This is a genomic window from Xenorhabdus santafensis, assembly GCF_033949405.1.
Classification (GTDB): Bacteria; Pseudomonadota; Gammaproteobacteria; order Enterobacterales; family Enterobacteriaceae; genus Xenorhabdus; species Xenorhabdus santafensis.
In genome coordinates, this window is the sequence record NZ_VCDN01000057.1 from 1 (window position 1) to 57,671 (window position 57,671).

Below are 57,671 nucleotides of genomic sequence, written 5' to 3' on the forward strand. Positions count from 1 at the left end.
TATCCATTTAACTAAGGGGGCAACAAGAGCTAAGTATACTTGTTTTTTTTGCCTGATATAAGGGAGGTCGAACTGTTTGCCTACATAATCACCACTCTTTTTGATTACCATTCCCGAAAAATTGGCAGTATATTTAACATAGTGGGTATATTAGAGCCGGTAAGCATGAAATCGGTAAGCATGAGCATTAATGTCTAAAAGTGATTATATGGAGAACAATATGAAGTATCGTTTGAGCGGGGTTGCTCTTACAGCAGTCTTACTGGTGGGGTGCGCCAGTCCATCAAATACGATGGATCAAAGGCGGTCAGACCCGTTGGAAGGCTTTAACCGTACAATGTTCAACTTTAACTATGATGTTCTCGATCCTTATGTTCTGCGACCGGTTGCTGTAGCTTGGCGTAATTATTTACCAATGCCGGCAAGAAATGGTATTGGTAATTTTATGAGCAATCTTGAAGAGCCCGCCAGTATGGTTAACAGTTTTTTGCGTGGAGATATTCATGAGGGCGCAAAACATTTTAACCGTTTCTTTTTGAATACCTTGTTGGGTATGGGAGGGCTTATTGATGTAGCATCAATGGCGAATCCTCATCTTGCAAAAGATGATCCGGCGCGTTTTGGTAGTACATTGGGGTATTACGATGTGGGTTATGGCCCGTATGTTGTTCTGCCCGGTTATGGCAGTTTTACGCTGCGCGATGAAGGCGGTAATTTCGCGGATATGACTTATCCCGTTCTGAGTTATCTTACTGGCTGGATGTCGGTGGGCAAATGGATGGTTCAGGGAATTGAAACCCGTGCGCGTTTGCTTGATTCTGACGGCCTGTTGAAGAATTCCTCCGATCCTTATTTAATGATGCGCGATGCCTATTTTCAGCGCCACAATTTTATGGCAAATGGCGGTAAGCTACAGCCAGAAGAAAATCCCAATGCAGCCAGTATTCAGGATGAGTTAGATTCGATTGATTAATCTTGAGTACCGGATAATGAAAAAGGATAGCAGTTGCTATCCTTTTTTATCAAGATAATCGCTTGAAAATTATCTTAGAACGTATAGTTAAAGTTCACACCATACAGCCATGCGGTTCCTTTAGCGTCGAAATCATAGGGAGCATTGTAAGGTGCCTGCATACCTTCATCTTTCAGTTTTTCGCTGACGTGTACTTTCTTACCGTGCATATAGGAAACGCCAACGTCTACAGACGCATCTTTATTGAATGCGTAAGTAGTTCCGATGCTAAACCAGTAACGGTTTTGGTCAGGAATAGAAATAGAGCGGTTTTTAGCCGGCACTGGGCTTTCATCGAATGCGACACCGGTACGGAATGTCCAGTTATCGTCATAGTAGTAAGTGGTACCCAGTGAAATGCGGTACGCATCGCGGAAGCCTTCGTGTTTCTGGAATGCAACTTTACCTGTATCGTATCTGACTGCTTTCAATTCCTTGAATTCGCTCCAGCCTGTATACAGTAAGCTATAGTGAATTGCCCACTGTGGAGCAACGCGGTTATAACCTGAAATTTCCCACATATCAGGCAAATTCAGATCCAGCCTACCCTTAACTGTTTTGCCGTTGGTCCCATTATCAAAGAGCCCTGGTATATATGGCAAATCGCTGCTGTAATCCCCGTCTTTAAACTTAACTTTGACTTTTGAACGGTAAGTCAGGCTATAACGGTTGTTCTCATCATATTGATACAGTAGCCCTGCGTTCCAGCCATAGCCCCAATCTTTTCCTTCCAGTTTAGCTGCTTCGGAAGTTGGTGAAAGATCGTTCGGTACTCCTTTGAAATGCAGTAATTTATTTATCGCTGGGCCTGTTTCACCCATATGGCGGGTGATTTTAGCATCGGCATAAACCGCATTCAGACCTAAGCCAAAGCTGAATTGATCATTAAATTTGTAAGCACCGCTTAAGTTGAAGTTTAAGGACTTCAGATCGGTTTTTCCGCCAATTGGGCCTGCGGTGTAGTTATTGCTGAATTTAGTTGCCAAACCGAAGTTGGCGGTCGCTGATGCACCAACAAACCATTGATCGTTGATTGGAGTAATGAAATGCAGGTTTGGAATCGGCGCATTTGGCGCAATGTTTTTAGCACTGGTACTTTTGCCAGTTACAGGGGAATTACCTGTAATATCAACGCTCGGGTTGACGTAAATGAGACCACCTGAAAACGATGGGCTATTAAATAGGGTCATGGCCGCTGGGTTGCGACTGCCTTCAGAAGCATTGTCTGCAACAACACCAGCCCCAGAAAATGCACGACCTAGTCCTGATGATGAATACTCATTCAATTGAAAACCCGCAGCACTAGCGTTGGATGAAATGATTGCAACCGCCACTGCTAATGCTGAACGTGTAAACAGGTTTTTCTGGTTCATAACCAAAACCTCTTTGTTTAATTATTATTAACATGCTACTCAAGTAGCTGAGAGCGCGGGATTGTAGAGTTGATTTGCCAAAATGACAAATCAGACCAGTGTACGAAGTATAGGCCTGATACAGGATTATGTTGCAAGAATGTTTTTAAAATATAACCAATATGATTGCCAAAATGGGACTTGCTTAACAAAAAATAGACAATTAATGTTAATCATGTGTAAACGAGCAAATTTTTGGCGGGGCGAGATCAACAAATAGTGAGATAAATGCCCTCAGGAAGAGCAAGTACTGGTTATCTACAGCTAGGGCAACGTACAATTATTAGAGAATTTTTATCATTGGAGAAATAAAAAATGCCTGATGCGATTAACCGTTGCAACGCCGAAGAGACTGCTGCCTGCTGTTGCGTTGATGTAGGAACAGTGATTGATAACGAAGATTGTACTGCTTCTTTTCAGTGTGTTTTTTCCAGTAAACAAGAAGCAGAATTAATGCTTAATACATTGATTAAAAAGGCTAAAATGGTGGAATCTGATCCATGTATTATACAGCATGAAATAGCGCCGGTTGATGGTGGAATGCAATTATCTGCCGATTTCATTTTTAGCTGCCAGGCAGAATCTCTGATTTTTCAGTTAGGATTGCGCTAATCTGCTTCGAACAACGGTTTTTCCACAGTTTTGTGATTCCAAACGGAGGTGAAACCGTTGTCAACGATTGTAAATAATACTCTTTTTTTATATTCCCGCACACATTTCCCAGTTAAGTTGTATAAATTATAAGTAGCGTAAAGTTGCGCTTGCTCGCAATTTTTGTCTATTCCTGTTTGCTATTTACCAACATTGCGTTAACAATGCTCCATCAGGTCTGACCTCTTGTGAGGTGAGTAAATATTTTTAATCAATCAATTGATTTAATTAATAATTATTGTCAGGAGTTGCTATGGGTCGTTCTTCAACAAAAGTGACACAGCAAAAAGAACGTGTTGCTATTGTCAGCGGGTTGCGCATTCCTTTTGCGAAACAGGCAACTTTCTACCACGGTATCCCGGCTGTTGATTTAGGAAAAGCGGTCGTCAGTGAGCTGGTTATCAGGAGTGGCTTATCGCCTGAGAATATCGACCAGTTGGTATTTGGGCAAGTTGTTCAAATGCCGGAAGCTCCGAATATTGCGAGGGAAATTGTTTTAGGTGCCGGTTTAAGTGTGAATACTGATGCCTATAGTGTTTCCCGTGCCTGTGCGACGAGTTTTCAGGCGATCGCAAATGTGGCTGAAAGTATTATGGCAGGTACAGTCAATATAGGAATCGCAGGAGGTGCAGACTCTTCATCTGTTTTGCCAATTGGCGTAACCAAAACATTGGCCCGTACGCTAGTCGATATGAATAAAGCCAAAACGTTGTCTCAACGGTTAAAATTAATCAGCCGATTGAAGCTGCGTGATCTGCTGCCGGTTTCTCCTGCTGTTGCTGAATATTCCACCGGCTTGAGAATGGGCGATACTGCAGAGCAGATGGCTAAAACCTATCAAATCAGCCGTGAAGATCAGGATGCGTTGGCGCACCGTTCTCATGTCTTGGCTGCCGCAGCTTGGGAACAAGGTTTTTTAAATGATGAAGTGGTAGTGCCACATTTTCCGCCATATCGGGATGCACCGGCTGAAGATAACAACATTCGCAAAAATTCAGTTTTGTCTTCTTATGCTAAATTGCGTCCGGCTTTTGATCGTAAACATGGCACCGTTACGGCGGCAAACAGTACGCCACTGACTGATGGTGCAGCCGCAGTTATGATGATGCGCGAATCCGTTGCCAAAGAATTGGGAATGATTCCGCTGGGGTATTTACGCAGTTATGCTTTTTCTGCGATTGATGTATGGCAAGACATGTTGTTGGGGCCATCTTATACGACGCCTTTGGCCTTGGAACGGGCTGGAATCACATTAAACGATCTCACACTCATTGATATGCATGAAGCGTTTGCTGCCCAGACATTGACGAATTTGAAAATGTTTGCCAGTGAAAAATTTGCCCGCGAAAAACTGGGGCGAGATCGTGCAATTGGTGAAGTCGATATGGATAAATTCAACGTATTGGGTGGCTCACTTGCCTACGGGCATCCATTTGCTGCCACAGGGGCCAGAATGGTTACTCAAACGTTGAATGAATTGCGTCGCCGTGGCGGCGGGCTTGGGTTAACGACTGCCTGTGCTGCGGGTGGTTTGGGTGCAGCAATGGTATTGGAGGTGGAGTAATGGCTCAGGCTGAGAAAGAAACTATCATGTCAACGACGCAACCCACTCAATCAGTGTTCAGTTTTTCAGTCAGGGACGATAAGGTCGGGATTGTCACTATAGATGTGCCTGATGAGAAAGTTAACACTCTGAAAGCTGAATTTGTTGAACAGTTTTTAGTGATATTTGAGGAAGCAAAACAAGTTTCCGGTTTAAAAGGATTAGTGATTGTGTCTGGTAAGCCAGACACGTTTATTGCTGGCGCAGATATCAGCATGATTGCAAACTGCCAAACTCAGGAAGAGGCGTCAGCATTGGCTGAAAAAGGGCAAAAATTATTTACGCAAATCGCTAATTATCCCTTGCCGATTGTGGCTGCGATCCACGGGGCTTGTTTAGGCGGTGGGCTGGAATTTGCGCTGGCGTGCCATGCGCGTATCTGTTCTTTGGATGAAAAGACGCGTCTTGGTTTACCGGAAGTCCAGCTTGGGCTATTGCCGGGATCTGGCGGAACCCAGCGCTTGCCTCGTCTGATAGGTGTCAGCGCAGCTTTGGATATGATACTGACAGGCCGCCAACTTAAGGCGAAACAGGCACAACGTCTTGGTGTTGTGGATGATGCCGTTCCTTTGGACATCCTGCTGGATGTTGCTGTGAAATATGTTAAGAAAGGGGCTATCAAGCGTAAGCCATTGGCATGGTCACAGCGCATGTTGGCGAGTGCACTGGGCAGGCCATTGTTGTTCCACATGGTGCAGCAAAAAACGCGGGAAAAAACGCATGGGCATTATCCGGCGCCAGAGAAAATCATCAATGTGATCCGGACTGGTTTGGAAAAAGGTTTAGATAAAGGTTTTCAGGCTGAAGCCAGAGCGTTTGGTGAATTAGCCATGACGCAGGAATCAGCCGCGTTGCGGAGCCTGTTCTTTGCTTCAACCGCGCTAAAGAATGAAACTGGCTCATCAGAGAAACCGGCCAAAATCAAACAAGTCGGGATCTTAGGTGGTGGTTTGATGGGCGGGGGAATTGCCAATGTCACGATAACCCGAGGAAACCTTCCTGTCCGCATTAAGGATATCAGTGAAAAGGGCATCAATCAGGCAATAAAGTATACATGGGAACTCCTTTCCAAACGGGTCAAGCAGCGTCGCCTGACACCGCGTGAGCGTTCTCGTCAGATGTCTTTATTATCAGGCTCTACGGATTACAGTGGATTTAAGCAAGCGGATATTGTTGTTGAGGCAGTCTTCGAAGATTTGGTATTAAAGCGCAAAATGGTTACAGAAATTGAAAATAATACCAATCCTGAAACTATTTTTGCTTCCAACACATCTTCATTGCCGATCCATAAGATTGCTGAAATAGCAGCCCGTCCAGGGCAAGTTATCGGTCTGCACTATTTTAGTCCTGTCGATAAAATGCCGTTGGTCGAAGTTATTCCACACGCGGGAACAAGTGAAAAAACAGTTGCAACCGCAGTGGCCCTGGCTAAAAAGCAAGGAAAAACGGCAATTGTAGTTGGTGATAAAGCCGGCTTTTACGTCAACCGAATTTTGGCGCCATACATTAATGAAGCGGGTTACTGTCTGGTGGAAGGCGAGCCGATTGAACATATCGACAAGGCTTTGGTGGATTTCGGTTTTCCTATTGGCCCGATCAATTTGTTGGATGAAGTGGGTATAGATGTAGGGACTAAGATCATTCCGATATTGGTAGAGCAATTGGGGGATAGGTTTGTCGCGCCGGAAATTCTGGATACGATCTTAAAAGATGATCGCAAGGGTAAGAAAAACGGGCGTGGTTTCTACTCTTATGCGGATAAAAAGGGAATGTTCGGGTCATTTGGTAAAAAAACCAAACAGGTGGATGCTTCCATTTATTCCTTATTAAAAATTAAGCCGGCTGTAAAAGTATTGCCGGTTGAAATTGCTCAACGTTGTGTGATGCTCATGCTGAATGAGGCCGTTCGTTGTTTGGATGAAGGGATTGTCAGAAGCCCGCGCGATGGTGATATTGGTGCTGTTTTTGGCATCGGTTTCCCGCCATTCTTGGGGGGGCCATTCCGTTATATGGATCAACTTGGCAGTGATAAAGTCCTAGAAATTTTACGTCGTCTGGAAGCAAAACACGGGGAGAGGTTTGCGCCTTGTGAGTTGTTAGTCCAAATGGCTGAACAGAAAAAGAAATTCTATGACTAACTGCATGCAATTTATGTGCAGTTTATAAATTTTGCGTTGCAGCGTGACGGCAAGGAAACCGCTCCCCGGAAGATTGATCGATTAACAAGTTTTCAGGGGAGTAGGGTAGCCAATAGTAAGTAAAATAAAAATACAGTGCGTATAAAATGACACATGGAAAGAACAAAAGGTATTTTATTAAATAGATATTTAAAATGAATGTTGCCGTTATATTCTGTTGTCAGATTGTAACGGCTTTAATTTTTTATAAGGTTATTGATTTTTTCTTGTGAAGGAAATGCTTATTTTTCATTTAAATCAATTTGTTATTATTTTTCCTTCCTGATTGGCATATTGGAGTTATTGAAATAATTTCATTGTACATTTGTTAATCTATTACTTGGCATGATGATAAAAGTAATCATTTTATTTCTCGTTGTTTTAAAGGAGAATGTCTTGGAAGAAAATGCCAATTAATTCTCACTAATATTTTTTCTATCAAAAAGTGTTACGATCGTAATATTTGTTTTTCATTATAAATGAGTTAAAACAATAGGTTATTTCAATAATATTAGGTTGTGTTTTATTGCCTAAAAGCAAATAGTGTATTGAAATGTTCCCGTCGTCTTTCAAATTGTTGCTTGATTAGTTACGCTCACTTTCCCCAATCTCATAGGCTGCTATGTTTTCGGGGGATTGGTTTTCTTGCTGTTACGCTGCAATTCGAAATCCATTGGGAATTGGTAGTAATAGAGGCAGGTATTGAGACCTGTTTTGACATCAAATAAACGGTGAATTATGTATATTTTTATTATGCGTCATGGTGAAGCTGCTTTAGATTCTCCTAGTGATGCAACACGAGAGCTGACTCCTCGAGGATGCCAAGAATCACAGAAAATGGCTCACTGGCTTTCGCAACAATCGCCTGAAATTGATTGCATTTTAGTCAGTCCTTATACCCGAGCAGAGCAGACTTTAAAGGCTGTTCGTGAAAATTTGACATTACCTGACAGTGAGCAAGTGTTAAATGAGTTAACGCCATCGGGTGATGTTGAATTGGTCGCCAGCTATTTACAAGTTTTGGCGATGCAGGAACATAACTCTGTACTGGTAGTTTCCCACTTACCATTGGTTGGTTATTTGGTTTCTGAACTTGTCCCTGGGCAAGCTCCTCCCATGTTTGCTACATCTAGTATTGCATGTGTGAAGCTGGATCATAAAACAGGGAAAGGCAGTTTGTTATGGCAAACATCTCCGGCACAGTTAACAGCGAATGGCCAGTAGCGAATTTAGAAAATAGCAGGGAAAACCTGCCGTCATACGTTATATAAAAAGTAAGTGAATACTTTCCGCCTTCGGCTTTGGTAAGTGTGAATATATTTACTCGGTAAATGTTGCCTTTTACTGGCGTAATTCGAGTCACTTTTTCATGGTGATTATGGAAATAGGTTAAGAGTGGGTTGTTAATGCAGGCAAAAAAATAGTGGTAGAGAAGATTATCGGGTCTTTACCTGATGCCAACAAGATCCAGTATTTATTATGTATTTCTCGATCTTGTTTAAGGCTCTTGTTGGGCTTGTAGTCAAGGGCAGGATGATTTCACTTTTTACCATCAAATCGTTACGCGAAAACCTAACTGATACCATCCACTTTGGATACACTTGTACTCAGCCCAGCAGTATCGGCAACAAATTCAATTTTGTTGCTTTCTTTCCATGCAAAATTCTGAGTTTTTGTCACTGAATTTGCTTTAGTTCAGTAGCCATAAAATGAATCAACGTCGGGTAAATTCATCCATTTCAACCAAAATAAGCAATGCGGCATTGCCTCCCCATTCCTTAGGTGCCTGATGGAAGGCGATAATATCAGGATGTTGGGCCAGCCATAATGGTGTTTGCTGCTTGAGGATACGTTTACCGTGGCCATGCATAACACAGGCGCAGTAAACGTGTTCACGGCGGCAGGCAGCGATTAAGGCACCAATCTCTTGTTTAGCTTGTTGCTGTGTTAAGCCATGCAAATCCAGGAACAGTTCGGGAGGATAATCTCCGCGCCGCAATTTTTTCAATTCATAATGATCGGCACCTTCTCGGACGTAGCGGGTTGCTCCTTCTGTATCGAGATTAGGCTGGAATTCATCAGAAAAATAGTAACTGGCATCGACCTGTTCTTGCATTAGGCGTTCAGGAGCAGCATGGCTAATTTTTTTTCTTTTCGGAGTATGTAAAACCGTATCGTGTACAATACGGCGGGTTCCTGTAACGGATGTTCTGAATAGACTGATGTCTTCTTTATTTAGTAGATTTTTCTTCTTCATTACTCGGGAATTTACTTACAAATTTTGGTAAGTGTACCTGATTTTTTGTAATTTTTCTTAGTACTACAGCCGTAGATTTCATTGTAGCCTGATAATTCAAGTATTTTGTCTGAAAACACGGTGAGGTGTTCAATGCATTAGCCTGACAATACTTGGGACAGAGAGCTTTTCTTATTACATATTCGTGTGACCCGCAGTTTCACTCTCCGGGACTTATTCAGTCATATTGAACGTAAAAATGGTAGTCAATTGATTAAATATAAAGAATAAAATTACCCTGATGGCATCTGGAATATGTCCGCTGGAAAGTTGAAGTAGCCTGAAATATTCTGCGCGGGTGTAATGCCAATGCAGTTCTTCAGGCTACTTCATTTTTTTATTCGTTTCTTAAGCAGCGCCGGATTTTTATACTATTCATCTGACTTCCTGTCCAGTTTCAGTTAGCCTGCAAACGGTGTTGCGGCTGGCCCCGAGACATTGGTTTGATAAATAAATAGCCCACCGGCTCCGGGAGTATTAGCTGACTGTTCCACGACTTCTTGGGAAAGACCGTACAGATGATGGGTGACATCCGGTAATTTCCTGCCGGCACTGGTGATAAACAGTTTGTCACCGTGAACGCCACCAAATGTGCAGCTTGTGACCGCGGGTGTGGATACCCAGACTTTCTCCAGCAACTCTCCGGCAGGGGAGTAACGGTGTATTGCACTGCTGCCCATTAAAGCAAGCCAAATATCTCCTTTTTGATCAACGGCTAAACCGTTTGGTATCCCTTCACCTTTGGCGAATGCTTTAAAACAGCGACGATTATGGAGTGTTCCCTCTGAGGCATTAAAATCGAAGATATCCACGGCCAGTGTGTGTGAATCAACATAATAGAACGAAGTTCCATCAGGACTCCAGTCCAATCCATTGGAGAGCGTCACCTGATTCAGTATGTTCGTGATTGTTCCATCAGGATCGATGCGATAGAGACTCCCTTGGCCTTCAATAACCTCACCGGAAGTGGTAAGAATATCATTGCCGAGCGTGCCAACCCACAGCCTGCCTTGAGCGTCGCATTTTACATCATTTGCCCGCACCTTTTTTGGGTCTGCATCAAGTTGAGCAAATGGCGTGATGTGACCGTTATTATCCAACGCTAAGATATCAATGCCTGCAACAACAATAATTCCGCCATTTTGGCGGGGAACAGCACCGCCGATATAGCGATTTAATGCCCAGTGCCTGCTGATATGCCAATCTTTATTGTTGGCCGATCGGACTTCCTGCACGATACCATGTGCATTATCACACCAAAGAAGGCGCTCCCCTTCGGCATCCCACAGAGGCCCTTCGCCTATTGTGTTTTTGGCATCAATAGCCAGTGTTGCTTCCATATGAACATTCATTGTGTTTTTCACCCAATAAACAATTGGGTGCCTCTGACGACGTTATTTATCACCTAGCGCACGATCAAGTTCATTACGCAAAATTGCCTGAAATGTTGCCAGATGTCTTGGCCCCATAAGATCGTAATGCCCGCCTGCTACCGGAATATAATTATTTGGCTGGCGGGAAAGGCTATCCCAGCGTTTGAGGTGATCCAGCCACTCTTCTTTTGATCCGCGAGGAGGATCGGCGTAGAAAACACTGATTGATTCAACATTACCCGTCGGCACATATGAACGCCCCACATTCAACAATGATTGGGTTAATGTGGCCCAGGCTTTGAATTTTTCTAAATTTAAATCCAGTTCTTGCAGGCGTTCAGATGACACATCTTTCAGGATATATTCACAAGGATCCTGATTTCCTGCGGCTGCCCGGATTTCGGCTGGCAGTTCGTCTTTTTGCTCTCTGTCAACCAAGGAGAGGAAAAAGGCTAATGTGGCAGCGATATCGGCTTTATCAACTGCGGCCATTTGATGCATCAGCAATGGCGCCATATCAATACTACCAACGAAAGCCACGCGTTCTCCCTGTGCTTCAAGCCGTTTGGCAATTTCGAAAGCCACTGGGCTGCCATAGGAATAACCTGCGATGGCATATGGGCCATGGGGCTGGTGTGAACGGATTCCTTCAAGGTACACAGTGATCAGTTCTTCAAATGACGTAAAGTGCTCTTCACCTTCTTCAAGACCACGGGCACGCAAGGCGTAGAAAGGACGATCGTTGATGAAATATTTTGCAAGATTAACAAATACCAGAATTTCACCAATGCCGGGATGGATGCAGAAAAGTGGTGTTTTATTGCCGGTGGTTTGGAGGGCAACCACAGGGTCATAAGTACCACTGCCGTGAGAGGCTATGCGAGCTGCGAGTGTACGTACCGTCGGGTTTTGGATAAGTGTGACAATAGGAACATCTTTGATGTTGAATTGCTGCTGAATGGCTTGTTTAAGTTTGACGATATCAAGGGAAGTGCCGCCCACATCAAAAAAGTTTTCCGTGGCGCTTATCTGAGTGGTATCGAGGCCAAATAGCTCAGCATAAATATTGGCAATGATTTCTTCTGCTTCCCCTGTGGGTGGAGTATAGCCACCTGTCTGCTTATCGCTCACTTGTTTGATATAGTGCACTTCATCGGCAAACACTCCCGCCTCCAGGCGCTTGCGCATAATTGCACGCTGTATTTTGCCCAGACTGGTTTTCTGGAAAGCGTCTAGTGGTAAAGGCAAAATGAGTGTGGGGCGGAATCCCCAGAGTAGGATAGTGGTATTGCGGATAGCGGTGACCAATTGATACAGCTTGTCTTCGTCGGAATGTGGGAATGAAGCAGAGAATGCTACAACAAGTTGCTCGGTATCACTGCCCGCAGGCCGTGTCGGAAATGCTGCAACAAATGATTTTTCGATGCCCGAAAGCTGCTCAAGTGTTGTTTCAAGCTCATGGCTGAAATAGTTCACGCCACTCACAATAATGCTGTCTTTGTTTCTTCCGACCAGATTCAATCGCCCATTTTCGATCAGGGCGAGATCGCCTGTGCGGAACCAGCCGTCGTCAGTGAATGCTTCTCGGGTCGCTTCTTCATTATTATAGTAACGAGTGAAGATCATCGGGCCGTGCAACTGAAGCTCTCCCACTTCACCGGCTTGTGTCAATGGCGTGTTTTCATTGGCAACCCGCATTTGCAAGCCGAGGATCGGAAAACCGAGCGAACCAAACTCTTTATCTGCATCACTATCAGGGAATTCACATGAATAAATGGAGCCTGCACACGTTTCTGTCATGCCAAATCCAGGCCAGATGACATTGTTTGCCAGCCCGTAAGGGGCAAGGAAGTGATGAAAATTTTTGCCTGTTTCAACAACAGTGGCTTCTCCACCGGAAATGATTTGCCGCAAGCAGGAGAGATCAAATGATTTGTTTTGGAGTTCCAGAGCACTGGTTCGTCCTGATTGCAACGCGGCATTAATTTGACCTAAGAGGAAATTGGGTGTGAAAGTCATCGCGACTCTGTAATCGCTGATAAGGCGCAAAAACAGTAGAGGCTCAGCGAGAATGGTCGCGGGGGGAACATGAAGCTGTGTGGCACCGACAGATAAAGGCAACAGATGGGCTTCTGAAAAAGCCGCGACGTGATCGAAAGAGATCCAGTTTAATGTGGTATCTTCTGCCGTCAGGCGCTGACGATCATTTTTCCCTTCCATCGAAGACAGCAGGTTCCCATGTGTCAGTACGACGACTTTTGAATTGCCGGTTGAGCCGGAAGTCAGCATGAATACAGCAGGATCGTCAAGATGGGCTTGATAAACAGCGTCATCCGGCATTGCCGTGCGCAGTTCATTTATATCAATGGCATCAGCGATCCCCATCAGTTCTCTTTGCAATGCCTTGGTGGATATTATTAATGGATTTCCGAGCAGAGAGCTGACATGGTTAAGGTGTTTTTCCCAGCGTTCCGGATCATTGCGAATTGGAAGCACAGGGCAAGGAACATATCCCCCAAGAATACAAGCCCAGAAAGCGGGAACGAAATCATGAGCATGTTCGAGGATCAGAATGACATGCATATCAGGTTTAGAAGCATGGGCTCGCAACCCTCCCAGTACCCGTTGTGTTTCTTTTAGTAATTCGGGATAGGTAACCCATTTACTCTCGTTGGCTTTATCACCGGAAATAAAACGGAGGCCAGAATGGGGATTTTGCTGTACAGCTCGTAATAAGAGACTACTGATAGAAGTGGCTGTGGGATCAGAATGAACGGTATATTGATTCGGTGTGTTATATGTTGAATTTACAGACATGCTTGATATTCCATTTTTATCAGAAAGTACGAGATAGGCTTTCTGGGTTTATTTCTTTAGTTTTCCAAACTCCAAGTATCAGCTCTAACGTCATGCCCACCTAATCAGTCATAGAGGCCATTATGCACTTGGGATTTGCTTACGTGCGCTGTGTTGTAATTTGAAGTGTATTGGGGGGGTATATACGTACTTTTGTGGTTTTTACCGTACACAGCTTTAATTGATAAAATAAAACTATATTAACCTATTAAGATATAATATTAATTGATATGCCCACTATAATTACCAGAAGGCATTGGCTGGTTTTATCGCAGCCCATATCTGTTTACATGAATTTTTTTTTGATTACTTTGAATATTTTTTATTGGAAATAAACTAATCCCTAATTGGCTAAAAATAATGACTCTCCTATTCTATTTGGATATTTAATCGAGCAAATAAACATTTAAAAATCTAATCATTGTGATTTATGACCATTTTTTATTAAGTTTGTAACAAAAAACAAAATGCGCACTTCGTGAAGTAATTTGTCATTTTTTATTATTATTTCTAGAGGAATAACGAGGCGCTTATTCAGAAATTAAATACTCGCTTTCAAATTTTATAACCTGTATTTTAAAGTTAATTCAATATACTTATTTAATATATAGTCATATTTAGGTGCTCTCTAATTTAAAGTAATGTGTTATTAACATAATCGAGCTTAAACCTGGTTCACTCTCTTTATAATATTTTAATAAGGAAAAATAATGTTAGTGGAAATGACCATGGCATATCGTAAATCTGCTGCACTGTTTGCTTTTGTAGAAAGTAAAGCACCTTTATATTTAAGCACTGAAAACGGAAAAACTGCAGAACAACTTGCCCAATTATGCAAAGTTTCTCAGAAACGGTTTTCTCGGTTATTGGATTATATGCATTCACTTAATGTGTTAACAAAGAAAGAAGATAAATTTTACCTCACTGAACAGTGCTCATCACTTGCTGATCAAAATAGCTTTGAAACATTAAATATAAAATTTGAATTAAACCCAGCTAATTGGGACGCTTGGTCACAATATTACTTATCCTTGAGTGAAATGAACGAAAAATCAGCTTTTGAACTTAGCCACCGTGAACCATTTTTTGATTATGTCAGTCATGAACATAATAAATCGCTGAAAGTTATTTTTGATAATTTGATGTCAAAAAACACTGAAATAATGAGTGAACATATTATTGAAAATATGCCACTGGGGGGAATTCATTCCATTATGGATATCGGTGGAGGTCAGGGAACTTTAGCAAAAGATATAAAAAGGCAATATCCATACATTCAATGTCATGTTATGGATCTGTATGATTTTGATAAGAAAGAATCAGATGGCGTAACCTTTATCAAAGGTGATTTCTTTTCCACTATCCCCGCAGAATATGGTGCTTATTGCATGAAAAATGTTTTGCATAATTGGGCCGATAATAAATCTGTTGAGATTTTGAGTAATATTCGTAAAGCAATGCGAAAAGATTCTGTTTTATATGTCATTGAGATGGTTAAAGAACCCGGTGATGCTGCTTCAGAATCGTTTGATTTATATATGGATATTGCTGTATCAGGAAAATCCCGGAGCCAAGCCGAATTTGAATCAATAGCAGAACAGGCCGGGCTTTCTATCACAAATGCATACAAAATGAAATTTTCTCTGACAGGAAGCAGCCAGTACATTATTGAAATGAAAAAATAAACTAACCTGAGCTTCGTTAAGAAAGGAAAGGAATCAAGCGCCTGAGGCACTATCGACGTTTTTGCCCAGAAAACAAAATAGTGTCTCAGACAATGATAGCCAAACAAGGTTTCTTACTCATTAAAATCTGACGCCAAGAAATGTAACCACATTGCCATTGTGGGAAAATTTTACTAATTGGGGGGAATGACCGGCTTCTTAGAATTTTGTTTTAAGAAACAAGCCATTCACGAAATGATTTGACAATCATGTCTGGTTATAAAATAAATGTATATACAACATGAGGATTCGATATTAATAAGAACAAATAACAGGATGATAATAATGTCGATTGAACTGAAAGAGACTGATGTTATCTGGCGTAATGCCAAACTTGCCACAATGAACCCTGCAATTAAACGCATTGATGGTAAAAATAATTACAGCATGTTAGAGCAACATGATTTAATCATACGGGATGAGAAGATCTTAGCCATTTTGCCGACAGGGAGTGTCCCAACGGGCCAATGTAAGATCATTGATGCAGAAAAACGGCTAATCACTCCTGGCTTAATCGATTGCCATACTCACTTAGTTTTTGGAGGAAATCGGGCTTCTGAATGGGAACAGCGCTTAAACGGTGTTTCCTATGAAGAAATTAGCGCACAGGGAGGAGGCATTAATTTTACTGTCAATGCAACCCGTAATAGTTCAGCCCAACAATTGGAAATTGCTGCGCAAAAACGTCTTAACGCTTTGATAGCTGAAGGTGTGACAACCATTGAAATGAAGTCGGGTTATGGTTTGGATCTGGCAAATGAAGAAAAACAATTGAATGTAGTGCGGGCATTGGCACAGAAAAACCCTATCGAAATCAGCCCGACATTACTTTCTGCCCACGCGACACCGCCTGAATATAAGCATAATCCTGATGCCTATATCGATTTAGTTTGCAACATTATCCTCCCTACACTCTGGCAAAAGCAGTTATTTGAATCTATAGATGTGTTTTGCGAAACCGTCGGTTTTAATCTCAATCAAACCAAACGCTTGTTTGATGCAGCAAAACGCTTGGGGATCCCCGTAAAAGGCCATGTGGAGCAGCTCACTAATTTAGGCGGCAGTGAACTGGTTGCTGAATATCAGGGCTTGTCAGTTGATCATATTGAATATCTGGATGAAAAAGGAATTAAAGCCATCAGCGATAGTGGGACGGTTGCCGTGCTACTGCCGGGTGCATTTTATTTCTTGCGGGAAACTAAACGTCCACCTGTTGAGTTATTGCGTCAATACGGGGTGCCGATGGCCATTTCGACGGATTTTAATCCGGGCACCAGTCCTTTTGCCTCTCTACGCCTGATTATGAACATGGCCTGTGTGCAATTTGGCTTAACGCCAGAAGAAGCGTGGCAGGGGGTAACTATCCATGCTGCGCGAGCATTAGGCCGGGGAGATAGCCACGGCCAATTGGCAGCAGGCTACATGGCTGATTTTGTTGTCTGGGATGCTGAAAACCCGGTTGATATTTTATATGAATTGGGGCACAACCCTCTGGTTCATCGTATCTATCGCGGCGAAATGACGCGATAAAATGATATGTCATGCCCACCTAAATAATATTAATTAAATGGCAAGGAATAGAACATGAATTTATGGCATCCGACATCAGAAAATATCTGGCAAGGGCGCAATGATCTCGCAGAAGCGGACAACGCACTGCGTGTGTTCCAGACAATACAACAACCCGCCCGTTTTTCTCCAGAAGAATACCCTCACCATATCGCTTTGTTGGGGTTTGAATGTGATGAAGGTGTAAAACTTAACCAAGGCCGCCCGGGGGCAAAGTTAGGGCCTGATTATTTGCGTCAGTCTTTGGCTAATTTGGCGAGTTATGATGGCCATGATCGGTTGGTTGATTTGGGTAATATTCGTGCTAATCCGGAAAAATTGAGTGAAGCACAAAGTGCACTCAGTGATGCGGTTTATCAATGCCAGCAGCAAAATATGAAGACACTTATTTTTGGTGGAGGGCATGAAACGGCATTTGCTCATGGTATGGGAATTTACCGCGCATTTCCGACTCAGCGTGTCGGCATTATCAACTTTGATGCCCACTTGGATCTGAGAAATTCGCCGCAGCCCACATCTGGTACGCCATTCCGCCAGCTTGCCCATTATTGCCAGCAGCAACAGCGCTTATTTAATTACACTTGTGTCGGGGCGAGTCTAGCTTCGAATACTCAAGCATTGCTGGATGAGGCCAATCACCTTGATGTCACCATCATCTGGGATACACATTGTGTCGAGTCCATGCTGGACAAAGTTCAGCAGCAATTACAAGATATCATTAATCAAGTTGATATTATTTACATGACTATTGACTTGGATGTGTTGCCAATTTGGCAAATGCCCGCAGTGTCAGCACCTGCGGCACTAGGGGTTCCACTAGACCGGTTATTGCCATTAATTCAGCTTATTTGCCAGAGTAAAAAGTTGCAGGCTGTAGATTTGGTCGAACTTAATCCTTTGTATGATATTCAAGGTATGGGAGGAAAAGCAGCAGCTCGTCTTGCGTGGCAGTTGGTGCACTGGTGGAATGGATAATCTGGTGGGATGAATAGAAAATTGAGGGAAGTAATTGTGACAACCGAGTTACCAGAGACAGTTGCCAAACCGGCACCTTTGTATGCCAAGCTCAAGCAAGCGATTATTGAGAAAATCTATACAGGGGAATGGAAACCACATGATCGGGTTCCTTCGGAAGCGGAACTGGTCAAACAATTTAATTGCAGCCGAATGACGGCCAATAGAGCACTGCGTGAACTTACGGCTGAAGGTTTTTTGTTCCGCCTGCAAGGTGTCGGTTCGTTTGTGTCTGAGCCAAAAGGGCAGTCCGCGTTGTTTGAAATTCACAGTATTGCGGATGAAATTACTTCACGCTCCCATCAGCATAGCTGTAAGGTGCTGAAACTATCTGAAGTGGAAGCCAATATAACGCAGGCAGCGGAATTTGGCATTGCTGTAGGTACACCAATCTATCATTCGATTATTGTTCACTATGAAAATGAAGTCCCTGTGCAAATTGAAGATCGCTATGTCAATGCACAGGCGGCACCGGAATATCTACGGCAAGATTTCAGCCAGCAAACTGCCCATGATTATTTATCGAAAGTCGCGCCTTTGACTGAAGGCGAACATGTTGTTGAAGCTGTTGCAGGTGATACTCGTTCTTGTCGGTTATTGCAAATCGAGGCCAATACGCCTTGTTTATTAATCAGCCGCCGAACTTGGTCGAAAGAATTTATTGTTTCCAGTGCGAAATTATTATTCCCCGGGCATCGCTATAAATTAAAGGGACATTTTAGTTCTTGAACTGCCAGACAGAACAAAAAAACCTCTTTTTATCCTAAAAGAAAAAAGAGGTTTTTTATTAATGGTTGTGAAAATAATGTAAATAAGATGTGATTCGAAACACAAAACCAGTAAAAATATTAGCCCATATCTTGCAGAATAAATCGTTATCATCTTATTGATATTTATAGTGAATGATAACACCTTCCAAATTATCGACTTTATCTGAGTCACATTTTTGCCTATTGAATATACATGTATATACAACTATACAATTAGAAAAATTCATAACAACAAATAGGTAAAACCGTGACGATACAAAATAATAAATTCCGCAACGTAATCATTCGAGCTCCCCGAGGAACACAACTCACAGCAAAAAGCTGGCTGACAGAAGCACCACTCCGTATGCTCATGAATAATCTTGATCCTGATGTTGCCGAGAATCCGAATGAACTGGTTGTTTATGGTGGGATAGGCCGTGCAGCCAGAAACTGGGAATGTTATGAGAAAATCGTTGAGAGTTTAAAAAATCTGGAAAGTAACGAAACGCTGCTGGTGCAATCAGGCAAGCCAGTGGGTGTTTTCAAGACACATGAAAACGCACCGCGTGTTTTAATTGCCAACTCAAATCTAGTTCCTCACTGGGCAACGTGGGAACATTTTAATGAATTGGATGCCAAGGGGCTGGCAATGTATGGCCAGATGACGGCCGGTAGCTGGATCTACATTGGCAGTCAGGGCATTGTACAGGGAACTTACGAAACTTTTGTGGAAGCAGGCCGTCAACACTACAACGGCAACTTGGCAGGTCGCTGGGTTCTGACCGCTGGCTTGGGTGGCATGGGCGGCGCTCAACCATTGGCTGCAACGTTGGCAGGTGTGACCTCATTGACCATTGAATGCCAGCAAAGTCGTATTGATTTCCGCCTGCGTACAAAATACGTGGATGAACAGGCTGCTGACCTTGATGATGCTCTGTCCCGAATTGAGCGCTATACCCGCGAAGGCAAAGCAATATCAATCGCATTGTGCGGTAATGCGGCAGAGATCTTGCCTGAACTGGTTCGCCGTGGTGTCCGTCCTGATATGGTGACAGACCAAACCAGTGCACACGATCCTTTGCATGGTTATTTACCGGCAGGCTGGACATGGGAAGAATATTGTCGCCGTGCCGAAATTGAGCCAGAAGTCGTGATTCAAGCGGCTAAAGCCTCAATGGCTGCGCATGTTGAAGCGATGCTTTTTTTCCAAAAGCAAGGCATACCTACTTTCGATTATGGCAATAACATTCGCCAAATGGCGAAAGAGTCGGGTGTTGAACACGCATTTGATTTCCCCGGTTTCGTTCCTGCTTATATTCGCCCCCTGTTTTGTCGCGGCATCGGGCCATTCCGCTGGGCTGCACTTTCCGGTTCACCGGAAGATATCTACAAAACCGACGCCAAAGTCAAAGAATTGTTACCCGATGACACTCATTTACACCGCTGGCTGGATATGGCGAGAGAACGCATCAGCTTCCAAGGACTGCCTGCGCGTATTTGCTGGGTAGGATTGGGGGATCGCGCGAAGTTGGGATTGGCATTCAACGAAATGGTACGTAGCGGGGAGCTGTCCGCGCCGATCGTGATTGGCCGTGACCATTTGGATTCTGGCTCTGTTGCCAGCCCTAACCGTGAAACGGAATCCATGCAAGATGGTTCCGATGCTGTCTCTGATTGGCCATTGCTCAATGCCTTGCTGAATACTGCCAGTGGCGCAACTTGGGTTTCCCTGCACCACGGTGGTGGCGTTGGTATGGGATTTTCACAGCATTCCGGCATGGTGATTGTTTGTGACGGCACTGATGAAGCTGCGGAAAGGATTGCCCGTGTTTTGCATAACGATCCGGCAACGGGCGTTATGCGCCATGCTGATGCTGGTTATGAGCTGGCTATCCAATGTGCAAAAGAGCAGGGCTTAAACCTGCCAATGGTTAATGAAAAATAAGGAGCGTTATTAATATGAAACATATAACTATTCATCCCGGAAAAATGACGCTTGAAGAATTACGCCATATTTACCAGCATCCTGTTCACATCCATCTGGATGGGCAATGTTTCCCTGCAATTGAAAACAGTGTCGCTTGCGTTAATCGCATCATCAGTGAAAACAGAACCGCTTATGGCATTAATACAGGCTTTGGTTTGTTGGCAAATACCCGCATTGCCGAGCAAGATCTGGAAGAATTGCAGCGCTCTATTGTTATGTCACACGCCGCAGGAGTGGGTGAGCCTTTGGCGGATGAAATTGTCCGATTGATTATGGTATTGAAGATTAACAGCCTAGCCCGGGGTTATTCTGGTATTCGTCTGGACGTTATTCAAGGGTTGATCGCGTTGGTCAATGCCGAAGTTTATCCTTACATTCCAAGTAAAGGTTCGGTTGGTGCTTCCGGGGATTTAGCGCCCTTGGCACACATGAGTCTATTACTGTTAGGCGAAGGGAAAGCACGTTATCGCGGCGAATGGTTGCCGGCAAAAGAAGCGCTGGAGAAAGCGGGGCTCAAGCCTATCACACTTGTTGCAAAAGAAGGCTTGGCATTGCTCAATGGCACACAAACCTCAACTGCTTTTGCATTGAAAGGGCTTTTTGCTGCGGAAGACCTGATGGCATCAGCCATTATTTGTGGTGCGATGTCAGTTGAAGCTGCACTAGGCTCCCGCAAACCATTTGATGCACGTATCCATGAAGCGCGTGGCCAGAAAGGCCAAATCGATGTTGCTACCCTTTATCGTCTGGTATTGGAAGAACAAAGTGGTATCTCTGAATCCCACAAAAACTGTGCAAAAGTTCAAGATCCTTATTCATTGCGTTGCCAGCCACAAGTGATGGGGGCTTGCTTAACCCAAATTCGTCACGCGGCTGATGTGATTATGGTTGAAGCCAATGCGGTTTCTGATAACCCGCTGGTATTCGCGGAAGAAGATGAAGTGATCTCTGGCGGCAATTTCCACGCTGAACCTGTTGCCATGGCATCAGATAATCTGGCTATTGCGCTGGCAGAAATAGGCTCTTTATCAGAGCGCCGCATTGCTTTGCTGATGGACAGCAATATGTCTCAATTGCCGCCATTCTTGGTTGAGAACAGCGGCGTAAATTCCGGCTTTATGATTGCACAGGTGACTGCGGCAGCTCTGGCTAGTGAAAACAAAGCGCTGTCACATCCTTCCAGCGTTGATAGTTTGCCAACTTCTGCTAATCAGGAAGATCATGTTTCCATGGCTCCCGCAGCAGGCCGCCGCTTATGGGAAATGGCCGATAATGTGCGTGGTATCTTGGCAATTGAATGGTTGACGGCTTCCCAGGGCATGGATTTCCGCCATGGTTTGCAAAGTAGCCCGATACTGGAAAAGGCACGCCATATCTTGCGTGAAAAAGTTGCGCATTATGATAAAGACCGCTTTTTTGCCCCGGACATTGATGAAGCCATTCAACTGTTGGCTAAGCAGCAACTTTCTGCATTGCTGCCTGCCGGGAAAATCTTAGCAAACTAAAGTACAATCACGTCGTTTCTGGCCGGGTAAGCCGGCCTTATCGTAGTATTTATCTTTCCAATCTAATAATAAAAGACATAAGGATAAATTATGCAAGACACTTCACAGCTTAAGCGAGGCTTAAGTGTTCGACATATTCGGTTTATGGCACTGGGATCGGCAATTGGCACAGGGCTTTTTTATGGTTCAGCGAGTGCCATACAAGCCGCAGGGCCGGCGGTATTGCTGGCCTATGCGATAGGCGGTGCTGCGGTTTTCATGGTCATGCGCGCCTTGGGGGAAATGGCGGTTCATCGTTCCGCCCCCGGATCTTTCTCCTATTATGCAACCCATTACTTAGGGCCGCTGGCGGGTTTTATGACCGGTTGGACTTACGTTTTTGAAATGCTGGTTGTTTGCCTTGCTGATGTCACCGCTTTCGGCATTTATATGAAACTTTGGTTTCCTCATGTCGAACAATGGATCTGGGTGCTCAGCATCGTGTTCTTTATTGGCGCGATCAATCTCTGTAATGTCAAAGTCTTTGGTGAAATGGAGTTTTGGCTTTCCATCATCAAGGTCGTGGCGATTATTGCCATGATTATCGGTGGTTTTTTCCTTATGATGAAAGGCTTTGGTCAAGAAGCCGAGCATGCTACGGGGCTGTCAAACTTATGGGAACATGGCGGGTTTATGCCGAATGGCATTGCAGGGATAATTGCTTCGTTTACGGTGGTTATGTTTGCATTCGGCGGTATTGAAGTCATTGGCATTACAGCCAGTGAAGCAAAAAACCCGGAAAAATCCATCCCGAAAGCAATTAACGCAGTTCCATTCCGCATTTTGCTATTTTATGTTTTGACGTTATTCGTTTTGATGTGTATCTATCCATGGAATCAAGTTGGTCAAAATGGCAGCCCATTTGTTCAGATATTTTCTAGTTTGGGAATTGATTCAGCGGCGAATATTTTGAATGTTGTGGTAATCACTGCTGCAATATCTGCAATCAATAGTGATATCTTTGGCGCGGGACGAATGATGTATGGTATGGCACATGAAAAACAGGCGCCTGCTGCTTTCTCTCAGCTCACTAAAAATGGTGTACCGTGGGTCACGGTTTTGGTGATGTCAGGGATCTTGTTGCTGGGTGTTGTTTTGAACTATTTATGGCCAGAGCAAATTTTCTTCATCATTGCTTCTGTCGCAACATTTGCAACTGTTTGGGTATGGTTGATGATTCTTCTGGCACAGTACACGATGCGGCGCAAGATGTCGGCAGAAGAAGCCAAAAACCTTAAATTCCCTGTTCCGTTTTGGCCTGTCGCTCCACTTTTGACAATTGCATTTATGGCATTTGTTATTGCTGTCTTGGGATATTTTCCCAAAACCCGGGCTGCATTATATGTAGGGGGAATATGGATAGCATTATTGACCATCAGCTATTATTTATGGGTGAAGAAAACAGTTAATCGCTAGCCATTTCACTGCCACCCTATACATATAGGGTGGCTTTTGCTTTCCTCTCTGTATATTTTATTTTCGGCAGTTTCATTTTTCCCAACGCGACTTCTTTCTTAATTCGGTGTTTTGTTAATAAATTTCGCCCTAAGGCAATTCATCCTAAGACAACTCTTATGCTAAGAAAGCTGATTTGTATTCGGGATCATGGCAAACTAACAAGTTGTTATATCTTTTTTTGTTGTTTGGAGGTGTTTTTTGGATAAGCTCTTAGCAGATGAAGCTGTTGCTGAACTGCATACCATTCTGGATGTGTTGCGTTGGTCAACCAGCCGTTTTAACGAAGCGAATATCTATTGTGGGCATACTACCTGCCACCCGTGGGATGAAGCTTTGCAGTTAGTACTTCCTACATTGCATTTGCCCTTGGATATTCCAGATTCAATGATGGCTTCACGTCTGACATCCACTGAACGTCAGCGCGTCGTAGAACTTGTTTTGCGTCGTGTTAATGACCGTGTTCCTGTTGCTTACCTGATAAATCGTGCTTGGTTCTGCGGCCATGAATTTTATGTCGATGAGCGGGTTTTGATTCCACGCTCACTGGTTAACGATTTGATTGACAAAAAGTTTGAGGGATTAATCTCACATCAGCCATCAGCAATTTTGGATCTTTGTACGGGAAGTGGCTGTATTGCCATTGCCTGCGCTCATGCATTCCCAGAAGCTGAAGTGGATGCTGTTGATATTTCTCCTGATGCTTTGGCTGTTACAGAAATAAATATAGAAAACCATAAAGTTTCCCAGCGCGTAATCCCGATTCTATCCGATCTATTCCGTGATATGCCGCCGGTGAAATACGACATCATTGTGACTAACCCTCCTTATGTTGATGAGGAAGATATCAATGACTTGCCTGATGAATATCATCATGAACCTGAGTTAGCGATGGCAGCAGGTGTTGATGGGTTGGAGCTGGCACGCCGTATTCTTGCAACTGCCCCTGATTTCCTTACGGAAGATGGAATACTGGTGTGTGAAGTCGGTAACAGCATGGTGCACCTGATTGAACAATACCCTGAAGTCCCATTCAAATGGATAGAATTTGATCATAACTTTGGTGATGGTGTTTTTGTATTAACTCGCCAGCAGCTTGTTGAAAATCATAAATATTTCCAGCAATTCAAAGATTAATATTTTTTCATACCACTCAATGGTTAAAGCAGAAATTTTATGACATAAAAGTCAAATAAAATTGTTGAAATAAGATAGGCTTTAATCATTGGGTGAGTTATTGTTATTCGATCTTATTTTTCAATACATAAATAATGATGGCAGGGTAAGAATGGCTGGGAATAGTATTGGGCAGTTTTTTCGTGTCACCACATTTGGTGAATCTCACGGTGTTGCATTGGGATGCATTGTCGATGGTGTTCCGCCGGGCATTGCTATTACAGAAGCTGATTTACAAATCGACTTAGACAGGCGCCGTCCGGGAACTTCCCGCTATACGACACAGCGTCGTGAACCTGATCAGGTTCGTATTCTTTCTGGTGTTTTTGAAGGTATGACAACAGGAACCAGCATTGGCCTGATGATTGAAAATACCGACCAGCGTTCACAAGATTACAGTGCAATCAAAGACGTTTTCCGCCCAGGCCATGCCGATTATACCTATGAACAGAAATATGGACTACGTGATTATCGCGGTGGCGGGCGTTCATCTGCCCGTGAAACAGCCATGCGTGTCGCTGCGGGAGCAATTGCCAAAAAATATTTGTTTGAAAAACATGGCATTCTGATCCGTGCGTGTCTGACCCAGATGGGAAATGTCCATTGCGAGTTGAAAGATTGGGATCTTGTTGAGCAAAACCCATTTTTTTGCCCGGATGCAAGCAAGTTGACCGAACTGGATGAATTGCTGCGCTTACTGAAAAAAGAGGGCGATTCCATTGGCGCAAAAGTGACTGTCGTTGCAGAAAATGTACCGGCAGGATTAGGCGAACCCGTTTTTGACCGCTTGGATGCAGATATTGCCCACGCTTTGATGAGCATAAATGCGGTAAAGGGCGTTGAAATCGGAGAGGGTTTTGGCGTGGTCAATTTACGCGGCAGCGAAAACCGCGATGAAATTACAGCACAAGGGTTCACCAGCAACCATGCTGGAGGCATTTTAGGTGGGATTAGCAGCAGCCAGCCGATTATTGCACATATTGCCTTGAAGCCGACATCCAGCATTATGGTTTCCGGCAAAACTATCAACCGCGAAGGGGAAGAGGTGGATATGGTAACCCGAGGTCGGCATGATCCATGCGTTGGCATTCGTGCTGTACCTATCGCAGAAGCAATGATGGCAATTGTGTTGATGGATCACTTACTTCGCCAACGGGCACAATGCGCTGACGTGACATCACCACTTCCACAATGGTAAACCAGTCTTGGAAGCTTGACCAAATCTCCGCTTAATGCAGAGAGATAACATGTGGTTAAAGGATAACATAGTGCTGAATAAGTCATCTTTCCTATAACAAATCATTGGTGCGGTGAATAATGGAATGGACGTCATTGGGTCTGGAAATTTATGGTCTTCTTTTTTTGGTAGCGGTAATTGCTGGGTTTATTGATTCGATTGCAGGTGGGGGAGGGTTATTGACCATTCCTGCCCTGCTATCGGTTGGTATTGCCCCTGTCCAGACATTGGCGACCAATAAACTGCAATCCGTCGGTAGTTCGCTTTCAGCCAGCCTTTACTTTGTCCGCCGTGGGATCGTGGATTGGCGATCCCAGCGTTTTGCGATTGTGATGACATGGATTGGCGCCATGTTGGGGGCTTTGCTGGTTCAATTTGTATCACCAGATTTTCTGCGTTATTTATTGCCGATATTAGTGATGATCATCGGCCTTTACTTCTTACTAATGCCCGGAATCGGCGTCGAAGATCGGTTACGCCGGATTGGCCCATTTGCATTCGGTTGCTTTGCAGGCTGCGGGATTGGTTTCTACGATGGGGTGTTTGGCCCGGGGGCGGGATCTTTTTTCGCGCTGTCTTACGTCATACTTTGTGGTTACAATTTGGCAAAAGCGACAGCCCATGCCAAGGTACTAAACTTCGCCTCCAATACCGGTGCATTGATGTTTTTTATCCTTAGCGGGCAAGTCTTATGGCTAGTAGGAATTGTGATGCTGATAGGGCAAATGATTGGTGCACGATTTGGGGCCAGTTTGGTGCTGAGTAAAGGGCAAAAAATCATTCGTCCAATGTTGGTAACAATTTCTTTTTTGATGAGCATCAAACTCCTCTATGACCAACACGGAGATACTGTCCATTCTTGGCTGGCATTTTATTTTTAATTTTAGGATCTTGCACTAACACATGATTGCACATCATTATCAACAACTGATTGAAATTTTTGATAATTGCTTTAGCGATGATTGTAATACCCGTTTAATAAAAGGTGATGATGAGCCGATTTATCTGCCGGCAGACAGTGATGTGAGCTACAACAGAATTGTATTTGCTCACGGTTTCTATGCGAGTGGATTACATGAAATTTCGCATTGGTGCATTGCAGGTAAAGAGCGTCGCAAATTGGTTGATTTTGGTTACTGGTACTGTCCTGACGGGCGCGATGCGCAAACACAGGCAGAGTTTGAAAAAGTAGAAATTAAACCACAGTCATTGGAATGGTTGTTTTGTGTCGCGGCAGGTTTTCCGTTCAATGTTAGTTGTGACAATCTGGAAGGAAATTTTGAACCGGATCGCATTGCTTTTCATCGAAAAGTTCATGCACAAATCATGCAATACCTCGAAAATGGAATACCCACACGTGCAGCACGCTTTATTCAAGCTCTGCAATCGTTTTACAATACGCCCCCATTAAAAGCAGAACATTTTCCTTATCCGGAAGATCTGTTCGCTAATTGAAATTGATTTTGAGGAAACACAATGCTCGCAGAGTTTGAAACACGCATTCTGGCACAAATTGATGATATGGTTGAACATGCCAGCGATGATGAATTATTTGCTGGTGGATACCTACGCGGGCATTTGACCCTGGCGGTTGCTGAATTAGAGCAGGAAGGCGCAACGACAGCCCAACAGCTTCATCAGCGTGTAGAAGAAAGTGTTCATAGAGCGATCAAAGCAGGTGAATTAACCCCACCAGACCAAGTTTTGGTTTTGGCAACATGGCAAAAATTGTTGGATAACGCAAGCGCTTGATTGATCACGTTCGATGCAATATTTTTTAGGGCTATTTATATAGCCCTTTATTTTTATTCTACGTAATTGCTTACCCATGATTACAAAAAAATTCGCCGTGGTTCTCAAAAATTAGAATAAATCGCAAGAGTTCAACATTTATTGATCTTTTTATCGTTAAAATGCGGTAAAGTTGCATGGTGATTTAATTGATATAACATGTGATTACGTTTAATAAATCTGATTTAAATCATATGATAAATAATTTGAGTGTTAATTTATTTAATTGTATTAAATTAATATTATTGAATTGAATATTGAAAAATAAATTCTATTTGTTTTGGTTTCTAGAGGAGTTATTTCTATGAAATTAGAATGAAATATCTTAAAAATAAAATTTTCAATTTAAATCTAATGTATTTTTTTCTTTGCAAATATTATTAATGGAACAACTGATGATTTAAACAATCAGTGATGGTAAGTTTAGATAGCTGCATGTTATGCAATTAAAAATTGCATTTACTTGAATAAGTAATAGGGGCACTTGATATTGGAGGTGACTATGCTCAGTGGGTTTTTAAGTTGCATTTCTGTCAAGAAAAATACGACATGAGAGGGTAGATATATACCTAATGGATTTCAAGTTGCTTCGCGGCGGCAGGGGAATTTATCCCCGGGAGCATAGATAGCTATGTGACCGGGGTGAATGAGTGTAGCCAACAAAGAGGTAGCTTGAAAGACGAAGGGTATAGAGTTAATAAAGCCAATGCAAATCGATTAAAGGGAAAAATAATTTCTTCTTAGAGAAGTTAAAATTGGAATGGGATCCTTAAGGAGAAGATACGATGAAGCAGGAAAGCAGTTCTGCCCAAAGTGAATATGGATATTATGCGGTCAGTGAGCAAGTGCTTTTGTTACCTGATAGTACGAATTCCAATTATTTAACAAGCGATGGAAAAAAAGAGATGAATACGACATTGGAAAAAAGAATTGAAAACTTGGAGTCAGATGCCACACAAATAAAAATAGATGTTGCCGTCATAAAATCGAACTATGCAACAAAATCAGATATTGAAACGATTAATACTCAGGTACATAAAGAAATTTCCTCCATTCGTGGAGATATGGCATTAAGAAATGACATAGTATCGATACGTGATGAGATGGCACTGAAGAGTGATACAACATCAATACATAGTGAAATGGTGAGACAACATGAAATGGTAGCTGTACGCCAGGAAATTTCATCCATAAATCAGGAAATCTCATCCATAAATCAGGAAATCTCATCCATACATCAAAGAATATCATCGTTACATGAAAATTTGTCTAATCAAATAACAGCTCAAACTAAGTGGATGGTAACAATGATGTTTGGCTTTGCGGGTGTTATAATTACAGCCATGAAACTCATGATTTGAATACTATGATCTCTATTCACTTAACAAAAAAGTCAGATGTAAGCCAACTATCAGCAATAGAATATTCAGCGGCACAACTGTTTCGTTTGATACCTGAATTATCTTGGATCGCTGATGGGCATGTACAAACTGAACAACAACATCTGGATTATATCTCGCAAAGTAATAGTTGGGTTGCCCTTAGTGAAGGGGGTCACCCTGTTGGTTTTATTTTGGCTTCATCATTGGATGATGGGTTGCACATAATGGAGCTTTCTGTGCATCAACACTGGCAAAAAAAAGGAATTGGTAAGGCATTAATTGAGAAGGTTGTTCAGGTTGCAAAGCAGCGACATCTTGCGGCAGTTACATTGACGACTTTTCGGGATGTTTATTGGAATGCTCCTTATTATCAACGGTTAGGATTTAATATATTAGAACCTCAACAAATTACGGAAGCCTTGCATCAAATATTACAAAATGAAATTGATTACGGTTTTACTCAGGAACAACGTTGTGCAATGAGACTCACGATCAGCGCACATTCCGATCAACGTACGTGAAGGGTAGATTGATTTTTGATAGTAGAAGTATTGGAATATGCATCAGGCATAGTATTTACTAGCGATAGTATTTATTGGGCATAGCTTTACTAGGTATCGTATTTATTGCCTGATGCTTTCCATAAATAACACGTTATTGCTGCCCTCTCCAAAACTCAGAGGCGGTAAACCAATACGCTATGTTAAGGCTTCTCTGTTCTAACCGCTTTACCACGTAAAAGTTTCCTAACCCAGAATCGGTTTGGGTGCAAGGCTGCTAGAGTTTCATCATCAAGCGGCAACGCTTCACCAAAAATCTGGCTGGCTAGCAATTCAGCGCTTAAAGGCGCAGAACATAAACCACGGGAACCTAACGCACCGAGAACGAACAAGTTGGGGTAACAAGGGGATTCTGCAATGGTATTGCCAGTATTTATCTGTTGGGGTAGGTCTGCGTATTTATTCATAATGTCACTGAAAACAGGAACATTGCCAACCATTGGCATGTGATCCCTAATAACGCAACGTATACCTTGGCGGGATTTTTCTTCAGAAATATCCACTTGTTGTACCCAATCAACATCAGGAAAGCATTTTAATAAACGATCTTGGTTTTCTTGCTGTTCGATAGGAGAGTATTGCGTGCTCAGTTGATTGCGTTGGTAGCTGGCTCCAATGCAGTGATATTTATTATGTGGATTAACAGGCGTCATATATCCATCGTAGCACAATACACTTCTCAATTTGCTGAGAGTATCAGTAGTAGGAATATGGCTGACTTGCCCCCGCACAGCAGTAACGGGAAGTTTTTCAGTCTGCTCAAATTGAGTCATGCAATGGCCGTTGGCAACTATAACAACTCTGTGATTTTTGTGGTGCTGTTTTTCTTGATGCTCAATATCTAATTGCCAACCATTTTCATTTTGAGTTAATCGGGTAACTTTGTGGTTGAAATGCACTTGCATTCCTCGTTGTGCTGCAAGTTTAATGACAGCTTGAGTTAATTGTGCGGGATATAACCATCCACCTTGCGGATAGTGTATGCCATGATAATTAACATCCAATCCACTTATATCACTTAATTGTTGGCGCTCCATACCAAATGCAATTTCTTCCGGCCACACAGTTTGCAGCATCTTGGCAATTTTATGTTCACTTTTTTCATCGTAAGCCAATTGACTAACGCCGCACCATTGATGATCAAACAATACATCTTCATTAACTAATTGATCATACTGGCGACGAGCAAAGGTAAATGCGGATGTAAAAAAGCGTTCTAGTGGGTCGTTTCGCCCATTCAGTAAGGGGTAGAGAGCGCCTTGCTGATTACCTGAAGCATTCTGGGCTGGTTGTTCATCTTGGCAATATAATGTGACTTTTGCTCCACGTCGCAATAGAGCGAGTGCGGTTAGCGCGCTGGCAATGCCGCCACCGATAATGGCAATGTCATCGGTGTGAGTGGCCGATTGGCGAGCAAACCAAGGAGAATGAACGAGGTTAGGGGAGCCGGCACATGGTGATAAGACACCCGTCAGCATCTCTCTTTTGCGTCCAAATCCTTTCACCTTTGTGACGGTAAAACCCGCTTCCTGTAATCCTCGTCGAACCATTCCTGCGGATGTAAAAGTTGCAAAAGTGCCTTCTGGGCGGCAAAATTTTGCCATTGCAGCGAACAGTTGTTCGCTCCACATCTGTGGATTTTTTGGCGGTGCGAAACCATCTAAAAACCAGGCGTCAATTTTTCCGGTCAGGTTTGAAGTTATCTCTGGTAATAGATCATTTACATCACCAAACCAAAGATCCAAAGTGACAGCACCATTATCGAGAATTAATCTATGGCAACCCGCAAGCGGTAGAGGCCATTGCTGATATAATTGTTCAGAAAACGATTGAAGTTCCGGCCAGCGTTGATGCGCAATTTTCAAATCGGTTGGTTTTAAAGGATATTTTTCAAAACTGATGTAATGCAGCCGTTTTAAAGGTGCTTCGGGATGTTGTTGCCTGAAGAGGGAAAAAGCTCGCCACAGCGTCAGGAAATTTAACCCGGTGCCAAATCCTGTTTCTGCAACAACGCAGCTTGCCCGGTTATGTGTATTAAAGCGCTGAGGAAAATTATTGCCTTTTAAAAATACATATAGGGTTTCTTCTAAACCATCTTGATTTGAAAAATAAACATCATCAAACTGTGTTGAAATAGGAGTACCTTGTTCATTCCAGCTTAGGGTTGCGCTGTTGATAGCACTGTGTTTCACAATAATGCCTGTGTTGTTAGTGAAGATAATTTAGTGATTTTAACGGTCTTCATTGAGTTGCACCACCCGCAGCAGAAGTTCACAACAGAGTCTAGATCAATTTTTCCGTGAATTTTTAACCTGATCGGACTTGTTCGGCGTACAAGTGTACGCTAAAGTGCGGGAGAAGAAATCCCGCAGGTAAACATATTGATGAGGTAAGTAATGAAACGTGCAGTGATCACTGGTCTGGGTATTGTTTCCAGTATTGGTAATAACCAGAAAGAGGTGCTGGAGTCTCTAAAAGAGGGCCGTTCCGGGATAACTTTCTCAGAAAAATTCAAAGAAATAGGAATGCGCAGCCATGTTTGGGGCAATGTGAAATTGGATACAGCAGGTTTAATCGACCGTAAAATCCAGCGTTTCATGAGTGACGCATCTGTTTATGCTTATCTGGCAATGGACGAAGCTATTAAAGATTCAGGGCTGTCTGAAGACCAAATTTCTAACCTTAGAACTGGGTTGGTTGTCGGCTCAGGTGGTGGTTCACCGTATAACCAAGTGGCAGGCTCTGATGGCATGCGTGCCCGCGGGTTGCGTGGTGTCGGGCCTTACATGGTGACACGCGCAATGGCTTCCGGTGTTTCTGCCTGCTTGGCAACGCCTTTTAAAATCAAGGGTGTTAACTACTCCATAAGCTCGGCTTGTTCAACGTCTGCCCATTGTATTGGTCATGCTGTTGAATTAATCCAGCTTGGTAAGCAAGATGTCATTTTTGCTGGCGGTGGTGAAGAATTAAGTTGGGAAATGGCTTGTGAATTTGATGCAATGGGAGCCCTTTCCACTAAATATAATGAGTCACCAGAGCGTGCATCCCGTACTTATGACCAAAACCGAGATGGCTTCGTCATCGCTGGCGGCGGCGGAATTGTTGTTGTTGAAGAATTAGAACACGCACTGGCTCGCGGCGCACATATTTATGCTGAGATTGTTGGTTACGGGGCAAACTCAGATGGTGCGGATATGGTTGCTCCTTCTGGAGAAGGTGCAGTGCGTTGTATGAAAATGGCACTGGACAGTATTGAAGGCGGCGTAGATTACATCAATACCCATGGTACTTCCACACCGATTGGTGATTTGAAAGAACTTGAAGCCATCAGAGAAGTTTTCGGCGATGATACACCTGCCATTTCGGCCACAAAGGCAATGACAGGGCATTCATTGGGGGCAGCAGGCGCTCATGAAGCCATTTATAGTTTGCTCATGCTGGAACATGGTTTTATTGCACCAAGTATCAATATCAACGACCTGGATGAAAAAGCGTTGGGTATGAATATTGTGACCAAACCTACTGAACAAGAACTAAAAACGGTAATGTCCAATAGCTTTGGGTTTGGTGGTACAAATGCTTCCCTGGTGATGCGCAAGTACTCAAATTGATGCTTTAAATAACGTAAAAATTGTTAAGCAATATAAAAGCCAACCCATTGAATAGATGAGTTGGCTTTTTACTTATGAAATTATGATTTTTGGTGGCGACGTTTATTAATAATGCGAAGAACGGGTGGAATGGTGAGCACCAATATTGCCAGAATCAGTAAAACTTGAGCGATAGTGCTGCTCCACAGAATTTCAAAATTTCCATTACTGATAGATAATGCCCGGCGTAAATTTTGCTCCAGCATTTCACCTAACACGAACCCTAGTATTAATGGGGACATCGGGAAGTTCATTTTTCGCAGAATGTAACCGAAAACGCCCAATCCAACCATCAACATAAGATCGAATGTCGTGCTGTGAACTGCATAGACGCCAACAGCTGAAACAATCGCTATAGATGGCACAAGGAACCATGTTGGAATATTCAGCATGCGGGTAAATACCCCGATCATCGGAATATTCATAATCAGCAACAAAATGTTGGCAATCAACAAAGCAGCGATAAGGCCCCAAACAATATCTGGCTGTTCTGTGAACATAGCCGGGCCTGGAGTGATGTTATAAAGAGTCAGTGCACCTATCATTACCGCTGTTGTACCTGAACCGGGTACACCAAGAGTGAGCATTGGAATGAATGAGCCACATGCCGAAGCATTATTGGCGGCTTCAGGGGCTGCTACACCACGGATATCACCTTTGCCGAACGAATCGCTGTTTCCGCTGAGTCGTTTTTCTGTCATATAAGTGATTGCACTGGCGATGGTTGCCCCGGCACCGGGAAGTATCCCCACAAAAAAACCGATGACTGATGAACGCAATGTTGGCCCTACACAAACCGCCGCTTCTTTTCGATTGAACAACAGGCGCCCGGTTTGGCTGATGACCTTTTGCCCTGAAGATGTTTTCTCCAGCATGAGCAAAATTTCACTGACTGAAAACAGGCCAATCACAACTACAATGAATTGAATCCCATCGGAGAGATGGACGCTATCAAAGGTAAAGCGGTAAACCCCCGTATTGGAATCTACTCCAACGGTAGCCAAGCTCAAGCCTATCAATGCAGCCAATAATGATTTCACCGGATTTTGACTCATCATGCTGCCAAGGCAGGCAATGGCAAAAACCATTAATGCAAAATATTCAGCAGGCCCGAAAGCTAAAGACCATTTTGCTAAAAGAGGAGCAAACAAAATGATACCGGTAATAGCGAGAAGTGAACCACAGAATGAACTGACGGCTGAAATAGAAAGAGCAACGCCTGCCCGTCCCTGTTTTGCCATCGGATGACCATCCAAAGCGGTCATAATGGCAGCGGCATCACCCGGTACGTTTAGTAAAATCGAGGAAATGCGCCCTCCGTATTCACACCCAATGTAGACAGTTGCCAGTAAAATTAAGGCGGACTCGGCAGGAAGTTTTAATGCAAAAGCCAGCGGCAGCAAGATAGCTACCCCATTTATAGGGCCGAGGCCAGGCAGTAAGCCCACAATAGTGCCAATAAAGCAGCCAATTAAGGCAATGACTAAGTTTTTGGGAACCAAGGCAACTTCAAATCCCTGACTCAGATATAACCAAGTTTCCATCTCTGTCTCCTTAACTGAGCCAAGCGCCGACGGGAAGCGTGACGTCCAATAGGCGGTCGAAAGCGAAAAACAGTGAAATGCCAAGAAATATGCCGGAAGTCACTGCTGCCGTGAGCGTTGCGTTAAATAATAATGCTACGCTGATGGTCAATAATATTGTTGCCAAAGGAAAACCCAGCCACTCAAATGACCATGCATAAATGGCGAGTGAGGCGATCAACAAAATTAAGCGACGTAGCACTTGTGGCGTTGGCCAATGAATGAGATCAGGTTTTTTGAATAGCAACAGTAATGAACAGAACGCCATTAATAAAATAATGGCAATTGGAAATGGGCGGGGGCCTAGAGGTTCATAGCTATATTCGCTATGAATTCCCCAGCCAATGAATAAACCAATCCCACACAACACCAGCCATACAGAGGCAAAAATACGATCGCTCATGATGGCACTCCCATTATTTTGCTAAACCAAAGGATTTGGCCATTTCATGGTATTGGACAACTTGTTTTTTCACATACTCATCCAGCTCCTTACCTGTCATATTAAATTCAAATAATCCACGTAACTCACGCTGTTTTTTGAATTCTGCGGTTTGCTGTAATTTTTTAAAGGTATCTACCCACCATTGGTATTGTTCATCAGAAACTTTTGGCCCGACATAGAAACCGCGAATGACCGGCCAAACGAGATCATAACCTTGTTCTTTTGCAGTCGGGATCTTTGATAATTCCCCGTCCAGACGTTTGTCAGCATAAACGGCAAGAACGCGGATTTTGTCAGCATTAAGATAAGGTAAAGTTTCGCTTAGATCGCCAGAAACCACCTGAATGTGATTTCCCAACAAGGCAGTGATAGGTTCACCACCTCCTTCAAATGCGACATAGCGCATCTTGCGGGGGTCAATACCGGCTTCTTTTGCCAGCAATGCAGTTTTCATCCAATCCTGGCTGCCAATGGAAGCACCGGCACCAAATACAATGCTGTCAGGCGCTTTCTTGAATGCTTCCATCAAATCGGTCAACGTCTTATAAGGTGAGTCATGACGAACGGCTATCATGCCGTAGTCTGTACCGACACTGGCCAGCCAACGCACATCATTCACGTTGTAACGACCGAATTTCCCTTGGGCCAGATTCAACAGAGAACCGCCGGAAAAAGCTACAATGGTGCCCGGTTCCGCGGGTCGTTGAGCGATAATGGCGTTATAGGCGACTGCCCCGACACCACCTGGCATGAATGTGACTCGCATTGGAGAGCTGATTGCTTTGGTATCCAATAATGAAACCTGGACAAGTTTGCAGGTTAAATCAAATCCGCCACCGGGTTTAGCGGGAGCAATACATTCGGTTCTGCTCGGAGCGTCGATTGCAAATGCATGGGAACAAAAAATCAGGCCTGTTGCTGTTAATAATGTTTTTAATGTTTTCATCTTGATTCCTCACATAGCGTCAGTGAAGGGGAAAATCGTCTAATTTTTAACGTATGTTTATTTATAGAAGTGAAACCTTTCAATTACCTTTCATTAACAATCAAAATTATCTAGATGTGACATTTGTCGCTTAATTTGCTGAGCACTTCGCACTTAGTGTTACTAAATTGTTTTTTAATTTATTTTTGTTAACCTACGAACAGTCGTTGAATGCTAATATTGCAATTGTTCAATATCTCCGTTTAATCCTTCAGGTGGATTTGCAAGTTAGGACCTTACCCAGGCAAATTTTGATATGAATTTATGGAATTGCGGCATGAAACTCACTGAATGCGTTCGTAAGACAGCGAAGATTTTTTAGTATGCGCCTGTTATTAGTTGAAGATCACCCGGACTTGTCACATTGGCTAAAAAAGGCATTGAGCAATTCGGGGTTTGTGATTGATTTAGCGGAAGACGGGGTGGTGGCTGATCAGCTTTTGTTGACAGAAAATTATGCCTTGTTGATTTTGGATGTGGCATTGCCGAGATTGGATGGCATTTCTCTGTTATCCCGGATACGCAAGAGAGGGCAAAATTTGCCTGTATTGTTGCTGACTGCCAAATCGTGTGTAACAGATCGCGTAAAGGGATTGAATTCAGGCGCGGATGATTATCTGACCAAGCCTTTTGATTTTCAGGAACTCGAAGCTCGCATTCGGGCATTATTGCGCCGTGGAGTGGGTATTTTGCAAGCCACATCGAAGTTTGGCTCATTATCTTATGAAGACGACGGTTATTTTTTGCTGAATAACGAGCCGATGGCGCTTACACCCAGAGAACTATCGGTTTTGACAACTTTATTCCACCGTCGGGGACGCCCGGTTTCGAAGCAGCAGTTGTTTGAACAAGTATTTTCTTTATCGGCGGATGCAAACCTCCAAAGCATTGAATTGTATGTACACCGTTTGCGGAAAAAACTGCTTAATAGCGATGTCAGAATAGATACATTGCGTGGGTTAGGATATCGGCTGGAGCGGCAGGAGCCATGAAGTTTTTCACAATTCCACGATCATTGTTTCACCAATTGCTGTTGTTTTTTGGCGTCCCCTTGCTGCTGCTGGGGAGCGCTTCTGTATATAGCCAATATATAAGTGTAACGAATGCTGCAACCTTGGCTTATGACCGAGCATTGCTTGCATCAGCGCGAACTGTTGCTGAGCGATTGGTTGTTCAAGATAACCATTTGGTTGTTGATGTACCTTATGTTGTGTTGGATAGCTTTGAGCGCAACACGAATGATCGTTTTTACTATCAAGTTATTTCACCTGAAGGTAAAACGATTTCCGGTTACAACAATCTTCCTCTTATCCCGCAACAGACTCAGCGTTCACCGTTGTACACTGCACTGGCATATTTTTACGATGCGGAATATCAAGGGCAGCCGATACGTGTGGTGGCGCTGTACCAACCCATCAATGAAGGTGGAATAATGGGAATGGCGCTGATATTGGTGGCAGAGACAGTGATTTCTCGCCGAGACATGGTTCAGCAACTCCTGTTTTCTTCATTGATGAGCCAGATTGTAGGCGTGTTATTGACATTGTTGCTTGCTTATATCTTGTTAAAGCAGTTGCTTAAGCCATTGAAAAAACTTTCAGGCATCATGATCCGCCGCCCAGCCAACGATCTGACGTCATTACCGGATATTTTGCCGTGGTCTGAACTTTCCCCATTACTCCAGGCTCTTAACCGATATATAGAACGGTTGAAACTGATGCTGGGCCGTCAAGAACGGTTCAGTGCAGATGCATCCCATCAACTCAGGACGCCGTTGGCTGTATTAAAAACACAGGTTGCATTGGCAAGTAATGAGCAAGATCCAAAACAGCGGGAAAACATACTGATTGCGATAAATAAAAGTTTGGATGGCATGATTTCATTAACCGATAGTTTATTGCAGCTATCACAACTGAAAATACATGAGAAAGAAGCCATACAAAATTACCAGCCGGTCAATATCGTAGAGCTATTGCAACAAGCCTGTTTTTCCCGGTTACAGCAGGCGGAGCACAAGGGGATTGATTTGGGTTATGAAGGTGAAGATGCCCTATGGATTAAAGGTGAACCGCTATTGCTGGCCGAAATGTGTGCCAATCTGCTGGATAATGCTATTAAGTACACACCACCAGGGGGCATTGTGACGGGCAGGGTAAAAATGACAGAGGATAAAAAATATTGTTGCCTTGAAATTGATGACTCCGGGCCGGGTATTGCGCAGGAAGATATTAGGCAATCACTTATGGCATTCAACCGGTTGGATAACGCGACTGGATTGGAAGGAGCAGGATTAGGGCTGACCATCGTCAACGAGATCAGCCTGTATCATGGCAGTACGCTCCAGTTGTTATCCAGTCAAACACTGGGAGGGTTACTGGTTAGAATTGCATTCCGAATTTCTACGAATGGGCGAAATGCGTAACTGTTGGGCGATGATGACACCGGCCAGTACTATGCCGCCTCCAATCAAGTGATAGCTGTGCATTTTTTCATTAAGAACTACGATTGCGATAATGGCAGTAAATACGGGGGCAAGATTCATAAAGATTGATGTCATATTTGCGCCAATGCGGATCACACCCTGAATCCATAGGTAAGGGGCAATAATTGATGCGGGAATAGCGGCAAACAGGACGAGTGAAATATTATCCGTGGTTAATTGCTTACTTTCCACCATCACAAAGTTCGGCAGAAGCAATAGGACACCAAATACAATTTGTACATAAAGTGATTGCCAATTGGGCAATGGAATAGCCCAGCGTTTTGTTAATACACCATATAAAGCGTAAGAAGCAGCTGCGATAAACATCATCACTTCACCGATACCCATGCCATGCTCCAATAAAGAAGCTGGATTTCCTTTACTGATCAACCAAACCAGACCGGATAAAGAGAGTAAAGTACCTAATGTGATACCTATCGTAGGAGCAACACGCAAGGCAAAGATGCTGATAATCACTGTTAACAGTGGAATTAATGAGGTGAAAATACCGATAAGTGTTGCGCTGATCGTCTGAGCGGCATAATACGCAAGGCTTTGGTTCAGTACCATTCCCAACGCGCCCAGAATCAATAGCTTCCACCAGTATTTAGCGACCATTTTCCGATGTTTCAGAACAGGCAGCAAAACAAACGGTGTTAGCACAAGAAGAGCAATGAACCAGCGATAGAAAGCTATGGCAGCCGGTTCAATAACCGTGGTAGCAGCTTTGCTGACAACGGAATTAATTGACCATATTAATACAGCAACAAGGGGGAACAATAAATTTTTCATTGAGCAGGCTATTCAATAGTGAGATATAGTTATGCGATCATTATATCGTTTAAATTTGGTTCTTGCGAATGATTCACTATTAAAAATAGTGATGTAAAAAATTAAGTAGGTAAAAAACAGTCACTCTCAGAGAAAATGACCATAAATGAGAAAAAATAAAATCAGTTTTATGTAAATGTTATGGGTTTTATACAAATTGCGTTGAAAAACAAGGCTAACAAAATACCTGATAATTCCTAAAGGTTAATGAAAAAAAACGGGTGCCGAATAAATATGAAATTCTATGTAGTGGGTATGGAATGGAAGCTATATTTAGCTTTAGATGGTGGCTTTATGCTTGTTATCCTTGAGGTCTTTGAGGCCGGTATTTTAACTTCGCTTATTTTATATTGGTTAAATGGTCATTTTAAAATTAGCGAAACTATTATTAAAAACTTGAAGCATAGAAAGGTAAACTCAACACCATATTACCCGGATTAATTTTTTCATAGGTGGGGAAAGTTTAGTCGTGGATGATTTAAAGTTAAACAAAACTAAATTATATTTTGGTATTGAATTTCCTCTTTTTATGACATTAATAACTATATTTTTTTCATTAAATGATTATATCGGTTTTTTAACATCTAATGATGTTATTACATTCTCATATAAAAGGCGGAGGTTATTTGGTTTAGTCCTGTGTTAATTTATCTTTCCTATATTTTATACAGAGATTTATTGGGTAGTGCGAAACGTCTTAATAGTAAAATAGGAGACTATGTTTCATATGTATCAATAATAGGCTTTGTTCTTACCTTGTTTTTATCTTTTTATGTAAACGAACATATTTTTATTATAAATTCAAAATTATCTCCGCAGGAGGTGGTGCTCATACTTACATAATTTTTTGCTTAATAGGTTCTATTTCCCCATCTACTGTAAGCTGATGTTCCAGCTTGCCCATCTGCCCCCATTTTGTTGGAACTGGTTTTTGAAGGATGAAATGAGGAAAAAGGGTTCTGTTGCATTTGCCGTAGGTTTTATAAAGATAAAGTGGCAAAATAGCAGGTCACGCCCATTTAATCCGTTGGATGAGAAAAGTGAAAATTCTGGTTGATGAAAATATGCCTTATGCTGAACAACTCTTTCAGCAATTGGGTGAAGTGCAGGCAATACCGGGGCGTCCAGTGCCTGCGGGGGTTTTGGAACATGCAGATGCCTTCATGGTACGTTCTGTCACTAAAGTTAATGAATCTTTGTTGCAAGGCAGTTCTGTGAAATTTGTGGGAACGGCCACGGCCGGGATGGATCATGTTGACCAACAATGGCTGGCACAATCCGGGATTGGTTTTTCTGCCGCTCCGGGATGCAATGCGATTGCTGTCGTTGAGTATGTATTTTCTGCATTAATGCTGTTGGCTGAACGGGATCAATTCCAGCTTAAAGATAAAACCGTCGGTATTGTCGGTGTCGGCAATGTTGGGGGGCGCTTGGCTGAACGGCTTGCCGCTCTGGGCGTGAAAACTTTATTATGCGATCCTCCGCGTGCTGATCGTGGCGATAAAGGTGAATTCTGGCCTCTGGAAAAATTAGTCAAGGAAGCGGATATCCTGACTTTCCACACTCCTCTTAATCAATCAGGTCCTTATCAAACATATCATTTGGCAGATACAGAATTACTTTCTGCGTTACCGGACAATCGAATTTTAATTAATGCCAGCCGTGGTGAGGTCGTTGATAATCAAGCGTTATTGTCCGTATTGCAAAACGGAAAAAAATTACGGGTAGTGCTTGATGTTTGGGAACCAGAGCCTAATCTTTCACTGCCTTTGCTGGCCTTGGTCGATATCGGCACACCCCACATTGCGGGTTATACTCTGGAAGGTAAAGCCCGGGGAACCACACAAGTTTTTGAAGCTTATAGTGCATTTTTGGGGCAGCCACGTAAGGTAGAATTAACCGAATTATTGCCTGAGCCTGATTTTAGTCAGGTCACTATACAGGGCGAAGTCACGCAAAGCGTTCTGAAGCGTTTGATGCATTTAGTGTATGATGTGCGCCGTGATGATGCCCCTCTGCGTCAAGTGGCAGGGCAAGAAGGCGCTTTTGACCAGCTACGTAAGCATTATTCCGAACGTCGGGAGTGGTCATCTTTGACTGTGCATTGTGATTCTGAGAAAAGCGCTCAATTACTTTCCCAAATTGGTTTTAATGCTATATCCAATTGATTTCAAGTGGCCTTCGTGGAAGCAAGGGAGTTCATCCCCAAGGGCATAGATAACTATGTGGCCGTGGAAATGAGTGCAGCCAACAAAGAGGCAACTTGAAAGGCAAAGGATATAAAGTGATTTAACGCGGGCAGGGGATTCCTGCCCGCCAGAAAAATGAAAAATGAAAGAAGTGGAGAAGACCAACATGTCTGAAGGTTGGAATATTGCGCTCTTGGGTGCAACAGGCGCAGTAGGCGAAGCAGTATTGGCGTTATTACAGGAACGCCAATTTCCGGTTGGTGAACTGCATCTTCTTGCCAGTGAGCAAAGCGTTGGAACAATCAAACGTTTTAATGGCAAAAACATCACGGTCCGTGATGCGGAAGAATTTGATTGGTCACAAGTGCAACTCGCATTTTTTGTTGCGACGATGGAAGCAACGGCCCAACACATTGAAAAAGCGACCGACGCAGGTTGTTTGGTGATCGACAGCAGCGGCCTGTTTACGGCAGAGCCGGATGTTCCTTTGGTTGTTCCGGGGGTTAACCCGCACGTATTGGCGGATTACCGCAATCGTAATATTGTTGCTGTGGCGGATAGTTCCACAAGTCAGGTTTTAACTTCCATCAAGCCATTAATCGATGCCGCGGGTATTTCTCGTTTACACCTGACGAATATATTGCCGGTTTCTGTGTACGGTAAAGCGGCAATTGATGAACTGGCAGGGCAGAGTGCTCGTCTGTTGAACGGTATCCCTCCGGATGAAGGCCGTTTCAGCAAACAACTGGCATTCAATTTACTGCCTTTACTACCCGATAATGAAGGTACTGTGCGTGAAGAACGCCGTATTGTTGACCAAATCCGCAAGGTTTTGCAGGATGATGGTTTGCCTGTATCTGTGAATTGTGTTCAATCTTCGGTTTTTTATGGCACTGCTCAGATGGTGAATTTGGAGACATTGCGCCCGGTTGGCATAGAAGAAGCGCGGGAAGAACTTGAACGTATTGAAGAAATTCAGGTCTCAGAAGAGGGCGATTATCCAACTCAAGTAACAGATGCTTCAGGTAATAATAATCTGAGCATTGGTTGCCTGCGTAATGATTATGGCATGCCGGAAATGCTGCAGTTCTGGTCGGTTGCAGATAATATTCACTTTGGTGGTGCTCTGATGGCGGTTGAAGTCGCAGAGAAACTGATGCAGGAGCAATTTTACTGATGTCGGGGGCAGAGCTGAATCAGTCTATGCCAGAGGCAAAAAAAGTGAAAATTGCACTGGGGATTGAATATGATGGCAGCCGATATTATGGTTGGCAGCGTCAGCAAGAAGTTAAAAGCGTACAGGAATGTTTGGAAAAAGCGCTTTCGAAAGTCGCGAATGAGCCAATTTCTGTTTTTTGTGCAGGCAGAACCGATGCTGGAGTGCATGCAACAGGGCAAGTTGTACATTTTGAAACCTCTGCACAGCGCAAAGATGCCGCGTGGACAATGGGAGTCAATACCCATTTGCCGCCGAATATTGCGGTGCGTTGGGTCAAAACGGTGGATGAGGCATTTCATGCTCGTTTCAGTGCAACCGCTCGCCGTTATCGCTATGTGATTTTCAACCATCGCTATCGTCCGGCAGTATTGGCACGGGGCGTCACGCATTTTCACTATCCACTGGATGAGAAAAAAATGCATGAAGCGGCACAGAGTTTACTGGGAGAGAATGATTTTACCTCTTTCAGGGCTGTGCAATGCCAGTCAAATTCGCCGTGGCGAAATATGATGCACATAAATGTCAGCCGACATGGTCACTATATTGTCGTGGACATCAAGGCGAACGCCTTTGTACATCATATGGTGCGTAATATTGTCGGCAGCTTACTGGAAATTGGTTGCGGCAATCAGGATATTGGTTGGATGGCAGAACTGCTGGCACTGAAAGACAGGACAAAAGCGGCAGCAACCGCCAAAGCTGAAGGCTTGTATTTAGTCGCGGTGGATTATCCTGAGCACTTTGGTTTACCGAAGCCCATAATGGGGCCGCTATTTCTGGCTGATGATTTAATCTGACATTTTCAAAATGTGACAGGGATGTTCGGTCATAACGAGGAAAATTATGGAGTTTTTAGCTCACTTTGTTGATTTTGCTAAGTTCATTGTCGATTTCATTTTGCACATAGATGCACACTTGGCGGAGTTGGTTGCCAACTATGGTGATTGGGTATACGGAATTTTATTCCTGATTATCTTTTGTGAAACGGGATTGGTTGTTACGCCATTTTTACCGGGAGATTCCCTGTTATTTGTGGCGGGTGCATTATCTGCATTAGATTCTAACGATCTTAATGTGCATATAATGGTAGCCTTGATGATTACGGCTGCGATTATTGGTGACGCGTTAAACTATACCATTGGTCGCATTTTTGGTGAGAAATTGTTTAACAACCCAAATTCGAAAATTTTCCGCCGTAGCTATCTCGACAAAACCCATGAATTTTATGAAAAACATGGTGGAAAGGCCATAATTTTGGCTCGTTTCGTCCCAATTATTAGAACATTTGCACCGTTTGTTGCAGGTATGGGAAAAATGTCTTATCGGCAATTTGCCACTTATAATGTCATCGGTGCATTTATCTGGGTGCTATTATTCACTTATGCTGGTTATTTGTTCGGAGATATGCCAATCATACAGCAAAATCTGAAACTGTTGATTGTCGCGATTATCTTTATCTCTATACTTCCTGGCGTCATCGAAGTCTGGCGTCATCGTCGCGCTGCATCGAAAAAAGTCGTCGATAGCGAGTAATTAGTTGATAGCAATGAGTTGTTGGTAACGATCGATGATTAATAACAATGAGTTGCTATCAGACAATGCAGTAGGCAGTAAATAGCGCGTATAAATCGTACGTAGTAAATCGTACGCAGTAAATAATGAGTAGTAGATAGTTAAAGCTATCATTAACGGCTTCGAGCAGTTTTTTATCCACACGGCAATAGCATTGTGGTTTAATGGCACGTAAAACAAAAGCTGGCATTAGCCAGATTCAGACGGAAAGGTTCATTAATGAGCTGGATTGAAAAGATTCTAAATAAAAGCAAAATTATGCAAACCCGCAAGGCAAGTATACCTGAAGGGGTTTGGACAAAATGCGATAGTTGTGGTCAGGTACTTTATCGTGCTGAGTTAGAGCGCAATCTTGAGGTGTGTCCTAAATGTGACCACCACATGCGTATCTCAGCTCGCCAGAGACTGGCTGCATTTTTGGATGAAGGCACTGGCACAGAATTAGGTAGCGAATTGGAACCGAAGGATATCCTGAAATTCCGCGATATCAAAAAATATAAAGATCGTCTGGTTGCTGCTCAAAAGTTAACTCAGGAAAAAGACTCCCTGATAGTCATGAAAGGGACATTGCATGAAATGCCTGTAGTGGCAGGTGCATTTGAGTTCGACTTTATGGGTGGTTCAATGGGCTCTGTCGTCGGGGCACGCTTTGTTCGCGGGGTTGAACAGGCTCTGGAAGATAACTGCCCGCTTGTCTGCTTTACAGCCAGTGGCGGTGCACGCATGCAAGAGTCGCTGCTGTCACTGATGCAAATGGCAAAAACCAGTGCCGCGCTGGCAAAAATGCAAGCTCGTGGCCTGCCTTATATTTGCGTTTTGACTAACCCAACAATGGGTGGGGTATCGGCAAGTTTTGGGATGCTTGGTGATATTAATGTTGCTGAACCTAAGGCACTGATTGGTTTTGCCGGCCCTCGCATCATTGAGCAAACAGTTCGTGAAAAATTGCCGGAAGGTTTCCAGCGCAGCGAATTCCTACTGGAAAAAGGCGCGATTGACATGGTGGTTCGCCGCCCAGAAATGCGTGATAAAATCGCCAGCCTGCTTGCAATGATGACTCATCAACCACAGCCGGGAACAAAAGCAGAACCAGTGACAGAAATTGTCGTTGAACCTGCTGATATTGAGGCTGATATAAACATCAACACTAATAAAGACGATGTCTGATATTTTGCAAATTCCTCAAGCCACGTCGCCATTGATGACGTGGCTTTCTTATCTGGGAAACCTGCATACCAAAGCCATTGATATGGGGCTTGAACGCGTGGGCAAACTCGGCAGACAATTGGGTTTGTTGGAGCCTGCGCCAAAAATCATTACGGTATCAGGTACTAATGGCAAGGGAACAACCTGCCATACTCTGGAATCTATTTTTCTGGCCGCTGGGCTTAAAGTTGGCGTATATAGTTCGCCACACTTGGTGCGCTATACCGAAAGGGTACGCATTCAGGGCAAGGAGCCGACAGAGCAAGACTTCTGCCGGGTCTTTGCGGGTATAGAAGCTCAGCGAGGCGATATTTCATTAACCTATTTCGAATATGGCACCTTGGCTGCATTACAGCTTTTTAAAGAAGCTGAGCTTGATGTGGTGATATTGGAAGTTGGGTTAGGCGGGCGTCTGGACGCAACAAATATCGTAGATGCGGATATTGCGGCCATTACCAGCATTGCACTGGATCACATTGATTGGCTTGGTGCTGATCGCGAGCTGATAGGCCGCGAAAAAGCGGGTATCTTTCGTCGCGGGCGGTTTGCGGTAGTGGGTGAAGCAGATATGCCACGCTCGATAGCCGAAGTGGCTGATGAGTTGGGTGCCAAGCTCTTTCGTCGTGATGCAGATTGGCACTTCACACAAAATAGAGAAAGCTGGAGTTGGGCAACGGCTGATCAGCAATTTAATGAACTGCCTTTACCCAATTTGCCATTAGCAAATGCGGCTACCGCATTGGGCGTGATTCACTGCCTATTGCAGCAGGATGATAAAATCAGCCGGGCAATTAACGAAAAAGCTATCCATGCGGGGTTACAAAACGCCCAGTTACCGGGACGCTTCCAAATTGTCAGAGAGGCACCGCGGATTATTCTGGATGTTGCACATAATCCCCATGCCGCAGGTTATCTGGTGCAGAAGCTGGCGGAATTACCACGCACTCCGGGCAGCAAGATCCGTGGTGTAGTTGGCATGCTGGGGGATAAAGATATTCCTGGCACACTTGCCTGCCTGTCTCAGCAAATTGAGGAATGGTATTGTGCATCCTTGCATGAACTGCGGGGTGCTGAAGCTGAGGCATTGGCCGAAAACCTGGCACAGTCTGCGCAGGTTCAGACGTTCGCAGAAGTAGAATCAGCATGGCAGCAAGCGATGGAAGATGCGTCAGAGCAGGATATCATTGTAGTTTGTGGCTCTTTCCATACAGTTGCTCATGTCATGGAGGCTTTGGAGAAGGAGAAGGGACGTGGCCAGTAAATTTCAAAATCGCTTGGTCGGCACCATCGTTCTTGTAGCAGTGGGCATTATTGTGTTGCCGATGATATTTGATGGCGATAAGAAATATAACGAAAACCAGTTTGCTTCTATTCCATTGGTGTCAAAACTTGGCGATGAAGAAAATATTGATTCTATCCCGCCATTGACACAAAGCATGCCGTCCACACCACCGGAAGGGGCGGCAGAAGCGATGCAAACGCAGAACCAGTCCCAGGAACAATCAGGCACAGATATACTTTCTGGTGCTGTACCTTCAGAAACCGCACCGGTGACACAGCCTCCTGTGCTTACTCCGAAAGATCTGAGGGAAACGGGGAAAACGGAATCACCTGTTCAGCCAAAAGTGGAAAATAATCCACAGGCTAAGGCTGAGTCTCGTTCTGCAACGAAGCCGGAAGCTAAATCAGAAACTAAATCAGAAGCCAAGCCAAAGCTCGCAGAGCAGGCTCCGCAAGCGTCGGCATACGTTGTTCAACTTGGCGCATTGAAAAATGCGGACAAAGTGAATGAAATTGTGGCGAAATTACGCCTTTCCGGGCATCAGGTATACACCGCTCCGGCTTCTCCGGTTCAGGGGCAGTTGACACGAATTTATGTAGGCCCGAATGCGTCAAGGCAAAAACTTGAATCTATCTTATCTGAATTAAGGGAGATTACGGGATTACAGGGGCAGGTTAAAAGTTACAAGCCATAATCAGATGGGCACTCATGGGAGGTTAAAAACTTCCCATAAATGCCCTGTGAAAGCATAAAAAATTATTTTTATTAGTTTGATAAATCTACTGCGCAAACGTTTTCGTTTTCTGTTAGAATGCGCCCGACTTGAAAGTCGGGAGCCTTTTTTGGATTAAAATATGGTCTGGATTGATTATACAATTATTGCCATCATTGGCTTCTCGGCACTGGTTAGTTTGATCCGTGGTTTTGTTCGTGAAGCACTTTCGTTAATAACTTGGGGCTGTGCTTTCTTTGTTGCAAGCCACTTCTATACTTACTTGGCGGCGTATTTCACCCGCTTGGAAGATGAACTGGTGCGTAATGGCGTTGCAATCGTGACTCTATTCATTGCAACACTGATTGTTGGTGCAGTCGTTAACTATGTTATTGGTTCACTTGTTCAACGAACTGGCCTGTCGGGAACTGATCGCGTTCTGGGGGTCTGCTTTGGGGCATTACGTGGCGTGCTAATCGTATCTGCTATTTTATTTGTCGCAGATTCATTTACCTCGCTTCCCAAAAGTCAGGATTGGCAACAATCTCAGCTAATCCCACAGTTCAGTCAAATCATCAGGTGGTTCTTTGACTACCTGCAAAATGCGTCGAGTTTTTTGCCGGAGAGATAACGCCTCTCCGCTTGGCTGATGAGGAAAGACTACATGTGCGGTATTGTCGGTATCGTCGGTTTTACACCGGTTAACCAGTCGATTTATGATGCATTGACGGTGCTTCAGCACCGTGGGCAAGATGCAGCAGGCATTGCAACTATTAATAGTAACAATGAATTCCGTTTACGTAAGGCCAATGGGTTGGTCAAAGATGTATTTGAAACACGGCACATGTTACGTCTACAGGGAACTATTGGTATCGGGCATGTTCGTTATCCAACTGCGGGCAGTTCCAGTGCATCTGAAGCGCAACCCTTTTATGTGAACTCGCCTTTTGGTATCACGATGGCGCATAATGGCAACCTGACAAACGCACATGAATTAAAAAAACTGCTGTTTGAAAATGCCCGTCGCCACGTCAACACAACGTCAGATTCTGAGATCCTTCTGAATATCTTTGCTGATGAATTGACACAGTTCCCTCATTTTCCTCTGGAGCCAGACGATATTTTCGCGGCAATAGCGAAAATGCATAAACGGATCCGCGGTGCCTACGCTTGTGTTGCCATGATCATTGGTCATGGGTTAGTGGCTTTTCGTGATCCACATGGCATTCGTCCCTTGGTTTTGGGAAAACGTAGTTTGGAAGACGGTCGACATGAATACATGGTCGCGTCGGAAAGTGTGGCACTGGATACGCTCGGCTTTGAATTTCTGCGTGATGTGGCTTCCGGAGAAGCAATTTACATTACGGAAGATGGGCAACTATTCACCCGTCAATGTGACGAAAACCCTTCACTGACTCCTTGTCTTTTTGAATTTGTCTATCTTTCCCGCCCAGATTCCTTTATCGACAAAATTTCCGTATATAACGCCCGCTTGAGGATGGGGAGAAAGCTCGGCGAAAAAATTGCCCGTGAATGGGAAGATTTGCATATTGATGTTGTGATCCCTGTACCGGAAACATCCTGTGACATAGCACTGGAAATCGCCCATATCCTTGATAAACCGTATCGGCAAGGTTTTGTCAAAAATCGCTATGTGGGGCGCACTTTCATTATGCCCGGCCAGCAAGAGCGCCGTAAATCAGTTCGCCGCAAACTGAATGCTAACCGTGCTGAATTCCGCGGCAAAAATGTGTTGCTGGTGGATGATTCCATTGTGCGCGGGACAACCTCAGAACAGATCGTAGAACTGGCCCGTGAAGCAGGAGCCAAAAAAGTTTATTTTGCTTCGGCAGCACCGGAAGTGCGTTTCCCGAATGTATACGGGATTGACATGCCAAACGCCAATGAATTGATTGCCCACGGTAGAGAAGTGGATGAAATTCGCCAGCTCATTGGTGCGGATGCCCTGATATATCAGAATCTGCAAGATCTCATTCAGGCCGTGCGGGAAGAGAATCCGGACATAGAAAAATTCGAATGTTCTGTTTTTGATGGTATCTATGTCACAAAAGACATTGACCAGATTTACTTGGATTATTTGGAAAACCTGCGTAAGGATGATGCCAATAAAGTACGCGGGCAGAGCGAAATTGAGAATTTGGAAATATATAATGAAGGATAATATCTTTATTATCATATAAGTTATATACCCGTCGTCTTTCAAGTTGCCTGCGTTCATTTACTCCGGTCGCACAGACAGCAGCGCGTCCGGAGGTTACTGAAAGGCTCCAGCCTCCCGCCGGAAGCCAGTCTTTGGCCGGGCAAATTCGTTCCCGACGAGTTTGCCATTCCCTTGCCGCCGCAACGCATCTTGAAATCCATAGGGTATAAACCCAGATCTCAGAGGAAAGCATGAAAAAATTGATTGTCGGGCTGACAGGGGCGAGTGGTGCGATTTATGGCGTCAGGTTATTGCAGGTTTTGCAGCCTTTAGAAGGGATTGAAACGCATCTGGTCATCAGCCAATCTGCCCGGCAGACATTGGCATTGGAGACGGACTATACCTTGCGGGAAGTTCAGGCTTTGGCTGATGTAGTGCATGACAACCGTGATATTGCTGCCAGCATTTCTTCAGGCTCATATAAAACACTGGGTATGGTTATCCTGCCTTGCTCAATCAAAACCTTATCAGGAATAGTGCACAGTTACACTGATGGCCTGATTACCCGATCCGCAGATGTGGTGTTGAAAGAAGGCCGGAAATTAGTATTGGCGGTGCGGGAAACTCCTTTGCATTTAGGCCACTTGCGGCTAATGACACAGGCGGCTGAGATAGGGGCGGTGATTATGCCACCGGTCCCTGCGTTTTATCATCGCCCTGAGCATATTCAGGATATCATTGACCAAACTGTCAATCGTGTACTGGATCAGTTTGATATTGAACTGCCGGAAGATCTATTCAGTCGTTGGCAGGGAGCAAAACCTGCCGGGATCCTTACTTAGCCAATTTAATCGACATTAACATCCGCTTTTTTTACTGCATCCTGCAAGGCTTCCTCTAACCGGAAATAGCGGAAGCCAAACCCCGCTTCTTCCAACTTCTTAGGAATCGCTTGCTGCCCGCTTAAAACCAGAGTTGCTGCTTCTCCCATCATTGTTTTTAACACAAATGCAGGAATGCGGAAGAGGGAAGGGCGATGTAGTACTTTTGCCAATATGGCACTGAATTGATCATTATGGACAGGGTAAGGTGATGTCATATTGAAAGGGCCGCTCAGCTCGTTCGATACCAATAGGTAATAGATTCCATTGACCATATCATCAATATGTATCCACGGCATATATTGCTTACCATCGGCGAGTGCACCACCCAATCCCAGCCGGAACAAAGGCAACATTTTTTGCAGGGCCCCGCCTTCTTTCGCCAAAACAATACCCGTACGCAGAAGACATACGCGAGTTTTATCACTTTGCGCCTGTAAGGCCAGTTGCTCCCAACGCTTGCAAAGCTGATGGGTAAACTCATCGTGAGGTGAATCATCTTCGGTAATGACCGATTGCCCTTGATCCCCATAGTAGCCGACGGCCGAACCGGAAATAAATACGGCAGGAGGCGTTTCACTGGCATTAATTAACTTGCTTAATTGCTCGGTAATTCGCCAGCGACTTTGACAAATTTCTTCTTTTTGCTTAGGTGTCCAACGCTTGTCTAGAATTGGCTCACCGGCAAGATTAATAACGGCATCAAAATTATTGAGATCATGCTGGTCATTGAGAGTTGTCCAGCATTCAACAAGATCGGTAAAAAGTGAGTACACCTTTTGTGGTGAACGGCTCAAGATGGTGATGGAATGGGAGATAGAAAGTAGCTGGCAGGTCAAGCGATGACCAATGAGCCCCGTTCCCCCCGTAATTAAAATACGCATGGTCACCCCCTGTGACAAAATTAGTAGTCAATGACAGACTATAGCAAGGGATGGTTTAGATAGCAGCGAAATATGCTGCTATCTGTTATCGGCATCAAGTTTTTTGGTGAAAAATTTTGCCATTAAGTGAATTAGTTGCACAACTTTCAGTTAAGCATCATTATAGGCCGCTTGGGTTGCGGGGCGCTGTCCGATTTTATCAAGCCAGTTTCTGACAGCAGGATAATCGTCTAAATTGATGCTTTGATGTTCATGGCATTTGGCCCACGGGTAAGTGGCGATATCTGCGATACTGTATTCATTTCCTCCCAGATAAGGAGTTTTTTCCAATTGAGTATTGAGTACCTTGTATAAGCGTCGTGATTCTTCCACATAGCGTTTAATCGCATAAGGAACAACTTCAGGCGCATAACGATTAAAATGGTGATTTTGGCCGAGCATTGGGCCAAATCCGGCAACTTGCCAGAACAGCCATTGCAATTGTTCGGTACGTTCACGAATATTTGTGCTGAGTAACTGCCCTGTTTTGTTTGCCAAATAATGCAAAATGGCACCAGATTCAAAGATGGAGATAGGCTCTCCGCCGTCGGCTGGTTGATTGTCGACAATGGCAGGGATTTTATTGTTCGGGGCGATGGCAAGGAATTCTGGTTTAAATTGCTCGCCTGCGCTGATGTCAATGGGGTGGACGGTATAAGGAAGACCGACTTCTTCGAGAAATAATGTAATTTTATAGCCGTTAGGTGTCGGGGCATAATATAGATCTATCATATAACCTCTTGTAATAACAACAGAATAAATATCACTGCATTACATTATCATTGTTTGTCTGTAAGATGTTACGAATTCCCTATTTTATTGTTAGTCAGTTTATCTGTTTTTGACCTTCTGCTGCGGAGGGCACTGCAAAAACGGGCATGTAAATCGTTTATTAAAGGTTTTTAGAATGGAGTTAGAAAGATCAGCCAATATCGAATGGGTCGATATTGTTAATGAAAATAATGAAGTCATCGCCCAGGCGAGCCGCCAGCAAATGAGGGCTCAAAATCTGAGGCACCGTGCCACTTATATTGTTGTGCATGATGGCATGGGGAAAATTCTGGTTCAGCATCGTACAGAGACAAAAGACTTTTATCCTGGAAAACTGGATGCAACGGCGGGTGGTGTCGTTATTATGGGAGAAAACCTGCTCAGTGCGGCGCGTAGGGAAGCAGAAGAAGAGTTGGGGATTGCTGGTGTACCCTTTGCCGAGCATGGCATTTTTTATTATGAAGAGAACATTTGCCGGGTGTGGGGTGGTTTATTCAGTTGCGTCACCCACGGGCCATTTGCGCTGCAAGAAGAAGAAGTTTCTGCGGTCTATTGGCTGACACCGGAAGAAATCACAGCCCGTTGTGATGAATTTACCCCGGATTCCCTTAAAGCCCTCTCATTGTGGATGGCGCGTAATAATCAGACTGAACTTTCTGAGCATTGATAATCTTTATTCCTGTTATTTTTCAGGTTGTGGCTTATATTCAATAAACTACAACCTGAAAACTATTGGAAAATATTTTAGTCCTGATGAAATACTCCTGTGTGTTGTGAAATTAAAAATGCTATTGGATGAATAAAACAAGTTACTAATAAAATCCAAATAAAGGCTAATTATTTTTGAAACTTTCTTTGGAGTATTATTAAAAATTAATCATGTTATTTAAATTGAAATTAATCATGCCGTGAATAATTGCTTTTTTGCGTGTATCTTAACGTGCTTTTTTATTTGTCGGGAATACTTCAACATGATGGTCACTCATTGCCTTTCAAGCAGTATCCTACTATTCAGGAAAAGTATTTCTGTAACTCATATGTGACTAATATAAAACTCATTTATACCAGTCATATTTCAAGTTGCATTTTTGTTGGCTGCATTTGTTTTCGAAGAATTTGTCGCTTTCTTGCTGCCTCGTCGCAACTCGGAATTTATGGGGATTTATACCAAATATGAGTTAATCCGATATTACCCAATAGATTTTAATAATGTCATATCCCATCGATTTCAAATTGTTGAGCATGGCAAGAAGTTAATTCTCGGATCACACGCTGTCGATGTGATGGGAGTCCGGGAATAACAGAAACGCCCAACGCAGTCACAGATTGAAAGGTGAAGGATATTACAGGAGAAAAATATGCTTAGCCACAGTAACACAGATCTCAAGAATATACTGCTTACCGGGGTTACGGGGGTTGTGGGAGGAAGGCTCCTCTTTGAAATATTGACGACAACGGACGCCAATGTATATTGCCTGATTCGGGAAGCTGATGAGCAACACGCTCTGTCACGGATAAAAACGATTCTGTCCGTTTATGATCAGGAAAAACAGTGCGAGTCTGACATTCACCGCATCATTCCTGTTCTGGGGGATGTTTCTGAAAAATATCTGGGAATGGCAAACACGCTTTACCATGATTTGACAGGTAAAATTGATAGCGTTATTCATTGTGCCGCTAACGTCAAACTGCTTTCTTCTTACGCTAAAATCGCACCGACCAATGTTCAGGGGACACATAACATTATCGAATTTTGCCTGTCAGGTGGTGCGCCATTACTCTATACATCCAGCTTCAGTATTATTGGCAGCCGTTTGTTTCAGCAAGGTTTTGTCATGCATGAAACTGATTTGGATGTCGGGCAGAAATTTGATGGCATGGGCTATGAACTCACCAAATTTGAAGCCGAACAGGCCATTCACAGCGCCGGGGAGCAGGGGCTGAAATGGGTAATTGTACGTCCCGGCAACGTTTGGGGAGATAGCCACAGCGGGTGCTATCCTTTGTATCAGACCAGAGTGAAAGGTGTGTACTATGATGTTATTAAGTCATTGGTGGAAACAGGGCTGACTTACGATTCTCCGGAGGATTTTGAAATAACGCCGGTGGATTATGTGGCCAAAGCATCATTATTTGCCATTTCTTATATTCAGAAATTTGACAGAAAAACATTGCATTTAGTTAATCAGACTACGATTAACTTTAATCAGTTTGTTGCTTGTTTGCGTGAATTCGGTTATCGCATCCGGACTATCGACAATAACGATTTTATACAAGCAGTATTACAAAAACGTATATACCGCAATGGAGAGCCCTATAATTCAGTCTACATGGATTTGTTGAGCGTGTTTTACAGTAAAGGCATCATTAGTGAAAGGGCGAAATATGCCACTCAATTGACAACGGAATTACTTAGCGGCAGTGGAATTCAGTGTGCCCCGTCTGGTGGTGAGTTGATTTCCTGCTATTTAAATTACTTAATTGAACAGCAGTTTATTTTGGCGCCACAAGATCAGGGAGAGGGTGCTGAAATAATCTAAAAGAGGGAAGCCGTTTTGGCTGAAAATGGAGGCATTTGGGGCTTTTTCTGTTAGCCCCAATTGCAAAAATTAGCGGCAGACCATATTGACCTGAATCTCTTGAGCCAGCAGACCGTTACTAGGAAGGGGGAGAGCCTTAACATAGTGGCATGCTCCATTTGGTGAACGAAATCTGATCAAAGCAAAGTGCCAGATAAAAAAACAGAACTTTATCAGTAGGCTAATATTGAGATTTTTAAATTAAGTAGATACGGAACAGGTGTTACTCAAGAATCCATATCCTATGGATTTCAAGATGCGTCGTGGTGGCAAGGAAGTGACAAACTCGTCGGGAACGAGAATTTTCTCAGCCAAAGGCTGGCCAAAGGACGAGAGGCAGGAGCCTCTCAGTCACCTCCGGGAGCATAGATAACCGTATGTTTATAAAAACGGTGACCGGCGTGAATGAGCGTAGCTAACCAAAAGGGCAACTTGCAAGACGACGGGTATCTAACATTATTTAGGAAATTGGCTGGTACTAGGGGGGCAGACCAAGTTAAATAAGCTGATTATTACTCAACGGAATTCTGATATAGATCCCACCGATTTCCATAAATATCTTCAAAAACGACTACAGTGCCATATTCTTCTTGGCGTGGTTCTTCACAGAAATGAACACCATTTTCTTTCATTTTATGGTAATCGCGCCAAAAATCGTCAGTTTGTAGGAATAAGAACACCCTACCACCACATTGATTACCAATAAATGCTTCTTGCCTTTCGTTAGATGCTCTAGCCAATAATAAATTACAATCACTCTCAACGTTTGGCGTAACAACAACCCATCTTTTACCTGGTTGGGGAGTATCTTCTACCAGCGTAAAACCTAGCTTATTAATATAGTAATCAATGGCTTTATCATAATCATCCACAACAATAGCAATGTAACCCATACATCTTTTTTGTGTTCTCATGGTATTCCTATATTTACCAGCTAAAAAATTACAGCATACGTGTGCCTAAATTCACGTTTATTTCAGGTTGTATCAGAACTGTTCCTTGCTCGCCACAGACTGCCGCTAGAACTAATACTTCTGATTTAAATCCTGCTACACGTCTAGGTGGGAAATTTATTACTGCCAGAATTTGTTTGCCTATTAATTGTTCTTCGGTGTAGTTTTGGCAGATTTGGGCGGAACTTTGTTTTTCGCCAATATCGTCACCAAAATCGATATATAATTTGTAAGCAGGTTTTAGCGCTTTTTCATTTTTTTCTGCTTTGATTATTTTACCAACGCGGATGTCAAGGGATATAAAAGTATCAATAGTAGTAAGTTCGAGGTTTATATCTTTCATTATTCAGTAGGTATTAATTGTTTTAATTATGTTGTTTAGCATAAAGTAAAAGTAGCAAAATGACCAGAGTGAAATTATTGCATGGATATTACGACTATAATTTCCTTATCTTAGTACTACAGTTGTAATTGCTGTGTAATCATCAAGTTATTCCGGTGGCGATAATGATATTGCTGAGCTTTATATTGATGTCGCTGCTGCCAGCCTGGCCAATATAAAATCTGTTTTAGGGCTTCCCCTGCCTTTCTCATTATAGCTTTAGCCAGTTTAAGTCACCGTAAGTGACTTAAACATATAACCACCCGCTATACGGGTGGTTATGATTTACTATTTACCGCGAATAATTAACTCCACCGATCATCACGCTGACTTATCCGCCTTGGCGATGGCAGAAGCCAATTCTTGAACGAAAGGATCGCGCATAATGGAAATATGGTCGCCAGATAAAGTATGTGATGCCACTTCCCCCGTAACCAACTCTTTCCAACCATCGATAAAACTCTCGATAGATGTTCCCAGCTCTTCATGGTCTTGGTTATTGCTTGCCAAAAACAGGTGGATGTTTCCTGAATATGCTCCTTGCGGTTGATAATCCATTAAAGAGTGCGCCTTGAAGACCCGCAGATAAGTTTCAATCTCCTGTGAAACAAGTTGGGGTGGCAGCAATTCTTCTTTAATCAGACGAAGGCGCAGGTTGTCTATCCGCTCTTCTTCTTTCATGGATTGGAACGCTTCCTCAGTGAAGATATCGTCTGCGCCTTCCAGTGCAGCAAATACGTTGCCGAATTCCGCTATCCAACGGCTGTCAGACCATTCTGATTCGATTTTCTGAGCTGCGCTTTCCAAGGGGGATTCGCTGTCGACCAACGCCAATAAAGCAATTTCCTCGCCTTGTTCTACAAGCTGGCGTGCGATTTCAAACACGAGCCAAGCGCCGAAAGAGTGTCCACCCAAGTGATAAGGGCCGTTTGGCTGAACTTTCTTGAGATTGTCGATCATTGCGCTGGCCATCACTTCAAGGCGTTCTGGAACGTCATGACGCCCATCCAGCTCAGGCGATTGCATGCCCCAGACGGAATAAGTGCCCGCCAGTTCAGTAGCCAGTTCCTGTAAATAAAGTACATGCCCACCCGCACCCGGCGCAAAGAACAGCGGGGTGTGATTGGTATTTTGTGACAGCTTGACCATAGAGCCAACATCGTTATTGTCACGTTGTTCGATAACGCGGGCCTGCTCTTTAATCGTCGTAATTGCCATCAGGCTCGCCATCATATTCTGCTCAAGGCCAAACCGTTCAACCGCCAAAGAGCAGGCTTTCAGGATGAGCAATGAA

Annotated in this window: 50 protein-coding genes (1 of these 50 running past the window's edge); 35 read left to right on the plus strand and 15 right to left on the minus strand. The window is 43.6% G+C overall.

The window, feature by feature from the left end:
- Window positions 1–220: 220 nt before the first annotated feature.
- Complete coding sequence (gene mlaA, locus FE392_RS13955; RefSeq protein ID WP_319930826.1) at window positions 221–973, plus strand: phospholipid-binding lipoprotein MlaA; 753 nt, start codon at window positions 221–223, stop codon at window positions 971–973.
- A gap of 74 nt (window positions 974–1,047) precedes the next feature.
- On the opposite strand, the gene fadL is transcribed toward mlaA, so the two are convergent.
- The gene (gene fadL, locus FE392_RS13960; protein WP_319930827.1) at window positions 1,048–2,385 is read right to left on the minus strand and encodes a long-chain fatty acid transporter FadL; all 1,338 of its coding nucleotides are present in this window, start codon (window positions 2,383–2,385) and stop codon (window positions 1,048–1,050) included.
- Window positions 2,386–2,739: 354 nt separating this feature from the next.
- Between fadL and FE392_RS13965 the strand changes: the two genes are divergently transcribed.
- The 4 genes from FE392_RS13965 (at window position 2,740) to sixA (ending at window position 8,079) form a co-directional block, all read left to right on the plus strand.
- Window positions 2,740–3,036, plus strand: coding sequence for a YfcZ/YiiS family protein (locus FE392_RS13965; RefSeq protein WP_319930828.1), 297 nt, complete (start codon window positions 2,740–2,742; stop codon window positions 3,034–3,036).
- Window positions 3,037–3,328: 292 nt separating this feature from the next.
- The gene (gene fadI / locus FE392_RS13970; RefSeq protein WP_319930829.1) at window positions 3,329–4,639 is read left to right on the plus strand and encodes an acetyl-CoA C-acyltransferase FadI; all 1,311 of its coding nucleotides are present in this window, start codon (window positions 3,329–3,331) and stop codon (window positions 4,637–4,639) included.
- The gene (fadJ, locus tag FE392_RS13975; RefSeq protein WP_319930830.1) at window positions 4,639–6,816 is read left to right on the plus strand and encodes a fatty acid oxidation complex subunit alpha FadJ; all 2,178 of its coding nucleotides are present in this window, start codon (window positions 4,639–4,641) and stop codon (window positions 6,814–6,816) included. The genes fadI and fadJ overlap by 1 nt, the downstream gene beginning before the upstream one ends.
- Window positions 6,817–7,593: 777 nt before the next feature.
- The gene (gene sixA / locus FE392_RS13980) at window positions 7,594–8,079 is read left to right on the plus strand and encodes a phosphohistidine phosphatase SixA (protein WP_319930831.1); all 486 of its coding nucleotides are present in this window, start codon (window positions 7,594–7,596) and stop codon (window positions 8,077–8,079) included.
- Window positions 8,080–8,569: 490 nt separating this feature from the next.
- On the opposite strand, the gene smrB is transcribed toward sixA, so the two are convergent.
- From smrB to FE392_RS13995, 3 genes are all read right to left on the minus strand, one after another.
- A complete protein-coding gene (gene smrB, locus FE392_RS13985) occupies window positions 8,570–9,112 on the minus strand; it encodes an endonuclease SmrB (protein WP_319930832.1) in 543 nt (180 codons plus the stop codon).
- Between the two features lie 440 nt (window positions 9,113–9,552).
- Window positions 9,553–10,503 (minus strand): SMP-30/gluconolactonase/LRE family protein, encoded by a 951-nt coding sequence (locus FE392_RS13990; protein ID WP_319930833.1) that lies wholly within the window; start codon window positions 10,501–10,503, stop codon window positions 9,553–9,555.
- A 42-nt stretch (window positions 10,504–10,545) separates the two neighbouring features.
- Window positions 10,546–13,341 carry an AMP-binding protein gene (locus FE392_RS13995; protein ID WP_319930834.1) on the minus strand — a complete coding sequence of 932 codons (2,796 nt, stop codon included), beginning with the start codon at window positions 13,339–13,341 and terminating at the stop codon, window positions 10,546–10,548.
- A gap of 767 nt (window positions 13,342–14,108) precedes the next feature.
- Here FE392_RS13995 and FE392_RS14000 point away from each other — a divergent pair.
- From FE392_RS14000 to FE392_RS14065, 14 genes are all read left to right on the plus strand, one after another.
- Window positions 14,109–15,065, plus strand: a complete 957-nt coding sequence (locus tag FE392_RS14000) for a methyltransferase (protein WP_319930835.1) — start codon at window positions 14,109–14,111, stop codon at window positions 15,063–15,065.
- 324 nt (window positions 15,066–15,389) lie between these two features.
- On the plus strand, window positions 15,390–16,634 hold the full coding sequence (hutI, locus tag FE392_RS14005) for an imidazolonepropionase (protein ID WP_319930836.1): 1,245 nt from the start codon (window positions 15,390–15,392) through the stop codon (window positions 16,632–16,634).
- A 54-nt stretch (window positions 16,635–16,688) separates the two neighbouring features.
- The gene (gene hutG, locus FE392_RS14010) at window positions 16,689–17,648 is read left to right on the plus strand and encodes a formimidoylglutamase (protein WP_319930837.1); all 960 of its coding nucleotides are present in this window, start codon (window positions 16,689–16,691) and stop codon (window positions 17,646–17,648) included.
- A 9-nt stretch (window positions 17,649–17,657) separates the two neighbouring features.
- Entirely contained in the window at window positions 17,658–18,416 is a 759-nt protein-coding gene (gene hutC / locus FE392_RS14015) for a histidine utilization transcriptional repressor HutC (protein ID WP_439153489.1), read from the plus strand.
- A 288-nt stretch (window positions 18,417–18,704) separates the two neighbouring features.
- Entirely contained in the window at window positions 18,705–20,384 is a 1,680-nt protein-coding gene (gene hutU / locus FE392_RS14020) for a urocanate hydratase (protein WP_319930838.1), read from the plus strand.
- A 14-nt stretch (window positions 20,385–20,398) separates the two neighbouring features.
- On the plus strand, window positions 20,399–21,931 hold the full coding sequence (hutH, locus tag FE392_RS14025; RefSeq protein WP_319930839.1) for a histidine ammonia-lyase: 1,533 nt from the start codon (window positions 20,399–20,401) through the stop codon (window positions 21,929–21,931).
- Window positions 21,932–22,021: 90 nt separating this feature from the next.
- A complete protein-coding gene (locus tag FE392_RS14030) occupies window positions 22,022–23,386 on the plus strand; it encodes an amino acid permease (protein WP_319930840.1) in 1,365 nt (454 codons plus the stop codon).
- A gap of 240 nt (window positions 23,387–23,626) precedes the next feature.
- Complete coding sequence (prmB, locus tag FE392_RS14035) at window positions 23,627–24,562, plus strand: 50S ribosomal protein L3 N(5)-glutamine methyltransferase (protein WP_319930841.1); 936 nt, start codon at window positions 23,627–23,629, stop codon at window positions 24,560–24,562.
- Window positions 24,563–24,713: 151 nt separating this feature from the next.
- Window positions 24,714–25,799: a chorismate synthase gene (gene aroC, locus FE392_RS14040; RefSeq protein ID WP_319930842.1), complete on the plus strand. Its 1,086-nt coding sequence runs from the start codon at window positions 24,714–24,716 to the stop codon at window positions 25,797–25,799.
- Window positions 25,800–25,918: 119 nt separating this feature from the next.
- Window positions 25,919–26,719 carry a sulfite exporter TauE/SafE family protein gene (locus FE392_RS14045; protein ID WP_319930843.1) on the plus strand — a complete coding sequence of 267 codons (801 nt, stop codon included), beginning with the start codon at window positions 25,919–25,921 and terminating at the stop codon, window positions 26,717–26,719.
- A gap of 22 nt (window positions 26,720–26,741) precedes the next feature.
- Complete coding sequence (locus tag FE392_RS14050) at window positions 26,742–27,293, plus strand: elongation factor P hydroxylase (protein WP_319930844.1); 552 nt, start codon at window positions 26,742–26,744, stop codon at window positions 27,291–27,293.
- A 21-nt stretch (window positions 27,294–27,314) separates the two neighbouring features.
- Entirely contained in the window at window positions 27,315–27,590 is a 276-nt protein-coding gene (locus FE392_RS14055; protein ID WP_319930845.1) for a YfcL family protein, read from the plus strand.
- An 824-nt stretch (window positions 27,591–28,414) separates the two neighbouring features.
- Window positions 28,415–28,990, plus strand: a complete 576-nt coding sequence (locus tag FE392_RS14060; protein WP_319930846.1) for a hypothetical protein — start codon at window positions 28,415–28,417, stop codon at window positions 28,988–28,990.
- Window positions 28,991–28,995: 5 nt separating this feature from the next.
- Window positions 28,996–29,532 (plus strand): GNAT family N-acetyltransferase, encoded by a 537-nt coding sequence (locus FE392_RS14065; RefSeq protein ID WP_319930889.1) that lies wholly within the window; start codon window positions 28,996–28,998, stop codon window positions 29,530–29,532.
- Between the two features lie 182 nt (window positions 29,533–29,714).
- Here FE392_RS14065 and mnmC read toward each other — a convergent pair whose 3' ends face one another.
- A complete protein-coding gene (mnmC, locus tag FE392_RS14070) occupies window positions 29,715–31,763 on the minus strand; it encodes a bifunctional tRNA (5-methylaminomethyl-2-thiouridine)(34)-methyltransferase MnmC2/FAD-dependent 5-carboxymethylaminomethyl-2-thiouridine(34) oxidoreductase MnmC1 (protein WP_319930847.1) in 2,049 nt (682 codons plus the stop codon).
- Window positions 31,764–31,967: 204 nt separating this feature from the next.
- Between mnmC and fabB the strand changes: the two genes are divergently transcribed.
- On the plus strand, window positions 31,968–33,182 hold the full coding sequence (gene fabB / locus FE392_RS14075; protein ID WP_319930848.1) for a beta-ketoacyl-ACP synthase I: 1,215 nt from the start codon (window positions 31,968–31,970) through the stop codon (window positions 33,180–33,182).
- A gap of 80 nt (window positions 33,183–33,262) precedes the next feature.
- On the opposite strand, the gene FE392_RS14080 is transcribed toward fabB, so the two are convergent.
- Genes FE392_RS14080 through FE392_RS14090 form a run of 3 tightly spaced genes read right to left on the minus strand, consistent with a single transcriptional unit; the run spans window position 33,263 to window position 36,195 of the window.
- Complete coding sequence (locus tag FE392_RS14080; RefSeq protein ID WP_319930849.1) at window positions 33,263–34,765, minus strand: tripartite tricarboxylate transporter permease; 1,503 nt, start codon at window positions 34,763–34,765, stop codon at window positions 33,263–33,265.
- 10 nt (window positions 34,766–34,775) lie between these two features.
- Window positions 34,776–35,207, minus strand: a complete 432-nt coding sequence (locus tag FE392_RS14085; protein WP_319930850.1) for a tripartite tricarboxylate transporter TctB family protein — start codon at window positions 35,205–35,207, stop codon at window positions 34,776–34,778.
- 13 nt (window positions 35,208–35,220) lie between these two features.
- The gene (locus tag FE392_RS14090) at window positions 35,221–36,195 is read right to left on the minus strand and encodes a Bug family tripartite tricarboxylate transporter substrate binding protein (protein WP_439153490.1); all 975 of its coding nucleotides are present in this window, start codon (window positions 36,193–36,195) and stop codon (window positions 35,221–35,223) included.
- Window positions 36,196–36,557: 362 nt separating this feature from the next.
- Here FE392_RS14090 and tctD point away from each other — a divergent pair, with 362 nt between their 5' ends.
- Together tctD and FE392_RS14100 are read left to right on the plus strand one after the other, a co-directional pair.
- Complete coding sequence (tctD, locus tag FE392_RS14095) at window positions 36,558–37,226, plus strand: transcriptional regulator TctD (RefSeq protein WP_319930851.1); 669 nt, start codon at window positions 36,558–36,560, stop codon at window positions 37,224–37,226.
- The gene (locus tag FE392_RS14100; protein WP_319930852.1) at window positions 37,223–38,656 is read left to right on the plus strand and encodes a sensor histidine kinase; all 1,434 of its coding nucleotides are present in this window, start codon (window positions 37,223–37,225) and stop codon (window positions 38,654–38,656) included. Before tctD ends, FE392_RS14100 begins: the two co-directional genes overlap by 4 nt.
- Here the strand turns inward: FE392_RS14100 and FE392_RS14105 are convergent.
- Entirely contained in the window at window positions 38,606–39,508 is a 903-nt protein-coding gene (locus FE392_RS14105; protein ID WP_319930853.1) for a DMT family transporter, read from the minus strand. The genes FE392_RS14100 and FE392_RS14105 overlap by 51 nt on opposite strands.
- A 273-nt stretch (window positions 39,509–39,781) precedes the next feature.
- Between FE392_RS14105 and FE392_RS14110 the strand changes: the two genes are divergently transcribed.
- From FE392_RS14110 to FE392_RS14130, 5 genes are all read left to right on the plus strand, one after another.
- Entirely contained in the window at window positions 39,782–39,988 is a 207-nt protein-coding gene (locus tag FE392_RS14110; protein ID WP_319930854.1) for a hypothetical protein, read from the plus strand.
- 599 nt (window positions 39,989–40,587) lie between these two features.
- A complete protein-coding gene (gene pdxB / locus FE392_RS14115; protein WP_319930855.1) occupies window positions 40,588–41,715 on the plus strand; it encodes a 4-phosphoerythronate dehydrogenase PdxB in 1,128 nt (375 codons plus the stop codon).
- A 187-nt stretch (window positions 41,716–41,902) separates the two neighbouring features.
- On the plus strand, window positions 41,903–42,913 hold the full coding sequence (locus FE392_RS14120) for an aspartate-semialdehyde dehydrogenase (protein WP_319930856.1): 1,011 nt from the start codon (window positions 41,903–41,905) through the stop codon (window positions 42,911–42,913).
- Window positions 42,913–43,752: a tRNA pseudouridine(38-40) synthase TruA gene (gene truA / locus FE392_RS14125; RefSeq protein WP_439153491.1), complete on the plus strand. Its 840-nt coding sequence runs from the start codon at window positions 42,913–42,915 to the stop codon at window positions 43,750–43,752. The genes FE392_RS14120 and truA overlap by 1 nt, the downstream gene beginning before the upstream one ends.
- Before the next feature lie 46 nt (window positions 43,753–43,798).
- Window positions 43,799–44,488, plus strand: coding sequence for a DedA family protein (locus FE392_RS14130; protein WP_319930857.1), 690 nt, complete (start codon window positions 43,799–43,801; stop codon window positions 44,486–44,488).
- Here FE392_RS14130 and FE392_RS14135 read toward each other — a convergent pair whose 3' ends face one another.
- A complete protein-coding gene (locus FE392_RS14135; protein WP_319930858.1) occupies window positions 44,489–44,641 on the minus strand; it encodes a hypothetical protein in 153 nt (50 codons plus the stop codon). It lies immediately after the preceding gene.
- A 105-nt stretch (window positions 44,642–44,746) separates the two neighbouring features.
- Between FE392_RS14135 and accD the strand changes: the two genes are divergently transcribed.
- The 6 genes from accD to FE392_RS14165 all read left to right on the plus strand — a co-directional run bounded on the left by accD (window position 44,747) and on the right by FE392_RS14165 (window position 50,730).
- Window positions 44,747–45,694: an acetyl-CoA carboxylase, carboxyltransferase subunit beta gene (gene accD, locus FE392_RS14140; protein ID WP_319930859.1), complete on the plus strand. Its 948-nt coding sequence runs from the start codon at window positions 44,747–44,749 to the stop codon at window positions 45,692–45,694.
- On the plus strand, window positions 45,687–46,994 hold the full coding sequence (gene folC, locus FE392_RS14145) for a bifunctional tetrahydrofolate synthase/dihydrofolate synthase (protein WP_319930860.1): 1,308 nt from the start codon (window positions 45,687–45,689) through the stop codon (window positions 46,992–46,994). Before accD ends, folC begins: the two co-directional genes overlap by 8 nt.
- On the plus strand, window positions 46,984–47,709 hold the full coding sequence (dedD, locus tag FE392_RS14150) for a cell division protein DedD (RefSeq protein WP_319930861.1): 726 nt from the start codon (window positions 46,984–46,986) through the stop codon (window positions 47,707–47,709). The genes folC and dedD overlap by 11 nt, the downstream gene beginning before the upstream one ends.
- A 160-nt stretch (window positions 47,710–47,869) precedes the next feature.
- Window positions 47,870–48,358, plus strand: coding sequence for a colicin V production protein (gene cvpA, locus FE392_RS14155; RefSeq protein WP_319930862.1), 489 nt, complete (start codon window positions 47,870–47,872; stop codon window positions 48,356–48,358).
- 33 nt (window positions 48,359–48,391) lie between these two features.
- Window positions 48,392–49,909, plus strand: coding sequence for an amidophosphoribosyltransferase (purF, locus tag FE392_RS14160; RefSeq protein ID WP_319930863.1), 1,518 nt, complete (start codon window positions 48,392–48,394; stop codon window positions 49,907–49,909).
- A 230-nt stretch (window positions 49,910–50,139) separates the two neighbouring features.
- Window positions 50,140–50,730 carry a UbiX family flavin prenyltransferase gene (locus FE392_RS14165; protein ID WP_319930864.1) on the plus strand — a complete coding sequence of 197 codons (591 nt, stop codon included), beginning with the start codon at window positions 50,140–50,142 and terminating at the stop codon, window positions 50,728–50,730.
- 5 nt (window positions 50,731–50,735) lie between these two features.
- Here FE392_RS14165 and FE392_RS14170 read toward each other — a convergent pair whose 3' ends face one another.
- Entirely contained in the window at window positions 50,736–51,653 is a 918-nt protein-coding gene (locus FE392_RS14170; protein WP_319930865.1) for a TIGR01777 family oxidoreductase, read from the minus strand.
- A gap of 150 nt (window positions 51,654–51,803) precedes the next feature.
- Window positions 51,804–52,424 carry a glutathione binding-like protein gene (locus tag FE392_RS14175; RefSeq protein WP_319930866.1) on the minus strand — a complete coding sequence of 207 codons (621 nt, stop codon included), beginning with the start codon at window positions 52,422–52,424 and terminating at the stop codon, window positions 51,804–51,806.
- 175 nt (window positions 52,425–52,599) lie between these two features.
- Between FE392_RS14175 and yfcD the strand changes: the two genes are divergently transcribed.
- Complete coding sequence (gene yfcD / locus FE392_RS14180) at window positions 52,600–53,130, plus strand: NUDIX hydrolase YfcD (protein ID WP_319930867.1); 531 nt, start codon at window positions 52,600–52,602, stop codon at window positions 53,128–53,130.
- A 691-nt stretch (window positions 53,131–53,821) separates the two neighbouring features.
- Window positions 53,822–55,003, plus strand: a complete 1,182-nt coding sequence (locus tag FE392_RS14185) for an SDR family oxidoreductase (RefSeq protein ID WP_319930868.1) — start codon at window positions 53,822–53,824, stop codon at window positions 55,001–55,003.
- Between the two features lie 551 nt (window positions 55,004–55,554).
- Here FE392_RS14185 and FE392_RS14190 read toward each other — a convergent pair.
- The 3 genes from FE392_RS14190 to FE392_RS14200 form a co-directional block, all read right to left on the minus strand.
- Window positions 55,555–55,956 (minus strand): VOC family protein, encoded by a 402-nt coding sequence (locus FE392_RS14190; RefSeq protein WP_319930869.1) that lies wholly within the window; start codon window positions 55,954–55,956, stop codon window positions 55,555–55,557.
- Between the two features lie 28 nt (window positions 55,957–55,984).
- Complete coding sequence (locus FE392_RS14195) at window positions 55,985–56,338, minus strand: tRNA-binding protein (RefSeq protein ID WP_319930870.1); 354 nt, start codon at window positions 56,336–56,338, stop codon at window positions 55,985–55,987.
- Between the two features lie 360 nt (window positions 56,339–56,698).
- On the minus strand, window positions 56,699–57,671 hold the 3' end of the coding sequence (locus tag FE392_RS14200; protein ID WP_319930871.1) for a non-ribosomal peptide synthetase. It continues 6,515 nt past the right edge of the window; 973 of the gene's 7,488 nt are visible here — the last part of the coding sequence; its start codon lies beyond the right edge, outside the window — the gene reads right to left on this strand; the stop codon is at window positions 56,699–56,701.

Bases quoted from the DNA above. Each gene is read 5' to 3' on its own strand.
- FE392_RS14170 (WP_319930865.1), bottom strand. From the start codon at position 51,653: ATGCGTATTTTAATTACGGGGGGAACGGGGCTCATTGGTCATCGCTTG.
- FE392_RS14100 (WP_319930852.1), top strand. From the start codon at position 37,223: ATGAAGTTTTTCACAATTCCACGATCATTGTTTCACCAATTGCTGTTG.
- fadJ (WP_319930830.1), top strand. From the start codon at position 4,639: ATGGCTCAGGCTGAGAAAGAAACTATCATGTCAACGACGCAACCCACT.
- FE392_RS14065 (WP_319930889.1), top strand. From the start codon at position 28,996: ATGATCTCTATTCACTTAACAAAAAAGTCAGATGTAAGCCAACTATCA.
- cvpA (WP_319930862.1), top strand. From the start codon at position 47,870: ATGGTCTGGATTGATTATACAATTATTGCCATCATTGGCTTCTCGGCA.
- fabB (WP_319930848.1), top strand. From the start codon at position 31,968: ATGAAACGTGCAGTGATCACTGGTCTGGGTATTGTTTCCAGTATTGGT.
- FE392_RS14045 (WP_319930843.1), top strand. From the start codon at position 25,919: ATGGAATGGACGTCATTGGGTCTGGAAATTTATGGTCTTCTTTTTTTG.
- FE392_RS14120 (WP_319930856.1), top strand. From the start codon at position 41,903: ATGTCTGAAGGTTGGAATATTGCGCTCTTGGGTGCAACAGGCGCAGTA.
- FE392_RS14050 (WP_319930844.1), top strand. From the start codon at position 26,742: ATGATTGCACATCATTATCAACAACTGATTGAAATTTTTGATAATTGC.
- FE392_RS14080 (WP_319930849.1), bottom strand. From the start codon at position 34,765: ATGGAAACTTGGTTATATCTGAGTCAGGGATTTGAAGTTGCCTTGGTT.
- FE392_RS13995 (WP_319930834.1), bottom strand. From the start codon at position 13,341: ATGTCTGTAAATTCAACATATAACACACCGAATCAATATACCGTTCAT.
- yfcD (WP_319930867.1), top strand. From the start codon at position 52,600: ATGGAGTTAGAAAGATCAGCCAATATCGAATGGGTCGATATTGTTAAT.
- FE392_RS14130 (WP_319930857.1), top strand. From the start codon at position 43,799: ATGGAGTTTTTAGCTCACTTTGTTGATTTTGCTAAGTTCATTGTCGAT.
- FE392_RS14090 (WP_439153490.1), bottom strand. From the start codon at position 36,195: ATGAAAACATTAAAAACATTATTAACAGCAACAGGCCTGATTTTTTGT.
- FE392_RS13965 (WP_319930828.1), top strand. From the start codon at position 2,740: ATGCCTGATGCGATTAACCGTTGCAACGCCGAAGAGACTGCTGCCTGC.
- purF (WP_319930863.1), top strand. From the start codon at position 48,392: ATGTGCGGTATTGTCGGTATCGTCGGTTTTACACCGGTTAACCAGTCG.
- FE392_RS14185 (WP_319930868.1), top strand. From the start codon at position 53,822: ATGCTTAGCCACAGTAACACAGATCTCAAGAATATACTGCTTACCGGG.
- FE392_RS13990 (WP_319930833.1), bottom strand. From the start codon at position 10,503: ATGAATGTTCATATGGAAGCAACACTGGCTATTGATGCCAAAAACACA.
- FE392_RS14135 (WP_319930858.1), bottom strand. From the start codon at position 44,641: ATGATAGCTTTAACTATCTACTACTCATTATTTACTGCGTACGATTTA.
- hutG (WP_319930837.1), top strand. From the start codon at position 16,689: ATGAATTTATGGCATCCGACATCAGAAAATATCTGGCAAGGGCGCAAT.
- mlaA (WP_319930826.1), top strand. From the start codon at position 221: ATGAAGTATCGTTTGAGCGGGGTTGCTCTTACAGCAGTCTTACTGGTG.
- folC (WP_319930860.1), top strand. From the start codon at position 45,687: ATGTCTGATATTTTGCAAATTCCTCAAGCCACGTCGCCATTGATGACG.
- aroC (WP_319930842.1), top strand. From the start codon at position 24,714: ATGGCTGGGAATAGTATTGGGCAGTTTTTTCGTGTCACCACATTTGGT.
- FE392_RS14060 (WP_319930846.1), top strand. From the start codon at position 28,415: ATGAAGCAGGAAAGCAGTTCTGCCCAAAGTGAATATGGATATTATGCG.
- fadL (WP_319930827.1), bottom strand. From the start codon at position 2,385: ATGAACCAGAAAAACCTGTTTACACGTTCAGCATTAGCAGTGGCGGTT.
- smrB (WP_319930832.1), bottom strand. From the start codon at position 9,112: ATGAAGAAGAAAAATCTACTAAATAAAGAAGACATCAGTCTATTCAGA.
- tctD (WP_319930851.1), top strand. From the start codon at position 36,558: ATGCGCCTGTTATTAGTTGAAGATCACCCGGACTTGTCACATTGGCTA.
- fadI (WP_319930829.1), top strand. From the start codon at position 3,329: ATGGGTCGTTCTTCAACAAAAGTGACACAGCAAAAAGAACGTGTTGCT.
- hutH (WP_319930839.1), top strand. From the start codon at position 20,399: ATGAAACATATAACTATTCATCCCGGAAAAATGACGCTTGAAGAATTA.
- FE392_RS14165 (WP_319930864.1), top strand. From the start codon at position 50,140: ATGAAAAAATTGATTGTCGGGCTGACAGGGGCGAGTGGTGCGATTTAT.
- FE392_RS14030 (WP_319930840.1), top strand. From the start codon at position 22,022: ATGCAAGACACTTCACAGCTTAAGCGAGGCTTAAGTGTTCGACATATT.
- hutC (WP_439153489.1), top strand. From the start codon at position 17,658: ATGAATAGAAAATTGAGGGAAGTAATTGTGACAACCGAGTTACCAGAG.
- FE392_RS14110 (WP_319930854.1), top strand. From the start codon at position 39,782: ATGAAATTCTATGTAGTGGGTATGGAATGGAAGCTATATTTAGCTTTA.
- accD (WP_319930859.1), top strand. From the start codon at position 44,747: ATGAGCTGGATTGAAAAGATTCTAAATAAAAGCAAAATTATGCAAACC.
- truA (WP_439153491.1), top strand. From the start codon at position 42,913: ATGTCGGGGGCAGAGCTGAATCAGTCTATGCCAGAGGCAAAAAAAGTG.
- FE392_RS14190 (WP_319930869.1), bottom strand. From the start codon at position 55,956: ATGAGAACACAAAAAAGATGTATGGGTTACATTGCTATTGTTGTGGAT.
- FE392_RS14000 (WP_319930835.1), top strand. From the start codon at position 14,109: ATGGCATATCGTAAATCTGCTGCACTGTTTGCTTTTGTAGAAAGTAAA.
- FE392_RS14055 (WP_319930845.1), top strand. From the start codon at position 27,315: ATGCTCGCAGAGTTTGAAACACGCATTCTGGCACAAATTGATGATATG.
- FE392_RS14195 (WP_319930870.1), bottom strand. From the start codon at position 56,338: ATGAAAGATATAAACCTCGAACTTACTACTATTGATACTTTTATATCC.
- FE392_RS14175 (WP_319930866.1), bottom strand. From the start codon at position 52,424: ATGATAGATCTATATTATGCCCCGACACCTAACGGCTATAAAATTACA.
- FE392_RS14085 (WP_319930850.1), bottom strand. From the start codon at position 35,207: ATGAGCGATCGTATTTTTGCCTCTGTATGGCTGGTGTTGTGTGGGATT.
- hutI (WP_319930836.1), top strand. From the start codon at position 15,390: ATGTCGATTGAACTGAAAGAGACTGATGTTATCTGGCGTAATGCCAAA.
- FE392_RS14105 (WP_319930853.1), bottom strand. From the start codon at position 39,508: ATGAAAAATTTATTGTTCCCCCTTGTTGCTGTATTAATATGGTCAATT.
- sixA (WP_319930831.1), top strand. From the start codon at position 7,594: ATGTATATTTTTATTATGCGTCATGGTGAAGCTGCTTTAGATTCTCCT.